Here is a 56,739-nt window from a genome sequence, read left to right on the forward strand (position 1 = left end):
CTCGTCGGCCAGCGCCGGGTCGTGCTCGCGCAGCTCGCGCAGCAGCCATTTGCCGTTGCCCCGCCACCTGCCGCCCACGTCGAGCGCGAGCCTGGCGGTCTCCTGGACCACCTGCCAGCGGATGAACAGCTGCTCGCCGGGGTCGGTCGCGCCCGCCAGGTCGTCGAGCAGGTCGGACAGGCCGTAACGGGCCTGTTCGGCGCGGGGCGCGGCCAGGTCGCCGGGACCGGCGGCCAGCCGTTCGCCGAGCACCGTCTGCAGGTCGCTGGCCCGGCCGCCGGTGCGGTCGACCAGCACCGCGCCGTCGGCGCACATGCGGGCCATGCCCGGCTTGCGCCGGGCCAGGTCGCGGTCGACGTAGGCGTCGAGGCTGGTCTCGCTGTGGACGTACAGCTCGACGGGCCAGCCGTGCCAGCGCAGGGACTCGCGATAGGGCACGGCCAGCCCGTCGAGCACCACCACGACGTCGAGGTCGGAGGTGCGGGTGCGGCGCTCGGTGAGCACGCTGCCGCCGACGAAGGCGTACAGGGCGCCGGGGAACAGCTCGTCGACGAGGGCGCGCGCGACGCTGACGGGGTCCATGCCGTCAGCGTAGGACCCCGGCCGCCCTCCGAAGATCGGATCAGCTGAACTCGGTCAGTGTGCGCTCGGCCTCCTCCAGCCACGAACGGCGGGCGACCAGCGCCTCCTCGGCCTCCTTGACGTCCTTGGCCCGGCCGGCGGCCTGCGCCTTGGACAGCCGCTTCTCCAGCTGCTCGATGGAGGCGCGGAGCTGGTCGACCGTGCTCTGGGCGCGCGCCCTGGCCTCGGGGTTGGACCGCTTCCACTCGGCGTCCTCGGCCTTGCGCACGGCCTCGTCGACCTTGCGCAGCCCGCCTTCGAGCCGGTCGCGCTGCTCGCGCGGCACCGGTCCGGCGGCCTCCCAGCGCTCCAGGATGTGCCGCAGCGCCGCCCTGGCCGTGCGCACGTCGGTGACCGGGAGGATCTTCTCGGCCTCGGCCAGCAGCTCCTCCTTGATCTCGGCGTTGGCCGCCAGCGAGGCGTCGCGCTCGGCGAAGACCGCCGAACGGGCCTGGAAGAACTGGTCCTGGGCGGCCTTGAAACGGCCCCACAGCTCGTCCTCGACCTCGCGTGAGGCGCGCCCTGCGGTCTTCCACTGCTGCATCAGCTCGCGGTAGATCGCCGCGGTCGTGCCCCAGTCGGTGGAGCCCGCGAGGGCCTCGGCCTCGGCGACGATGCGCTCCTTGGCCGAGCGCACGCCCTCGCGCTGCTCGTCGAGACCCGCGAAGTACTGCTTGCGGCGCTTGGCGAAGGCCGTACGGGCGGCCGACAGGCGCTTCCACAGCGCCGCCTCGGTGACCCGGTCGATCCGGTCGGCGGCCTTCCACTCCTCCACGAGCTGGCGCAGCCGTTCGCCGCCCGACTTCCAGTGGGTGGTCTCGTCGGCGATGCGCTCGGCCTCGGCGACGATGCGTTCCTTGACCGTCCTGGCCTCGGCGCGCGCCTGGTCGCGGGCGGCCTTGACCTCCTCGCGGCGATGGCCGACCAGCTCGGTCAGGCCGTCGAGGCGGGCCGTCAGCGCCGCCAGGTCGCCCACGGCGTGGGCGTCGGCGACGGCCTCGCGCAGCTTGGCGATGCTCGCCTCGGCCTGCGCGGGCGCCAGGTCGGTGCCCTTGACCCGCTGTTCGAGGAGCTGTACCTGGCCCGACAGCTCGTCGTACTTGCGATGGAAGTAGGCCAGTGCCTCTTCGGGTTCACCGGCCTGCCAGGAGCCGACGGCCCGCTCTCCCTCAGCCGTACGCACGTAGACGGTGCCGTCGTCGTCTACCCGGCCCCACGGGTCGGTGCTCACCGTGTCCTCCCGCACTATCCATCAGACCCTTCGGGACTACTTCGTCCCTAGTTTGTATTACGTCAGCTCTTGCCGGCGATTGTCACGTCTTTGATTTCGAGGGTTTGCTTCGGTGCTCCGGTCCCATCTCCCATGTCAGCGATGATGCCCGCTTTGTTCACCTTGTCCAGGATGTCGAGCCCCTTGGTGATCGTACCCACCGGCGTGTAATCCGGGGTGAGTCCGAGATCGCCGTAAACGAGGAAGAACTGGCTCCCCGTGCTGCCCGGCGCCGACGTCTTCGCCATCGCCACCGTGCCGCGCTTGTACGCCGCCCCCTGCAGGTTCTCCTCGGCCATCACGTAGCCGGGGCCGCCCGCGCCGTCCTGGCTCTTGCCGTCGGCCTTGGCCGTCGGGTCGCCGCACTGCAGCATCGGGAACTTGTCGCTGCCGAGCCGGTGGCACTTGCTGCCGTCGTAGAACTTCTTGGATGCCAGGAAGGCCAGCGAGTTGGTCGTGCAGGGCGCCTTGGCGTTGTCGAGCTCGACCACGATGGCGCCCAGGTTGGTGTCGAGCGTCATCGTCCTCTTGGCCGGTTCGGTCTTGACCTTGGCCGGCGGCATGCCGACGTCCTTGACCTGGCCGCCGGCCGCCTCCTTGACATAGTCGCAGGTGCCGGCCGCCGCGTCGTACGGCTTGGGCCCCTTGTCGGCCGCGGCCGACGCGGTGTCCTGCGGGGCCGAGGCCGAAGGCGAGGCGGCCGCCTCGGTCTTCGAGTCGCCGCCGCCGAGGAGCGCGACCGCGGCCACGATGCCGCCCACCACGACCACGACGCCGACCGTGGAGCCGATGATCGCGGTGCGCTTGGCCTTCTGCTCGCGCTCGATGCGGCGCTGCATCTGCCGCTCGTAGTGCTCACGTGCCAGCTGCTTCTGCCGGTCCTTGCCCGTGGCCACCGCTTTGCCTCCCATAGTCAATCAACTGAGGTGGGCGAATCGTATCGGCCAATGGGTAATGATTCGCAGCCCGGCGACCCGCACCGGTACCCTTCGGTTACATTCCCATTGGCTTTTCGACGAGATCACCTGAGGCAGATGCTCATCGCAGGCTTCCCCGCAGGGGCCCTCCAGACCAATTGTTACGTCGTCGCGCCCGCGGCCGGCGAGGAGTGCGTGATCGTCGATCCGGGCCAGGACGCCGCCGAAGGCGTCGACGAGCTGCTGCGCGAGCACCGGCTCAAGCCGGTCGCGGTGCTGCTCACGCACGGCCACCTCGACCACGTGTGGTCGGTCGCCCCCGTCTGCGGCGCGCGCGACGTCCCCGCGTGGATCCACCCCGACGACCGCCACCTGCTGAGCGACCCCTCGGCCGGCTGGGGCGGCGGCGTCTCGCTGTTCGGCGACATCAGGCTGAGCGAACCCGACGACGTGCGCGAGCTGTCCGACGGCGCGGAGCTCAGCCTGGCGGGCCTCGATCTCGTGGTCGACCACACCCCGGGCCATACCAGGGGGTCGGTGAGCTTCCGGCTGCCCGGCGACGAGATCATGTTCTCGGGCGACCTGCTGTTCGCCGGCTCCATCGGCCGTAGCGACCTTCCCGGCGGCGACTACGCGACCATCCTGCGCAGCCTGGCCACCAAGTGCCTGCCGCTGCCTGACGATACGGTCGTCCTGCCGGGCCACGGACCACAGACCACGATCGGCCGCGAGCGCGCCACCAACCCTTACCTGAAGGAAGCGGCGCCGCAGGCCGGTCCCACACGAGGGATCTAATGAGCTTCCAAGCACCCAAAGGCACCTTCGACTGGCTGCCGCCCAGCTCCGAGGCCATCCTGGCCGTGCGCGAGGCGCTGGCCGCCCCCCTGAGGCGGGCGGGCTACGGCTACGTCGAGACTCCCGTCTTCGAGGACACCGAGCTGTTCAAGCGAGGCGTGGGCGAGTCAACCGACGTGGTGTCGAAGGAGATGTACACCTTCCCCGACAAGGCGGGCAGGTCGCTGACCCTGCGCCCCGAGGGCACCGCCTCGGTCGTGCGCGCCGTGCTCCAGCACAACCTGCACACCGGCCAGCTCCCGGTCAAGTTGTGGTACTCCGGCAGCCAGTTCCGCTACGAGCGTGCCCAGAAGGGCCGCTACCGCCACTTCTGGCAGGTCGGGGCCGAGGCCCTGGGCTCCGAGGACCCGGCGCTCGACGCCGAGCTGATCGTGCTCGGCGCGCGGGGCTTCGCCTCGCTCGGGCTCCGGCAGGTCAAGCTGCTGGTCAACTCGCTCGGCGACAAGAACTGCCGGCCCGCCTACCGGGCCGCGCTGCAGGAGTTCCTGCGCGGGCTCGACCTCGACGCCGACACCAGGGCCCGCATCGAGATCAACCCGCTGCGGGTGCTCGACGACAAGCGGCCCGAGGTGCAGGCGCAGCTCACCGGTGCGCCGCTGGTGGTCGACCACCTGTGCGCGGCGTGCAAGAGCTACCACGAGGAGGTCCGCTCGCTGCTGACCGCCTCGGGCGTGGCCTTCGAGGACGACCCGCGGCTCGTGCGCGGGCTCGACTACTACACGCGCACCACGTTCGAGTTCGTGCACGGCGGGCTCGGCTCGCAGTCGGCCGTCGGCGGCGGCGGCCGCTACGACGGGCTCAGCGAGGTGCTGGGGGGCCCGCCGCTGCCCAGCGTCGGCTGGGCGCTCGGCGTCGACCGCACGTACCTGGCGATGGAGGCCGAGGGTCTGCTCGGCGAGGCCGCGCCGGGCCGCGTCCAGGTGTACGGTGTCCCGCTGGGTGACGACGCCCGCCGCCGCATGTTCCTGCTCCTCTCCGAGCTGCGCGAGGCGGGCATCAGCGCCGACATGGCCTTCGGCGGCAAGGGGCTCAAGGGCGCGATGAAGGGCGCGGACCGATCCGGCGCCCGGTTCGCGCTGATCCTGGGCGAGCGTGACCTCGCGGCCGAGGCCGTGCAACTGAAGGACCTGACCACCGCTGAACAGACCGAGGTGCCGCTGGCCCAGGTCGCCGACGTTTTGAAAGGGAAAGTGCAGTGATCCGCACGCATACGGCCGGGTCGCTCCGTGAGGAGCATGCCGGGCAGCAGGTGACGCTCGCAGGATGGGTGGCCCGCCGCCGTGACCACGGCGGCGTTGTCTTCATCGACCTGCGCGACGCCTCCGGCTCGGCGCAGGTGGTCTTCCGCGAGGAGGACCACGCCCACGACCTGCGCGCCGAGTACTGCGTGCAGGTGGTCGGCCAGGTCAGGGTGCGCCCGGAGGGCAACGCCAACCCCGAGCTGCCCACCGGCGCGATCGAGGTCGTGGCCGAGCGGGTCGAGGTGCTGAGCGAGTCCGCGCCGCTGCCGTTCCCCATCGAGGGCAACGTGGGCGTGTCGGAGGAGGCCCGGCTCAAGTACCGCTACCTCGACATCCGCCGCCAGCAGGTCGCCGGCGCCATGCGCACCCGCTCCAAGGCCACCTACCTGGCCAACGAGGTGATGCACGAGCTCGGCTTCGTCTACGTCGAGACCCCGACGCTGACCCGCTCGACCCCCGAGGGCGCGCGCGACTTCCTGGTGCCGGTCCGCCTGCAGCCCGGCAACTGGTACGCCCTGCCGCAGTCGCCGCAGCTGTTCAAGCAGCTCCTCCAGGTCGCCGGCCTGGAGCGCTACTACCAGCTCGCCAAGTGCTACCGCGACGAGGACCTGCGGGCCGACCGCCAGCCCGAGTTCACCCAGATCGACGTCGAGATGTCCTTCGTCGACCAGGAGGACGTCATCGAGGTCGGCGAGAAGCTGGTCGGCCGGCTGTGGCGGGAGATCCTCGGCTACGAGATCCCCATGCCGCTGCCGCGCATGACCTACGCCGACGCCATGGCCCGCTACGGCTCCGACAAGCCCGACCTGCGCTTCGGCCAGGAGCTCGTCGAGATGACCGACTACTTCGCCGACACCTCCTTCCGCGTCTTCCAGGCCGACTACGTCGGCGCGGTGGTCATGCCGGGCGGCGGCTCGCAGACCCGCAAGGAGCTCGACGGCTGGCAGGAGTGGGCGCGCAGCCGCGGCGCCAAGGGCCTGGCGTACGTGCTGGTCCAGGAGGACGGCACGCTCGGCGGCCCGGTCGCCAAGAACCTGTCGGAGCAGGAGCTGTCCGGCCTGGCCGCCAAGGTCGGCGCCAACCCCGGCGACGCGGTCTTCTTCGCCGCCGGCGCCCGCTCGGCCTCCCGCGACCTGCTGGGCGCGGCCCGGCTGGAGATCGGCCGGCGCTGCGGCCTGATCGACGAGTCGCAGTGGTCGTTCCTGTGGGTGGTCGACGCCCCCATGTTCGAGGAGGACGGCGAGGGCGGCTGGACGGCCGTGCACCACCCGTTCACCGGCCCCAAGCCGGAGTGGGCCGACAACTTCCAGGACCACCCGGGCGAGGCCCTGGCCTACGCCTACGACATGGTCTGCAACGGCATGGAGATCGGCGGCGGCTCGATCCGTATCCACCGGGCCGAGATGCAGCAGCGCGTCTTCGACGTGCTCGGCATCTCCAAGGAGGAGGCCGAGAGCAAGTTCGGCTTCCTGCTGGAGGCGTTCAAGTACGGCCCGCCCCCGCACGGCGGCATCGCCTACGGCTGGGACCGGATCTGCATGCTGCTGTCCGGCGGCGACTCGATCCGCGACGTGATCGCGTTCCCGAAGACCGCCTCCGGCTTCGACCCGCTGACCGCCGCGCCGACGCCGATCACGGCCGAGCAGCGCAAGGAGGCGGGAGTCGACGCCCAGCCCAAGTCCGAGGCCTGACACGACGACGGCGGGCGTCCCCTCTCCGAGGGGGACGCCCGCCGTTCTCGTGTGCCGAGCTACCTCAGCGTGACGCGCTTGATGATGATGGGGTTCTTCGGCGCGGTCGAGCCGCCGTCGCCCACGATGTCGTCGCCGTTGACGATGACGCCGTCCTTGGCGACCTTCTCGATGATCTCCAAGCCGGAGCGCACCATGCCGAGCACCGAGTACTGCGGCTCCAGCTGGCCGTTCTCGTCCGACAGCGAGATGGCGAACTGGCTGCTGTTCTGCCCGGCGGCGCCGTCGGGCTGGGTCAGGAACACCACGCCCTTGGTGTAGGACATGGTGCCGGCGGCCTCGTCGCCGAACACGTAGCCGGCCGTGCCCTGCCCGTCGGTCGGGTTCCTGCCGTCGGCCTTGGCCTGCGGGTCGCCGCACTGCAGCAGGAACAGGCCGGCCGTCTCCGGCGTCGCCAGCCGGTGGCACTTGGTGTTGTTGTAGAAGCCCTTCCTGGCCAGGAACGCCATCGAGTTGACCGAGCACGGGGTCGCGTTCGCGTCGACGTCGATGACGATGTTGCCGTGGTTGGTGGTCACGGTCATCGTCTTGAGCTTCAGGTTGGGCCGCTTGCCCGGCAGGCCGACGAACTTGTTGGGCGCGGAGTCGTCACGCTTGTACGTGCACGACACCTCGCCCGCCTTCTTCGGCGGCGCGGTGCTCGGCAGCTCCGTCGGCGCGGGAGAACTGGTGCTGGCGGAGGGCGTGGGCGTGCTCGCCGCCGCGGCCGTCTTCTTGTCGTCGCCCATCAGGGTGGTCGCGGCGAAGATGCCGCCCGCCACCACGACGACGGCCACGCCCGCGCCGATGAAGGTGTTCCGCCTGCCTTTGGCGGTCTGTTCGGCCGCGCGCCGCGCCTGCCGCTCCTTGTGCTCCCGGGCCAGCTCGCTCTGGCGGTCGTCGCCGCTCACCGGTTGTCTCCTTCATCTTTGCCGACACATGACCAAACAACTCCGCGAATGCTACCGGCCTCCGATATGTGCCGGGCGTAAGTGGCGGAAGCCACTGACTGGGGCAAGTGGGAGATAGAACCTTTCGGTATGAGAATTCGTAGTCCAGGTGAGGCCCCTACCAAGGAGTGATCGTGTTCGAGCAGATCCTCGGCCTGCCGGCCCATCCGCTCATCGTCCATTTCGCCGTGGTGCTGACGCCGCTGCTCGTCCTCCTGGCGGGGGCGTACGCGCTGCTGCCACGCGTACGGGCCCTGACGGCGTGGGCGGTGGTGCTGCTCGCCGTGGCCGCCCCCGTGGCGGTCCTGGTGGCCAAGGAGAGCGGGGAGAGCCTGAAGCGGGCCCGCTTCGCCGACGTGGAGGGCCCGCTCGGGGCGCGCGTCGCCGACCACGAGAGCTTCGCGAACCCGTTGCTGCTGTCGGTGGCCGGTCTGGCCGCCGCCTCCCTGGCCCTCGTGTACGCCACCACCCCCGCGCGCCGCTCGGTCACCTCCGACCGGTTCGGCAGGCCCGTCACGTTCGTCCTGTCGGCGCTGACGGTCGTCCTGGCGGCCGTGGCGGGGTGGTTCTGCTTCCGCGCGGGCGACTCCGGGGCCAGGGCCGTGTGGGCCGCGGCGGGTCTGACCGGCGTGTAATCTCGCGTTGTGGATAGCCTGTTCGATTCGGCGGCTGAGGAGGCCACCCCGCAACCCCTCGCGGTGCGGATGCGCCCGCGCACCCTCGACGAGGTGATCGGCCAGCGACACCTGCTGGGCCCCGGCACCCCGCTGCGGCGGCTGGTCGAGAGCGAGGCCCCCATGTCGCTGTTCCTGTGGGGCCCGCCCGGCACCGGCAAGACGACCCTGGCCTACGTCGTCTCCAACGTCACCAAGCGCCGCTTCGTCGAGATCTCCGCCGTCTCGGCGGGCGTCAAGGACGTCCGCGCCGCCATCGACAACGCCCGCCGCGAGCTGGGCATGAGCGGCCGGCAGACCGTGCTGTTCGTCGACGAGGTCCACCGCTTCAACAAGGCCCAGCAGGACGCCCTGCTGCCGGCGGTGGAGAACCGCTGGGTCACCTTCATCGGCGCCACCACCGAGAACCCGTCCTTCTCGGTCATCTCGCCGCTGCTGTCGCGCTCGCTGCTGCTCACGCTGGAGTCGCTGTCCGACGACGACGTGCGCGCCGTCCTGGAGCGCGCGGTGGCCGAGCCGCGCGGCCTGGACGGGCGGCCCCGGCTCGCGCCCGAGGCCCTCGACCACCTGGTGCGCCTGGCCGGCGGCGACGCCCGCAGGTCGCTGACCTACCTGGAGGCCGCCGCCCTGCTGGCCGACGACATCACCGTCGAGGTGGTGGAGAAGGCCGCCGACAAGGCGGCCGTGCGCTACGACCGCCAGGGCGACCAGCACTACGACGTGATCAGCGCGTTCATCAAGTCGATGCGCGGCTCCGACGCCGACGCGGCGCTCCACTACCTGGCCCGCATGATCGAGGCCGGCGAGGACCCGCGCTTCATCGCCCGCCGCATCGTCATCTTCGCCTCCGAGGACGTCGGCATGGCCGATCCCACCTGCCTGCAGACGGCGGTGGCCGTGGCCCAGGCCGTGCAGCTCATCGGGCTGCCCGAGGGGCAGATCAACCTGGCCCAGGCCGTCATCCACTGCGCGATGGCGCCCAAGTCCAACGCGGTCGTCAAGGCCATCGGCGCGGCGGTCGGCGACGTCCGCAAGGGGCTGATCGGCCAGGTCCCCGGCCACCTGCGCGACGCCCACTACCCCGGCGCCGCCAAGCTCGGCCACGGCGACGGCTACAAGTACCCGCACGACTTCGACCACGGCCTCGTGCGCCAGGACTACGCGCCCGAGCAGGTGCGCGACCGCCGCTACTACGAGCCCACCCGCCACGGCGCAGAGGCTCCCGTGGCCGACCGCTGGGCCAGGATCCGCGACTTCCTGCGCGGCTCCTGACCGTCCCGCCCGCACGCCAGATTGATCGCCACCATGACCGTCACCTCGAACGACCACCGCGCGAGCTTCGACGCCCGCATCACCTTCGGCAACGGCGGCGACCTCGCCGTCCACGGCTTCCGCGTCGACCTGCCCGGCCCCGACACCTCCGAAGGCGAGATCGCCGCCCTGTTCGTGGCCTCGCTCGGCCTGCTGATGACCGACGGCGTCGAGCTGACCAACGTCGAGATCTTCGCCGAGCCGCACAAGGGCACCAGGGGAGGGCCGTCCGACCGCGCGGCCACGGCCGCCCCGGCGGCCGGGGGAGCGCTGGTCGAGCTCGCCCGTCCGCCCGCCGAGGGCGGCACCTGCCTGGTGGCGCCCGGCGGCGACCTGCCGGGCCTGCCCCTCTCGCGCGCGGCCGAGCTGCCCGCCGTGGTGGTGCGGCTGGAAGGGGCCGGGGGGCGGGAGGTCGGCGTGGGCACGCTGGCCGCCTTCGAGGTGCGCGGCAGGGCCGTGCTGCTGCACACCGGCGCGGGCGACGGCGGGCGGCTCACCCCGGAGGCCGCCGCGTGGCTGGCCGCGGGCGGCGTGGCCCTGGTCGGCACCGACGCCGACACCCTCGACGGCACCACGCCTGAGGGGGACGACGGGCGTGTGGACAGCCCGGCGCTCGACGTGCTGCTCGCCGCCGGTGTGCCGGTCGTGGAGCGGCTGACCGGGCTCGACCGGCTGCCGCCGACCGGCGCCCTGTTCACGGCCGCGCCGCCGCTGCTGGAGGGCGTCGGGCGGGTTCCCGTACGCGCCTTCGCCCGCGTCCCCGAGGCGTGACAGGCGGCGTGACAGGAGGCGGCCGGGCGGCGGAAGGCCTGGTCAGGGCGGCATGCGATCGGTCACGGAAGCGTCCGCAGGCGACCTGGCCGCCGGATCGGACCCGGTTTCCTCACGAACGTTGTCGCCGGGACGCGATAAGGTTCTTGCCGTTCCGGCCCAGCGTACGAGGGAGATGAGCGGATGCTTACCGCTGGAGAGGTCGCCGGGCTGATCGCGGCCACGGGCTGGATTGTCCTGGTCTGCGTTCTCGCCATGGTGCTCGTCAAGCTCGCCAGGCTGCTCACCGAGACCACCAAGGCGGTCTCCGACCTGAACAACCGCCTGGTTCCGCTGCTCGACGACGTGAGCGTCACGGTCAACGAGACCAACAGGCAACTGGTCGCGGTCGAGGCCATCGCCCAGGACGTCAAGCAGGTCAGCGCCCACGCCGCCAAGCTCAGCGCGGTGACGCAGACCATCTTCACGGGCCCGTTGATCAAGGTGTCGTCGCTCGGCTACGGCGTGCGGCGCGCCATCGAGGCCCGCAGGCCGCCGAGGCGGTCCCGGTGATCAGACGGCTGTTCTACCTCTCGCTCGGCGCGTTCCTCGCCTTCTGGGTGATGCGCAGGCTGCAGGCGCTGCACCCGACCCACGTCGTCCGGCGCACGGCCGACGGCGCGGCGGGCATGCTCGCGCGGGTGAGAGACTTTACCTCTGACGCGCTCGGCGAGGCCGCCGAGCGCGAAACCCAGTTGCGGGCCCGCTTCGGGCTCGACAACGCTGAAGACAACAACTGACTACCAGCAAAGGATGGCCACAATGGAGTCGGCAGAGATAGCCCGCCGCTTCCTGCGCTTCTTCGAGGAGCGTGGGCACAAGGTCGTGCCCTCGGCCAGCCTGATCGCTGAGGACCCCACGCTACTCCTGGTTCCTGCCGGTATGGTGCCGTTCAAGCCGTACTTCCTGGGGCAGCGCAAGCCTCCGGCGTCACGGCTGGCAACCGCGCAGAAGTGCGTGCGCACGCCCGACATCGAAGAGGTCGGCAAGACCACCCGGCACGCCACCTTCTTCCAGATGCTCGGCAACTTCTCCTTCGGCGACTACTTCAAGTCCGAAGTGATCCCGTTCGCGTGGGAGCTGCTCACCCGCTCCGAGTCCGACGGCGGCTTCGGCTTCCCCGAAGACCGGCTCTGGGCGACCGTCTACCTCGAGGACGACGAGGCCTACGACATCTGGCGCAACAAGGTCGGCGTGCCCGAGAGCCGCATCCAGCGTCGCGGCCTGGAGGACAACTACTGGCACATGGGCGTGCCCGGCCCCGGCGGCCCCTGCTCGGAGATCTACTACGACCGCGGCCCCGAGTACGGCAAGGAGGGCGGCCCCGTCGCCGACGAGGACCGCTACCTCGAGGTCTGGAACCTCGTCTTCATGCAGTACCAGCTCAGCCAGGTCCGCACCAAGGTCGACTTCGACATCTCCGGCGAGCTGCCGGCCAAGAACATCGACACCGGCATGGGCCTTGAGCGCATGGCGACGATCCTGCAGGGCGTCGACAACCTCTACGAGATCGACACCACCTACAAGATCCTCGACAAGGCGGCCGAGCTCACCAAGACCCGCTACGGCCGCGACCACCGCGCCGACGTGAGCCTGCGCGTGATCGCCGACCACGTGCGCACCGGCACCATGCTGGTCGCCGACGGCGTCATGCCCGGCAACGAGGGCCGCGGCTACGTGCTGCGCCGCATCCTGCGCCGCTCGGTGCGCAACCTGCGCCTGCTCGGCTCCGGCGACGAGCGCTACATGCACGAGCTGACCGACGTCGCGATCAACGTGATGGGCGAGCAGTACCCCGAGCTCAAGGCCGACGCGCCGCAGATCCACGGGATCATCGACGCGGAGGAGGCGTCCTTCCTGGGCACGCTCCGCACCGGCACCGCGATCTTCGACGTGGCCGTCGAGGAGACCAAGCGCAAGTCGGGCACGACGCTCTCGGGCGACCAGGCGTTCAAGCTGCACGACACCTACGGCTTCCCGATCGACCTCACCCTGGAGATGGCGGCCGAGCAGGGGCTCAAGGTCGACGAAGAGGGCTTCCGCCGCCTCATGAAGGAGCAGCGGCAGAACGCCAAGGCCGACGCGGCGGCCAAGAAGACCGGCAACGCCGACATCTCCGTCTTCGGCCACCTGCTGGAGAAGGCCGGCAAGATCGACTTCCTCGGCTACGACGAGACCGAGGCCGAGACGTCCGTCGTCGGCATCCTGGTCGACGGCGTCAGCGTGCCGGCGGCCGGTGCGGGCACGACCGTCGAGATCGTGCTCGGCCGCACTCCGTTCTACGCCGAGGGCGGCGGCCAGCTCGCCGACCAGGGCGTCATCCGCACGGCGGGCGCCGAGGTCGAGATCCTCGACGTGCAGTCGCCGCTCAAGGGCCTGATCGTCCATCGCGGCAAGATCCGCAGCGGTGAGCTGAAGGCCGGCGACGAGGCCCAGGCCGAGATCGACGTTGAGCGCCGCCGGGCGATCTCGCGCAGCCACAGCGCCACCCACCTGGTCCACCGCGGCTTCAAGAACGCGCTGGGCGAGACGGCCGCGCAGGCGGGCTCGGAGAACTCCCCGGGCCGCTTCCGCTTCGACTTCACCGCGGCCGGCGCGGTCCCGGCCAGCGTGCTGCGCGACGTCGAGGACGAGGTCAACGCGGTGCTGATCAACGACCTCAAGGTCAACGCGTTCTACACCTCCCAGGCCGAGGCCAGGGCGATGGGCGCGCTGGCGATGTTCGGCGAGAAGTACGGCGACGAGGTCCGCGTGGTCGAGATCGGCGACTACTCGCGCGAGCTGTGCGGCGGCACCCACGTCCACAGCTCGGGGCAGCTCGGCCTGGTCAAGGTGCTGGGCGAGCAGTCGGTCGGCGCGGGCGTGCGCCGGGTCGAGGCGCTGGTCGGCATCGACGCCTTCCGCTTCCTGGCCCGCGAGAGCGTGCTGGTGGCCCAGCTGTCCGAGCAGCTCAAGGCGCGCCGCGAGGAGCTGCCCGAGCGCATCGAGGGCATCGTCACCCGCCTGCGCACCGCCGAGAAGGAGCTGGAGAAGGTGCGCTCGGCGCAGGTGCTCCAGGTGGCCGGCGAGCTGGCGTCCCAGGCCCGTGACCTGCACGGAGTCTCCGTGGTGACTCACCGCGCGCCTGATGGCACCGGCGCCGACGACCTGCGTAAGCTCGCGCTTGATGTGCGTGGCAGATTCCCGGCCGACCGGCCGGCGGTCGTGGTGATCGCCGGCGCCCCCTCCGACCGGCCCGTGGTGGTCGCCGCGGTCAACGAGGCGGGGCGCGAGCGGGGGCTCAAGGCCGGAAGGCTGGTCGGCGTCGCCGCCAAGGCTCTTGGGGGTGGCGGTGGCGGCAAGGACGATGTCGCGCAGGGCGGCGGTACGCGGCCCGAGGCGATCGGCGACGCGCTCGGCCTGGTCGAACAGGCCATCGGCGAGCAGATCGGATGACATGAGGTTCGGTTCGCGGATCGGCGTCGACGTCGGATCCGTACGCATCGGCGTGGCCCGCAGCGACCCCAGTGGGACGCTGGCCACGCCGGTCGAGACCGTGCGGCGCGGCAAGGGCGACCTCGACCGCATCGCCGAGATCGTCGCCGAGCACGAGGCGATCGAGGTGATCGTGGGGTTGCCCACCTCGCTGTCCGGGCGTGAGGGGCAGGCGGCCGGGCTGGCCCGCGCGTTCGCCACCGAGCTGGCCGGGCGGCTGGCGCCCACGCCGGTGCGGCTGTTCGACGAGCGGCTCACCACGGTCGCCGCCCAGCACGGGCTGCGGGCCAGCGGCGTACGCGCCAAGAAGCAGCGCGGGGTCGTCGACCAGGCGGCCGCCGTCGTGCTGCTGCAGGACGCCCTCGACTCCGAACGCGCCACCGACAGACCACCAGGCAGGCCCGTCGAACCGCCCCCCGCGGCGGCCGACGGACCTGCCTCATGACCGGGCGGCACTGCGAGGCCCGCGACGAGGCCATGACCTGTGCGCCCGCTCCGACGCCGCCAGTCCGGCGCCTGCCCGGCGAGGTGGTCACGTGAGCGCCACCCCTGAGGACGACGGCGGCGAAGTGGTCCCGTTCCAGCGGGCCGACTCCGAGCAGGAGTCGCCGCCGGAGCCGGCGGCCGGGGAGCCTCCGGGCGACGGCGACGGCCCGCCGCAGCGTCGGGGCCGGGCCCTGGGCAAGGCGGGGCTGATCTCCGCCGCGCTGGTGGCCGCCCTGGTGGCGGCGGGGGCGGGCGCGCTCACGGTGGTCAGGCCGTACCTGAGCCCCGACGACTTCGAGGGCGTGGGCAGCGGGACGGTCACCGTCCGCATCCCGCCGGGCGCGAACGCCGAGGAGATCGGCACCGCGCTGGCCGACGCGGGGGTGGTGGCCAGCTCGCGTTCGTTCGTGAACGCGGCCCAGGAGCGGGCCGTGGCCAACCGGCTGCGTCCCGGCCACTACCGGCTGCGCAAGGGCATGGCCGCGGGCGCGGCGCTCGACCTGCTGCTCGCGCCGGCGTCCCGGCTCGTCAGGCGGGTGGCGGTGCCCGAGGGGCTGCGCGCGAACGAGGTGCTGCGGCGCGTCGCCCAGCTGGCCGCGCTGCCGCTGAAGGAGCTGCAGGCCGTCGACAAGAGCCTCATCGGGCTGCCCACGTACGCGCCCGGGATCGAGGGCTTCCTGTTCCCCGCCACCTACGACGTCGAGCCCGGCGACAAGCCCGTGGACGTGCTGGCCGCCATGGTGGAGCGGTGGGGCGTGGCCGCCCGGCAGATCCATCTGGCGGACGGGGCCCGGCGGCTCGGCCTGACCCCGCTGGAGGCCCTCACGGTCGCCAGCCTCGTCCAGGCGGAGGGCGGCACCGACGCCGATTACCCCAAGATCGCCAGAGTGATCTACAACAGGCTCAAGAGCAACACGCCGCTGGAGCTGGACACCACGGTCCTGTACGCGCAGAACCGCCGGTCACTGAAGGTCACGGAGAGCGACACCAAGGTGAACTCGCCCTACAACACCTACCGCCGCCGCGGGCTGCCGCCGGCGCCCATAGCCAATCCGGGGGAGAAGGCGCTGCTGGCGGCGCTGAACCCAGCCGCAGGTGATTGGCACTGGTTTGTGACGACGGATCCGGCGCATAGAATCACCAAATTCACCAACAAAGAGAGCGAGTTCGTGAGATACCGGGAAGAGTTGAACAAGAACCTCGGGACAGGCTGATGTTCGGCGGGACCCCCCTCGTCCCCGCGCAAAAGCCCCATCCCGGGTCATGCGCTCTCTTCTCATCCCCTAGCATGGCTACCCAGAGTGATCTCCGCTGGTCGTGGGAGCATGCCCGGCGGATCCCCCCGTTCCGCCCGGTGACCCCAGCCGGTTCGGCACAACCGCTTGACGCCGAACGGGCCGTACCGGGAGATTGGCCAGCGCACCTATGAGCGATCTCGATCTGAACTCCCTGCTCGGCACCGAGGACGACGAGGGTCGGTCCCGGCGCCGTTCCCGTGGCTCCGGAAAGCGCGGCGGCAACCGCCGGCGGCGCAGACGGCGCAACCGTGGCGGCTTCATCGCGCCGCTGCTCGCCTTCGTGGTGCTGGCGGGCATCATCGGCGGCGGCGGCTACTACGGCTACCTGTGGGTCAGCGACGCCCTCGTGCCCGACGACTACACCGGCCAGGGCACCGGCGAGGTGATCGTCGAGATCAAGGACGGCCAGAGCGCGTCGGAGGTGGCCGAGGAACTCGTGCGCCTGGGCGTCGTGGCCAGCGCCAGGGCGTTCAGCACCGCCATCGGCAACGCCGGCAAGAGCGGGTCGCTCCAGCCCGGCCAGTACAAGATGCGCAAGAAGATGTCGGCGGCCGACGCGGTGGCGATGCTGAGCCCCGAGAACAAGCTGCTGGCCAAGGTGCCGGTCAAGGAGGGCCTGCGCCTGTCCGACACGCTGACCACGCTGGCCAAGGCGACGGACAAGCCGGTCAAGGCGTTCGCGGCCGCGGCCAAGGACACCGGCGACCTCGACCTGCCGTCGTACGCCAAGGGCAAGCTCGAAGGGTACGCCTTCCCGGCCACCTACCAGTTCCCGCCCAACGCCACCCCGGCCCAGATCCTGGGCGCGATGGTCAAGCGGTTCAACCAGACCGCCGAGGAGGTCGACCTCGAAGGCGGCGCCAAGGCGCTCGGGCACAAGCCCCAGGACATCGTGATCATCGCCAGCATCATCCAGGCCGAGGCCGGCAGGTTCGAGGACATGCCCAAGATCGCCCGCGTCATCTACAACCGGCTCGACCGCGACCCGGAGATGAAGCTGGAGATGGACAGCACGGTCATGTACGCCCTCAACAAGTACCGCACCGCAGCCACCTTCGCCGAGACGAAGACGAAGAGCCGGTACAACACCTACATGTACCTCGGCCTGCCGCCGGGCCCGATCTCGAACCCGGGTCAGCACGCCATCGAGGCGGCGCTCAACCCGGCCAAGGGCGACTGGCTCTACTTCGTCGCCACCGACCCCAAGAGCAGCGTCACCAAGTTCGCCACCACCGAGGCCGAACGCCAGGCACTGCTGGCCGAGTACAAGCGGAACGGCGGCTGACCCCCGCAGGCGGGCCGCGGGACGACCGGCGGCCCGCCCACGCGGCGTGGTAGGAGTAGGGACCGTGTTTCCGGAAGGAGTGTCGATGCGGGCTGCGGTCATGGGCTCGCCGATCGGGCATTCGCTCTCGCCCCACCTGCACAGGGCCGCCTACGCGGCGATGGGGCTCGACGAGTGGAGCTACGAGGCGTTCGAGTGCGACGAGGCGCGGCTGCCCGGCCTGCTCGCCGGGCTGACCCCCGTACGCGGACAGGGCGGCGGTGAGCGGGCCTGGGCGGGCCTGTCGCTGACGATGCCGCTCAAGCGGGCCGTGCTGCCGCTCCTCGACATCGTCTCCGACCTGGCCGTCGAGGTGGGCGGGGCCAACACCGTGGTCTTCGCCGACGGCCTGCGCCACGGGCACAACACCGACGTCCACGGCATCCAGCGGGCGCTGGCCGAGGCGGGCGTGCCCGCGCCGCGCTCGGCGACCGTCCTGGGCGGCGGCGCCACGGCCGCCTCCGCGCTGGCGGCCCTGCGCAACCTGGGGCTGTTCGCGGTCACGCTGCTGGTACGCGACCCGGCCAGGGCGGGGGAGACGGCCGAGGTGGCCGACCGGCTGGGCGTGACGCTGGCGGTGGAGACGTTCGACAAGCTCGACGCGTCCATCGGGGTGGACCTGGTGGTCTCCACGCTGCCCGCGGGGGCCGCCGACGCGTGGGCGGGGCGGCTGGCCCGGGTGCCGGCGCTGTTCGACGTGGTCTACGCCCCCTGGCCGACCAGGGCGGCCACGGCGGTCCGCGAGGCGGGCGGCACGGTGGTCGGCGGCTTCCCGATGCTCCTGCACCAGGCCGTGCGCCAGGTGGAGCTGATGACCGGCCGCACGGACGTGCCGGTCGAGGCCATGCGCGCGGCGGGCGAGGCCGAGATCGCCCGGCGGTCCACGGCCCCGCAGGGCTGATCTCCCGGACGATTACCCGTGCCTGCGGGATGATTCGAGGCGCCTGCGTGGTTGTGGTAATGTAGCTCTCTGATCGGTCCGGCATGCCTTGCTGGACGCGCAAGCGGAGGTCTCCCTCCCACCCGAGTCACCGCAAGGCGGCCGGGTCCAGGATCACGCCGGACTCTCCGGGGAGCTCGAGGCCACGAAGCCACAGAGCTCAGTGGCCCCGCATGCGCGACGTGCGGGGCTTTTCGCGTCTTCGGCGCGGAAGGCCCCCGCCACGACGAGCACGTAGGGATCGCAAACCTAGGAGGCCCCATCAGCACTGAGCCCCGCATCAACGAGCGTATCCGAGTTCCCGAGGTTCGCCTCGTGGGCCCGAACGGCGAGCAGGTCGGCATCGTCAGCATTCACGACGCGCTGAAGCTCGCCCAGGAGGCCGACCTTGACCTCGTCGAGGTCGCGGCCACGGCTCGACCGCCCGTGTGCAAGCTCATGGACTACGGCAAGTTCAAGTACGAGTCCGCGATGAAGGCGCGCGAGGCGCGCAAGAATCAGGCGCACACGATCATCAAGGAGATCAAGCTCCGGCCGAAGATCGACCCGCACGACTACGAGACCAAGAAGGGTCACGTGGTGCGGTTCCTCAAGGCGGGGGACAAGGTCAAAGTCACGATCATGTTCCGTGGGCGTGAGCAGTCCCGGCCGGAGCTCGGCTTCCGGCTGCTGCAGCGGCTCGCGGAGGACGTCCAGGAGCTCGGGTTCGTGGAGTCCCAGCCCAAGCAGGACGGCCGTAACATGATCATGGTGATCGGTCCGCACAAGAAGAAGGCCGAGGCCAAGGCCGAAAAGGCCGCCGCCAAGGCGCAGCGTGGCGAGGAGCCTTCCGAGCTGGAAGAGGAGGCTTCCGTACCGGAAGCGGAACCTTCCGTACAGGAAGCGTGACCTGCGGCTGGGGTTAGCCTTACAACACGCGCCCCAGCAGCCGCCACCGGCAGACGAACAAGCCGCGACCGGGTCGGCCAGCACCGGCCCGGCCACAGGCACGACCGAATTGAGGAGAGACGGCGACATGCCGAAGATGAAGACGCACAGCGGTGCGAAGAAGCGGTTCCGGCTCACCGGCACCGGCAAGCTCAAGCGCCGCCGCGCCAGCCGCGCGCACTACAACGAGTGGAAGTCCTCCACGCTGACGCGTCGTCTCAAGGGTGAAGTCGTCGTTTCGCCGGCAGACACCAAGAAGATCAAGAAGCTGCTCGCCAAGTAGCGCGAACCCCCGGGGAGAAGAACATGGCACGCGTGAAGCGGGCGCTCAACGCCAAGAAGAAGCGCAAGGTCGTCCTCGACAGGGCGAGTGGTTATCGTGGCCAGCGGTCGAGGCTGTACCGCAAGGCCAAGGAGCAGATGCTCCACTCGATGACGTACGCCTACCGGGACCGCAAGGACCGTAAGGGTGCGTTCCGCCGTCTGTGGATCCAGCGGATCAACGCCGCTGCCCGCGCCAACGGCATGACCTACAACCGCCTGATCCAGGGCCTGCGCCTGGCCGGCATCGAGGTCGACCGCAAGATCCTCGCTGACCTCGCGGTCAACGACGCCCCGACCTTCGCCACGCTCGTCGAGGCCGCCAAGAAGGCGCTCCCGGCGAACGTGAACGCTCCGGCCACCGCGAGCTGAGGTCGCCTTCAGACACATGAGGGCCCACCGTCACGGTGGGCCCTTTTGCTGTATCCACGCATGACCAGGGGGAGAGCATGGCCGGGTCCGAGCTGACCAACGTGAAGTCGCCGAGGGTGAAGGCCGCACGCAGGCTCACCAAGCGCGCCTTCAGGGAGCAGGACCGCAGGTTTCTGGCCGAGGGACCGCAGGCGGTGCGTGAGGCGCTCAAGCTCGACGGGGTGGTCCTGGAGCTGTTCGCCACGGCCGAGGCCGAGCTGCGGCACGCAGAGCTCGTCACCCAGGCCACGCTGCAGGGGGTGCCCGTCCACCGGGCCAGCGGCGAGGTCATGTCGGAGCTGTCCCAGACCGTGACCCCGCAGGGGCTGCTGGCGGTGTGCCGGTTCGTGCACGTGCCGCTGGAGGAGGCGCTCGACGGGGAGCCGAAGCTGGTCGCGATGCTGGCGCACGTACGCGACCCGGGCAACGCCGGCACCGTCATGCGGGCGGCCGACGCCGCCGGGGCGGACGCCGTGATCTTCACCGACGCCTCCGTCGACCCCTACAACGGCAAGTGCGTACGCGCCAGCGCGGGCAGCCTGTTCCATTTGCCGGTCGTCATCGGTGCACCGGTAGCCCCCGCCGTGCGTCAACTCAGGGAGCGGGGCATGCGCGTGCTGGCGGCCGACGGCGCGGGCAAGCACACGCTCGACGACGTGGATCTTTCCGGACCGACCGTGTGGATCTTCGGGAACGAGGCCTGGGGACTGCCGGAGGAGATACGCGCCGAGGCGGACGATGTGGTCAGAGTGCCTATCTACGGACAGGCTGAAAGTCTGAACCTGGCCACCGCCGCGGCGGTGTGCCTTTACTCCTCCGCCAGGGCTCAGCGAGTGCCCTAGGCGGCCGGAAACCCGCTATTGTCGGCGTTGTAGGCGGAGGAGGCGAGGTCGTGCACGGCGCAGAAACCGACGGGCGAGTCGTGGCCGCCGCGTGCACGATCTCCATCGACGACCTCCCCGACGGCCTTATCGTGACCGACCGATATGGGTGCGTGCTGGCCGTCAACCGGGCCGCCGTCCGGCTCACGCGGGTCGCCATGGAGCGCGCGGTGGGCCGGGAGATGAACGAGGTCTTCCCCTTCCGCGACCACGACGGGCGCGAGTGGTGGAAGGGCCTCGACCCCGAGGGCGGGCTGCGTACCCGCACCAGGGTCCCCGAGCGGCCGCTGCACCTGCCGGGCGGGCAGGAGCTCTACGTCGCGGCCCGGCTGGTGCGCGAGCCCGAGCGCGGCGGCGAGGTCGAACGCGTGACGATCACGCTGCGCGACGGCGGCGCCCGCGCCCGGCTGGAGCGCAGCCGCGCCGACCTGGTCTCCACCGTGGCCCACGAGCTGCGCTCGCCGCTGACCAGCGTCAAGGGCTTCACCGCCACCCTGCTGGCCAAGTGGACGCGCTTCACCGACGAGCAGAAGCGCGTCATGCTGGAGACCGTCAACAACGACGCCGACCGCGTCACCCGTCTCATCACCGAGCTGCTCGACGTCTCGCGCATCGAGTCCGGGCGGCTGGAGGTGCGCCGCCAGGTCGTCGACCTGCCGACCAGGGCGCGCCGGCTCGTCGCCGGCCGGGTCGCGGCGGGCGACTCCGAAGACCGCTACCGCCTGATCGTCGGCGACCGCCTGCCCGAGATGTGGCTCGACCAGGACAAGATCGACCAGATTCTGGGTAATCTGGTGGAGAACGCGGTGCGCCACGGGCGTGGCACCGTGACGATCGAGATCGAGTCCGTCGGATGGGGAGTGGCCGTGTCGGTGCGCGACGAGGGCGAGGGCATCGAGCCCGAGCTGGCTCCGCGCGTCTTCCGGCAGTTCTGGCGGGGCGGCAACAGCCGCCGCCGCGGCGGCACCGGGCTCGGCCTGTTCATCGTGAAGGGCCTGGTCGAGGCACACGGCGGCACGATCACCGTGCAGCGCGCGCCCGAGGGCGGCGCGGAGTTCCGATTTACCGTGCCCACCGGCACACCCGACTTCGCCACGGTCTGAAGCCCCGAGCGGCTTGCCGCCTGAGCCCGTCGAAGTCGGTCCGGTGGGCGGGCCCCACTAGACTCGTTTCCGCTCAAGCCCTGGATACGGAGCTCACTCTTGTCTGACTACGACCCCGTCGAGGTGACGCCGTTGCACGCCGACGAGCTGTCCCGCATGGAGGCCGACGCCCTCACGGCGATCAAGGCGGCCGACAGCCTCGACGCACTCAAGCAGGCCAGGCTGGCGCACGCGGGCGACCGCTCGCCCATCGCCCTGGCCAACCGCGAGATCGGCGCCCTGCCGCCGGCCGCCCGAGCCGAGGCCGGCAAGCGCGTCGGCGGCGCCCGCAGAGCGATCGGCGAGGCGCTGGCCGCCCGCCAGGCCGAGCTGGAGGCCGAGCGCGACGCCCGGGTGCTCGTCGAGGAGACCGTCGACGTCACCCTGCCGTGGGACCGCCGGCCGCGCGGCGCCCGCCACCCGCTGACCACGCTGCAGGAGCGCATCGCCGACGCGTTCGTCGCCATGGGCTACGAGGTCGCCGAGGGCCCCGAGCTCGAAGGCGAGTGGTTCAACTTCGACGCGCTCAACATCGCCACCGACCACCCGGCCCGCTCCGAGCACGACACGTTCTTCGTGGACTCCACCGAGTCGGGCATGGTGCTGCGCACCCAGACCTCGCCGGTGCAGATCCGCGCGCTGCTGCAGCGCGAGCTGCCGGTCTACGTGATCTCGCCGGGCAAGACGTTCCGCACCGACGAGCTCGACGCCACCCACACCCCGGTCTTCCACCAGACCGAGGGGCTGGCCGTCGACGAGGGCCTGACCATGGCCCACCTCAAGGGCACGCTCGACAGGTTCGCCGAGGTCATGTTCGGCAAGGGCATCACCACCCGGTTCCGGCCGAACTACTTCCCCTTCACCGAGCCGTCCGCCGAGATGGACCTGAAGTGCTTCGTCTGCCGCGGCGCCTCGGCGATCCCCGGCAACCCGCCGTGCCGCACCTGCAAGTCCGAGGGCTGGATCGAGTGGGGCGGCTGCGGCATGGTCAACCCGCGGGTGCTCATCGCCTGCGGCGTCGACCCCTCGCGCTACTCCGGGTTCGCGTTCGGCATGGGGATCGAGCGCACGCTGATGTTCCGCCACAACGCCGAAGACATGCGAGACATGATCGAGGGGGACGTGCGCTTCACGCTCCCGTTCGGAATGGAGATCTGATGAAGGTCCCGCTCTCCTGGCTGCGGGAGTACGTCGATCTCCCGGCGGCCACCGCGCACGAGGTGGCCGACAGGCTCACCATGGCCGGGCTCAAGCTCGAGGCCATCACCTCCTACGGCCACGACGTCAAGAACGTCGTCGTCGGCGAGGTGCTGGAGATCGAGGAGCTGTCCGGTTTCAAGAAGCCGATCAGGCACTGCAAGGTCGAGGTGGGCGAGGCGACGCCGCGCGAGATCGTCTGCGGCGCCACGAACTTCGTCGCCGGCGACCGCGTGCCCGTCGTGCTGCCCGGCGGCGTGCTGCCGGGCGGGTTCGAGGTGGGGGCGCGCAAGACGTACGGGCGCATGTCCGAGGGCATGATCTGCTCCGAGCGCGAGCTGGGCCTCGGCGACGACCACAACGGCATCATGGTGCTGCCCGCCGACACGCCCATCGGCACCGACGTGGTCGAGCTGCTCGGCCTGCGCGACGACGTGATCGAGCTGGAGATCACGCCTGACATCGGCTACGCGCTGTCCGTGCGCGGCGTGGCCCGCGAGGTGGCCACCGCGTTCGGCGTGGCCTTCCGCGATCCGGCCGACGTCGAGGTCCCCGCCGAGACCGAGCCGTCCTGGCCGGCCTCCATCGGCGACCCGACGGCCTGCGACCGGTTCGTGCTGCGCGAGGTGCGCGGCTTCGACCCGGCCGCCCAGAGCCCGCTGTGGATGCGGGTGCGGCTGAGCCGGTCCGGCATGCGCCCGGTGTCGCTGGCCGTCGACGTCACCAACTACCTGATGCTGGAGCTCGGCCAGCCGCTGCACGCCTTCGACCGGTCGAAGCTGACCGGCGAGATCGTCGTACGGCGGGCCCGGGAGGGCGAGCGGCTGGAGACGCTCGACCACGTCGTGCGCGAGCTCGACCCCGACGACATCCTCATCACCGACGAGTCGGGCCCGATCTCCATGGCGGGCACGATGGGCGGGCTGGAGACCGAGATCTCCGACGGCTCGACCGACATCGTCATCGAGGCCGCCCACTTCTCGGCCACCGGCATCTCGCGCGAGTCGCGCCGGCACGGGCTGGTGTCGGAGGCGTCCAAGCGGTTCGAGCGCGGCGTCGACCGCGAGCTGCCGCTGGTCGCCTCCTGGCGGGCGGTGCAGCTGCTGGCCGAGCTGGGCGGCGCGACCGTGCAGCCCGGGGTGACGCACGCCGAGGTCGACGTCACGCCGGCGCGCATCGCGATCCCGGCCGGTCATCCGTCGGCCGTGGCGGGCCTGCCGTACGCCAAGGAGGTCGTCGTCGGCCGCCTGGAGCAGGTGGGCTGCGTCGTGACCGACGGCGACGACCCGGCCGTGCGCCAGGGCGGCGTCGACCCGACCGGCGTGGTGACCGGCGGCGAGCTGGCGGCCAGGCTGGCCGTCACCGGGCCGGACATGATCACCGTGACCCCGCCGTCCTGGCGGCCCGACCTCACCGACCCCAACGACCTGGCCGAAGAGGTCATCCGGCTCGAAGGCTACGACCGGCTGCCGTCGGTGCTGCCCAGCGCGCCGGCGGGCGCCGGGCTGACCGAGGGGCAGCGGCTGCGCCGGCGGGTCGGCCGGGCGCTGGCCGAGGGCGGCTACGTCGAGGTGCTCAGCTACCCGTTCATCGGCGCCGACGACTTCGACCGCCTCCAGCTGCCCGCCGACGACGCGCGGCGCCGGGCCATGCGCCTGGCCAACCCGCTGTCGGAGGACGAGCCGCTGATGCGCACGACGCTGCTGCCCGGCCTGCTCAAGACGCTGGTCCGCAACGTCGGGCGCGGCTTCGGCGACGTGGCGCTGTTCGAGACGGGCGCGGTCTACCGGCCCCGCGAGAACGCCCCCGCGGCCGCTCCGGTGCTCGGCGTCGCGCGCCGTCCCACCGAGGACGAGCTGGCCTCGATCGAGGCGGCGCTGCCCGACCAGCCGCTGCGGGTCGCGGTCGTGCTGGCCGGGGAGTTCGAGCGGTCCGGCTGGTGGGGCTCCGGCCGCGAGGCCTCGTGGGCCGACGCGGTGCAGGCCGCCCGGCTGGTCGCCGCCGAGTCGCGGATCGAGCTGTCCATCAGCGCCGACCAGCACGAGCCCTGGCACCCGGGCCGGTGCGCCGCCCTCTACGTGGGCGACACGCTGGTGGGGCACGCCGGTGAGCTGCATCCGCGGGTCATCGAGGCGTACGGGCTGCCGCCGCGTACCGCCGCCATGGAGCTGGAGCTGTCGCGGCTGGAGTCGGGCATGCCGGGGCCGGTGCAGGCGCCGCCGGTGTCCCCGTACCCGGTGGCGACACAGGACGTGGCGCTGATCGTGCCCGACTTCACGCCGGTGGCCGACGTGGAGGCGGCGCTGCGCGACGGGGCCGGGGAGCTGCTGGAGTCGGTGCGGCTGTTCGACGTCTACGCGGGTGAGCAGGTGGGCGAGGGGAACAAGTCGCTCGCCTACACGATGCGGTTCCGGGCGGCCGACCGTACGTTGACGGTCGAGGAGACGACGGCGGCCAGGGACGCGGCGGTGGCGATGGCGGCCGACCGCGTGGGAGCGCAACTGCGCGGCGTCTGACGTCACGGGAACGGGCCGGTACGGATCGCCGTACCGGCCCTTTTCGTCAGGCGGTGTAGAGCGTGGTGAGGTCGATGTCGAGGTCGAACGGCAGGGTCAGCTTGAGCCGGTCGTGGTGGATGCCGGTGCCGATGTAGGCGCCGGTGGCGGGGTCGATCTCGTAGACGTAGACCACCGGCCGGCCCCCGGCTTCTTCGATGCGCCAGAAGTGCGGGATGCCCGCCTCGGCGTAGAGGGTGGGCTTGCGCTTCCTGTCGCGCACCACCGAGTCGGGGGAGACGACCTCGACCGCGAGAATGACGTCCTTGGCGTCGAAGTAGGTGACGTTCTGCCGGATGACGGCGTCGGGACCCAGGACGATGAGATCTGGCTCCGGTCGTTGCATCGGCCCCAGCTTCACGCTCATCTCCTGGCGGAGCCGGTAGCCCTTGGGAGCCGCCTCTCGCAGGTGTACATGCAGCTGGAAGATCACCGTGTGATGGAAGTCGCGCTGGGGGCTCGCGAAGACCAAGCTTCCATCAATCAACTCTGTGTGCGCAGGCAAATCCGGAATGTGATCGAGGTCTTCGGCGACGTAGCCCTGCGGAGGCGGGATGGCCCAGTCGGGGAGTGAGGAAGAGGACTCCATCTTGAGGATCACCGCTTCGGCAGTCATGGTCCAACGCTAACCAATGTATTCCGCTTACGCCCCGTGAACGAACGTACACGTGTTCAAGACGCGGGAGAATGTGGGGCATGAGGCAGTTGCTGGTGTTCGGCGAGCGGGAGGATGCCGAGGAGGTCGCCGAGGTGCTGGGCGAGCAGTTCCCGGGGCTCGGGGTGCCGAGGGTGGTACGGGAGACGCTCGCCGGCGAGGACGACGCCGAGGACGCCCAGTGGCTCGTCGTCCTGGAAGGGCTCGACGAAGGCTCGCTGGCGAAGGTGGACGAGCTGGTGGAGCGGTACGAAGGGTGGCGGGAGGCGGAGTAGACCCTGGCCTGCCGCCTGCCGCCTGCCGCTGGTGCCGGTCGGGTGGGGCCCGGGGTGGGGCGGTCAGGCGGGGGTGGGTTCGGTGGACTGGGCGGCGCGGCGGGTGCGTTCCGCGATCGCGTGCTCGTCGGTCCTGGAGTCGTAGCGGCGGAATCCGGGGAGCGCGGCGGCCAGGCCCAGGACGGCGCTCACGCACAGCAGGCCGCCCGCGCCAAGCGAGAAGCGGGTGCCGCCGAAGTTGGCCATCAGGCTCGCGCGGGCGTTGCCCAGCATCGGGCCGCTGGCGTAGGAGAGCAGCTCGATGCCCGCCAGCCGTCCCCTCAGCTCCTGCGGGATGGTCTGGTTCCACATCGTCGTGCGGAAGATGCCGCTGATCATGTCGGCCGCGCCGGCGAGCGCGATGCAGAGGAAGACCAGCCACACGCTCGGGGCCAGCGCGGTCAGCGTCATCGCCACACCCCACAGCGCCGCCGCGACGATCACGCCGAGGCCCTGCCGCTGCACGCGGGCCGTCCAGCGGCCGGTCACGGAGGCGGCCAGGGCGCCCACGGCGGCCGCCGAGTACAGCAGGCCCAGCGACTCGGGCGAGCCCAGCTCGTCGGCCAGGAACGGGAACAGCGCGTTGGCCATGGCGAACACCATGGCCGCGATGTCCACCAGGTACGTGCCCATGAGGTCGCGGCGGCCGGTGGCGTACCGCACGCCCTCGACCAGGGACCTCAGGGAGGCCGGGGCGGCGTCCTCGACGGGCGGCAGCGACCTGATGCGCCACAGCAGCGCCAAGGAGAGGGCGAAGGTGATCGCGTCGATGGCGTAGGCGACGTGCGTGCCCATCTGGACCAGCAGCAGGCCGCCCAGCGCCGGGGCCAGGATCGCGCCGAAGTTCCAGCGCAGGCTGTTCAGCACCGCCGCCGCGGCCTGCTGGTCGTGCCTGACGACCTGCTGCATCACGGCCTCCAGGCTCGGACGCTGCAGGCAGGCGATGCCGGTGGACAGGGCGCCCATCACGTACAGGACCCAGACCTGCGGGTGGGGGAGCATCGCGTTGACCATGAGGGCGGCGGTGGTCACCAGCAGGCCCAGCTCGCTCAGCACGATGATCCGGCGGCGGTCGAGCGCGTCGGCGATCGCGCCGCCCCACAGGCCGCACACCACCATCGGCACGAACTCCGCCAGGCTCATCATCCCGACCGCGACGTAGGAGCCGGTCAGCTCCTTCATCTGGAACGGCAGCGCCACCATGGTGATCATCGTGCCGAACATGGTGATGACCCCGGCGCCGAACAGCAGGCGGTAGTCACGGGAGTCGCGCAGCGGGCTCAGGTCAGGGGAGAGGTGACGGAGCAGGCGGGTGAGTCGTGCGGGCACGAAGTCTGATTCTGCGATGACGTGCGTGGCCAGGGCAAATCATTTTGGAACGGGCGAAGGCCCCCGGGGGGAACCGGGGGCCTTCGCAGGAGGGGGGAGTCAGGCGCCGGGGACCTTGTCGAGGAAGCCGAGGACCTTGCGGATCCTGCCGTCCTCGGCCAGCTCGACCACGTCGAAGCCGACGGCCAGGGGCTCCTCGCCGGCCGGGCCGAGGTGCCAGGTGAAGCGGGCGATGTCGTGGTGGGCGTCGAACACCTCGCCGGGGGTGAACACCAGGCCGGGGAACATGCCCTGCGCGCCCTCGATCACGGCGGCGATCCCGGCGTGCCCGGCCACGTCGGCCATCGGGTCGGTGTAGGTCGCGTCCTCGGTCCACAGCTCGGCCACGGCCTTGGCGCGGGCGTCGGCGTCGGTCTCGTTCCAGACGGCCAGGTAGCGCTCGACGAGTTCGGCGGTCATGATGATCTCTCTTTCCTCAAGGTGTTGCGGTCTGGGTCTTCACAGGGAGTCAGTTGCGGGCCCGGCGCAGGCCGGTGATCTGGAGCTCGGCGAACACCCCCACGACCAGGGCCTGGGCGATGGCCCAGACGGCGCCGATCGTGCTGAACCCGAGCGCGCCGGTCACGACGGCGGCGACGCTGCCGAGGGTCCAGACGATGTTCAGGGCGATGAAGGCCTTGACGGCGGTCTGGTTGATCGTGGGGCGCGCGGCCACCAGGCCGACGGCGGCGCCGTACACGAGCAGGAAGATCCCGATCTCGCGCAGCAGGCCCGCGCCCGGGCCGAGCAGGTCGCTCGCGGGGGCGGCCAGCGCCAGGTAGGCCAGCCCGTTGACGCCGGTGACGACGGCGTCGGCGACCAGCGCGAGGCGCAGGAACTTGGTCCGGTCGGCGGTGACGGTGAGGGCGGTCATCTCGGCTCCTTCAAGTGCTCGTTGCGACACTTGAAAGATGTCAGCCGGGGCGTAGGGGCCGCGATTACGCGCCAGGTAATGAGGGCTGCGAACCGGCCGCCGACCTGCGGGTTCTTCGGGAGAAAAAGAAGGGGGCGCCCCCTTGCGGAGGCGCCCCGGGAGGGGTTCAGGGGGTGTTGCGGGGAGGGTCAGGAGCCGAGGATCTCTCGGCGCAGGTGGGTCTTGAGGATCTTGCCGCCCGGGTTGCGGGGCAGTTCGCCCTCGCGGAACCACACGTGCACCGGGATCTTGAACTTGGCGATCCGGCCGGCCAGGAACGAGCGCAGCTCCTCCGCCGTGACCGACCGGCCCGGGGCCTGCCGGATCACCGCGCCGACCTCCTCGCCCAGCTCGTCGTGCGGGACGCCGATCACCGCCGCGTCGTCCACGGCCGGGTGCTCGAACAGGGCCGCCTCGACCTCGGCGCAGTAGACGTTCTCGCCGCCCCTGATCACCATGTCCTTGGCGCGGTCCACGATGTAGACGAAGCCCTCCTCGTCGATCCTGGCCAGGTCGCCGGTGTGCAGCCAGCCGTCCACGAACGTCTGGGCCGTGGCCTCGGGCTGGTTCCAGTAGCCCATGATCACGTTCGGGCCGCGTACGCACAGCTCGCCCACCTCGCCGGCGGGCAGTTCGGCGCCCATGGGGTCCACCACGCGCACGTCCACCACGGCCGACGGCATGCCGATGCTGTCGGGCCTGGCGTGGTACTCGGCGCCGCCGTTGCCGATGGCCAGGGCGGTCGTCTCGGTCATGCCGTAGCCGTTGGAGGGGGCGCGGTCGGGCAGGTTCGTGGTGATGCGCTCCAGCAGCTTGGGCGGGGCGGGGGCGCCGCCGTAGCCGAGGGTGGTCAGGGACGACAGGTCGTACTTGCCGAAGTCCGGGTGCGACATGAGCTGCCAGGCGTTGGTCGGCACGCCGATCATCGTGGTGACGCGCTCCCGCTCGATCAGCCGCAGCGCCTGCTCGGGGTCCCACTTGTACATGAGCACCACGCCGCCGCCGGTGAACATCGAGGTGGTCATGCCGGAGAAGCAGCCGGTGACGTGGAACAGCGGCACGGTCAGCAGCGTCACCCGGCGCACGCCCGCCGCCGCGCCCGCGTCCTTGCCGGCCATGGTGAGCGAGCGCATGAGGCCGTAGGCCACGGTCATGGGGGACTGGCCGAGGTTGCGGTGGCTGCCGAGCGCGCCCTTGGGGCGGCCGGTGGTGCCGGAGGTGTAGAAGATCGTCGCCGGGTCCTCGGGGGAGAGCTCCACGTCGGGCAGCCGCACGTCGGCGGTGACCTCGCCCAGCACGTCCCCGAACGGGCGCGCGCCCTCGGGGACCTCGCCCCTGGTCACGATCATCGGCACGCCCGTGGAGGCCAGCCGGACCGCCCGCTCGCCGTCGGCGATCAGGACCTTGGCCCCCGAGTCGCTCACGCCGTAGGCCAGCTCGGCCTCCGTCCACCAGGCGTTCAGCGGTACGGCGATGGCTCCGGCGGCCAGCGCGGCCGAGAACGAGACGACCCATTCCGGGTAGTTGCGCATGGCGATGGCGACGCGGTCGCCCTTGGTCACGCCGTACTCGTCGACCAGGCGGTTGGCCAGGGTGGCGGCGCGGCGGAAGTGCTCCTCGAACGTGATGTGCTCGTCCTCGTAGGCCAGGAAGACCTGCTCGCCGTGGAACCTGCTGATCTCCAGCAGGGCTCGGAAGTGTCCCGGCGCGTGCTTCCATGTGCGTACCCCGGCGTCGCCGATCTCCTCGGTCTCGAAAAGCTGGCCGGGGCCGGTGAGCTGGGCTTGGACCTGGGCGTGCGAAAGGGACATGCGCAGAACTCCCGCATCAGAGGATTATTCCGGTCCATTCACAGTACCGACCGGTAGGTACGTCGCGCTAGAGCAGCGGAAACCGACGCCCGGAGGCCTCGCCAGGTCTCCTGTGAAAGTTTCATGAATGCGGCGATATTTTCAGCCTCCGAGCTGCCGGTTTGGCAGCGGTTGGCGACTGCCATTGACCGTCCTCGCGCATGTCAATACCGTCTGCGATGCGATCCGCCGAGGATCGAAAGTTTTCGCAATCGAGTGCCTGCCTCCGGAGGTAGATGCCCGTGCTCTCGTCCCCGTTCGTCAGAGTCCTCGCCCTGCTGGGGATTCTCGCAGCGTTCCTCCTCCCCGCCACGTCGGCCGACGCCTCGGCGCCCCTGCGGACGCACGCGGCCGCCAAGGGCAAGTTCATCGGCACGGCGCTCGCCACCGGTCCGCTGGCCGGTGAGACCTCCTACAAGAACATCGCGGCGACCGAGTTCAGCCAGGTCACTCCCGAGAACGCGATGAAGTGGGACGCCACCGAGCCCAGCCAGGGCCAGTTCAACTACTCCGGCGCGGACGCGATCGTCGCCTTCGCCGCCCAGAACGACCAGCAGGTGCACGGCCACACCCTCGTGTGGCACAACCAGACGCCGGGCTGGGTGCAGGGCCTGAGCGCGACCGCGATGCGCGCGGCCATGCAGAGCCACATCTCCAACGTGGTCGGCCACTTCGCCGACAACCCGGCCGTGGTCTCCTGGGACGTCGTCAACGAGGTCTTCGACGACAACGGCAACCTGCGCACGTCGTTCTGGTACAACACGCTCGGCTCGGGCTACATCGCCGACGCCTTCCGCGCCGCCCGCGCCGCCGACCCCGACGCCAAGCTGTGCATCAACGACTACAACACCGAGGGGATCAACGCCAAGAGCACGGCGATCTACAACCTGGTCTCCTCACTGCGCCAGCAGGGCGTTCCCGTCGACTGCGTCGGCTTCCAGTCCCACCTGGCCATCCAGTACGGCTTCCCCGGCGACTTCCAGCAGAACCTGCAGCGCTTCGCCGCCCTCGGCGTCCAGGTGCGGATCACCGAGCTGGACGTGCGCATGCAGACCCCCAGGGACGCCACCAAGGACGCCACCCAGGCCACCTACTACCGCAACGTCGTCAACGCCTGCCTGGCCGTGACCGCCTGCCAGGGCGTGACGATCTGGGGCTTCACCGACAAGTACTCCTGGGTGCCCGACACCTTCCCCGGCCAGGGCGCGGCGCTGATCTACAACGAGAGCTACCAGCAGAAGCCGTCGTACACCGCCGTGCACGACGCGCTGGCGGGCGGCACCACGACCGACACCACCCCGCCCACCACGCCGGGCGCCCCGGCGGCGGGCAACGTCACCGCGAACGCGGCCACCCTCACCTGGACCGCCTCCACCGACAGCGGCGGCAGCGGCCTGGCCGGCTACAACGTCTACCGTGAGCAGGGCAGCACCGACACCCAGCTCGGCCAGTCCACCGGCAACAGCATCAACCTGACCGGCCTGACCGCCGGCACCCAGTACCAGGTCTACGTGCGGGCTCGCGACGGCGCGGGCAACCTGTCCGGCGACTCCCCGACGGTCACCTTCACCACCCTCACCGGGGGCGGCACGGGCGGCTGCACCGCCGCCGGCACCGTGCAGACCCAGTGGAACGGCGGGTACGTCATCCAGCCCGTGACCGTCACCAACACCGGCACCTCGACGATCAACGGCTGGACGGTCACCTTCACCCTGCCCGCCGGGCACACCGTGACCGGCTCCTGGAACGCCGCGCTCACCGTCAGCGGGCAGAACGTCACCGCCAGGAACGCCGGGTACAACGGCACGCTCGCGCCCGGCGCGAACACCAGTTTCGGGTTCCAGGTCGCCAGGCCGGGCGGCGACAACGCGACGCCGTCCGGCTACACCTGCGCCTGACCCCGCGAGCCCCCCGGGCGGACATGGCCACCGCCCGGGGTCCCGCCCTCCGCCCGGGGGCCGTGCGGCGCGGGCGACGGGAGCGACGGGAGCGTGGCCGAACGGGCCCCTTGGTGGGGCCTTCGCGCGGTGGTACACAGTGCACATGGCAGAGATCATCCTGTTGCACTCCGCACAGGGCCTGCGACCGGGGGTACTGGGAGCCGCGGAGGCGCTTCGCGAGGGCGGGCACGTCGTGCGCACGCCCGACTACTACGACGGCGAGATCTTCGACGACCTCGAATCCGGGCTGCGCAAGCGGGACGCGGTCGGCTTCGGCGAGCTCGAACGCCGCTGGCGGGAGATCGCCGGGCAGGCGCGCGGGCCGGTCGTGTTCGCCGGGTTCTCGCTGGGAGGGTACGCGGCCCAGCTCCTGGCCGCCACGCACCCCCTGGCCCGGGGGCTGCTGCTCTACCACGGCTGCGCGGCCGTGCCCGAGGTGTGCGGGGAGGGATGGCCGGTCTCGGTGCCGGTGCAGCTCCACTACGCGGAGGGCGACCCGTGGGTGGACGCCGACGACGTCGGCAATCTTCGTACGGAGCTGGGGCCGATATTCGAGTGCTTCATTTATCCGGGAAATGTGCACTTGTTCGCCGATCCCGATCTTCCCGGATACTCGGCGGAGTCGGCCGCGCTTATGTGGAAACGATCACGCGACTTTATTGCACGGATATAAGACGGTTTCCCGGATATTTCGTACTTGGGTCTATCAAAAGGGGCGATCTTTACTTTATGATCGCAGCGGCCCATCAAGATCGACGGAAGGACCGCTCATGACGATCGAGATCAAGAAGGTCGAAGAAGTCGAGACCACCGGAAACAGCAACAGCTGCTGACCGTTTCGGGCCTCCCGCGACGCGGCCCAACCCCGCGGGAGGCCCTCACTCGTCCGGGAGCCGCCTTCATGCCCAGGATTCAGGTGAATCCGGTCTTCCCCCTGTTCATCGACGACGTCCGCGGACGCGTACGGCTCGGCGACTTCCCCCCGACCGGCCAGATCCTCGACCCCGCGCCGCCGCCCCTGCGCCGCCTGCTGCGCCTGTGCGCCGAGGCCCCCGTCGAGCAGTCCGACCTGTACGCCCTCCTCGACGAGCTCACCCCGGCCGAGATCGACTCGGCCGTCGAGCAGCTGCGCGCGGCCCGCTTCCTGGTCACCGACGACGAACTCGGCACGCTGGCCGCAGACGCGAGATTATCCAGGTTCGCCCTGTTCATGGCGATGTTCCACCCGGCCGACCGGGCCGTGGCCGCACTCGGCGACCTCGCCGGCCGGCACGTGGCGGTGCTCGGCGCCGGTGCGATCGGCGGCCAGGTCGCCCTCCATCTCGCCACCTCGGGCGTCGGCCGCCTGACCCTCCTGGACGACGACCGCGTCGAGATCGGCAACCTGCACCGCCAGCACCTCTACACCGTCCGCGACGTCGGCGAGCCCAAGACGGCCGCGGCCGCCCGCAGGCTGCGTGAGCACTGCCCGGACCTCCGCGTCACCCGCGTCGAACGGCGCATCACCGGGCCCGCCGACGTGGTCACCGACGCCGACCTCGTGGTCAACACCGTCGACACCCCGCAGCCGCACATCCGCCGCTGGGTCAACGAGGCGTGCGTGCGGGCCGGCACGCCGTTCCTCACCGGCGGGTTCAACCAGCACGTCGGCCTGCTCGGCCCGCTGGTCGTGCCCGGCAAGACCGGCTGCCTGGCCTGCCAGGAGGCCGCCCTGGCCGAGCGGTACGGCTCGACCGTCCTGCCCGTCAACGACAACCCCGGACGGGCCATCCCGTCGTTCGGGCCGTTGTGCGGGATCGTGTCGGGCATGCTCGCCGCCGAGGTGATCCGCTTCCTGACCGGCACCGGCGCCCCGGCCGTCGAGGGCCGCAGCCTCTGGCTGGACCTGCTGACGCTGACCACCACGGCCTACGAGTTCGCCCGCCTGGACGGCTGCGAGGTGTGCGGGTGAAGACCGAGCCGCTGACCGACCTGTCGTTCCTCAGCGTGGTGGCCGACGGCCCGGACGACTACGTGATCGGCAACGGCGAGACGTTCGTCAACGTGCCGGGCGTGGCGGCGGCCGTCGTCGAGGCGCTCGACGGCACCAGGACGGCCGCCGAGGCCCGCGCCCTGGTCCTGACCGAACATGGCCTGGACGTGGACGTGGCCGAGTTCGTGACCGGGCTCGGCGCGGCCGGGCTGCTCGGCCGGCCCCGGCGCCCGCCCAACCTGTGGGACCGCATCCGCCCCGGCCACGTGGCCTGGCTGTTCTCCCGCCCCGCGCACGCCGTGCTGGCCGCGCTGACGCTGTGCGCCCTGGCCGCGGCGGTCGCCAGGCCCGGCGTGCTGCCGTCCTTCTCCTCGCTGGTCTGGTCGGACAGCCTCACCTTCACCGTCGCCTTCGCGGCGGGCTCGTGGCTGCTCGTCCTGGTCCACGAGCTGGGCCACATCGCCGCCGCCCGGTCGCTGGGCGTGCGGGCCGAGTTGTCGCTCGGCACCCGCCTGCAGTTCCTCGTCGTGCAGACCAGGATCACCGGCATCTGGGGCGTGCCCAGGCGCGCCCGCTACCGCGCCCACCTGGCGGGCATGCGGGTGGACTGGTTCCTCGTCTGCGCCGGGACCTGCCTCCTGTACGTCGCCGACGTGCCGGTGGTGCGGCTCGTCGTGGTCATCTGCCTGTCGCAGATCGCCTGGCAGTTCCTGTTCTTCATGCGCACCGACGTCTACTACGCCATCGCGAACGCCGGCGGCAACAAGAACCTCATGGCCGACGCCCAGGCGTACCTGCGGGCGCGCCGCACCCGTACGGCGCCGCGCGGCGTACGGGTCTACGCCTGGTTCCTCGTCGTGGGGCGGGTGCTCGGGCTGGCCTTCTTCGCGCTCTACACGATCCCGGTGACGGTCGCCGTGTGCCGCCGGGCCGTCGAGGAGCTGCCGGGCTGGCAGCCGGTCGCCGCTCTGGCCGTGATCGGCGCCGGCTGGGTGCTCTACCTGGCCGTACTGGCCCACCGCCTCCTCACCTCGACCCGCCGCCCGGCCGTCTGAGCCGACCGATGGGGACCGCGGCGGTCCCGGCCGGCGCGGCCGGGACCGTGACGATCAGGTGCGGCCGCGGCTTCTGGCGACGACCTCCTCCGTGGTGAGCGGCGCCTTCGGGTGGTGCGTCAGGCACATCGGCACGCGCGCCTTGGCGAACCCGCCGCCCTCGCCGGCCACGTAGAACTCGCCCGAGCCCAGCCGGGAGATGTCCGGCACGTCGCCGCCGCCCTTGAACTGGGCCATCTCCCTGGCGGCGCTGATCTGGATCGGGGCGTTCAGCAGGCCGAAGAACTGGGTGGCGCAGTTGCCGGGGATCTGGTTGTGCAGCCCCTTGGGCGCCTGCGTGGCGAAGACGAGGCCCAGACCGTACTTGCGGGCCTGGGAGGCGAGCATCACCGTGCTGCGGGTGGAGACCGACGCGCCGCCCACCGCGGGAGCGAACGTCTGGGCCTCGTCCATGACGAACAGCGCGCCCAGCGGACGGTCCTGGGCGAGATGCCGCTTGAACCAGACGAACAGCTCCATCTCCAGCCGGCTGACGAAGCTCTGCCGCTGCTCCAGGCTCGGCAGCCCGGCCAGGCTGATCACCGAGACGCGGGCCCGCCTGCCCGGTGGCGGTGTCACCAGCAAGCCGGGGTCGACCGGCTCGCCGGCCCCGCCGAACAGCGGGTCGTTGTCCATGGCCGCGGTCAGCGACTGGGACAGGTCGGCCGCGACGCGCCGGGCGCTGGACAGCTCGCTGACGCCGTCCGGCAGGTCGGCCAGGTACGCCGCCAGGCCCCTCAGGCTGGTCGCGCCGCCGCCCCCGTAGGCGGCCAGGGCCCGCCTGAGCACGGCCTGCCCGCGCAGCGCCTTGTCGGTGTTGGCGTCCAGCCTGACCCGCGGCACGATGAACGCGACCGCCGCCTCGACCGCCTCGGCGAACTCGTCCGGATCGCCGGCCAGGCTCGCCAGATCGGGCAGCGGCTGGAAGCTCAGCGGCCGTCCGCCCGTACGGCCCGGCGTCCAGACGGTCACGTCGGTGGCCGCCAGGTACTCCTCGGCGCGGCGCGCGTCCCCCTCCTCCCACGTGCGCGGCGGCTCGGGCCACGGCTCGTCCAGCCTGGCCAGGTCGTTGTTCGGGTCCAGCACGATGGAGGAGACACCTCGCAGCGCGCACTCCTCGACCAGCCGCCTGATCAGCACGGTCTTGCCCGATCCGGAACCGGCGAAGATCGCCGTGTGCTTGCGCAGCGCCTCCAGCGCGATCCGCACCGGCGCGCCGTCCGAGATCCGCCGGCCGATCGTCAGGGACTGGTCCTGGTCGTCGCCCTGGCGCCTCGCCTTCACAGGCATCTCAGGGGTCGGTACGGCGGGAACGCTCCACACGTCCGACAGAGCCTCGGTGAGGAAGCCGATCCCGGACGTCGGCCGCCGCGCGGCGAGCCAGGCGGCCAGGTCCGGCGGGTTCGCCGAGACCAGGTCCCGGAGGGCGGCCAGGACCAGCAGGTCCTGCCGGCTCATCCGCAGCGTCCGGCCGCCCGCCCGCTCGAACGCCGCGATCGCCTCCCGCGTGGCCGGTCCTTGCGACCAGGGGGTGTCGCGCAGCAGGAACAGCCGCCGCTTGGGCACCTCCGCGTCCAGCCCGGCCGCCACGCACGCCTTGCGGACGCGGTTCAGCGCCGCGTTCCCGTGCGTCGCGCTGACCGCGCGGAAGGCCCAGTGGACCTCGTCCTCCCTGCTCTCGTCGAGCGTGCGGCGCAGGCGGGCGTGCAGCGGAGGCTTGGCGCTCGGCGGCGGGTCCACGCTGAAGGCCCGGCCGGCCTCCCCCTGCTCGGCGATCCACGCGTGCAGGCCGGCGGCCAGCAGCGCCGGCATCACGGTGTCCTCGCCGCCCTGGTCGATCACCGGAGCCTGCGCGGTCTCCAGCAGTTCGGCGAATCGGGCGTCGAGCGCGCCGAGGTCGGCCATCGGCGAGCGCGTGGCGGGCGGCCGGGGACGCGGCGCCGGCACCGTCGTGAACCCGGTCAACTCCCTGACCTCGCCGTCCAGCAGGCAGGCGTGGACATGCCGGTCGATCCGGATGAGCAGCTCCCGCGGGGTGAACCCGGGCGCCTGCTCGAACGCCTCCGGCCGGACCGGCCAGGTCGGGTACGGCGGCTTGACGCCCGCCTCGCCGTACTGCACCTCGAAGCGCGTGGCGACCAGGGTGCGGGCGGTGGCCGCGTCGGGGATGGTCATGAGCTGGACCGCCTCGCGGAAGCGGTCGCGCACGGTGTCGACCGCCACCCGTACGACGAGCGCCCACGTGGCGGGGATGCACGTCACGACCGTCAGGGTCCGGCGGGTGACCTCGCGCAACGCCATCAGCCCGCCCGCGATGCGCTCGATCATGAGCTGCTCGGCCGGGTCGTGCTCGGCGCCGCCCTCGGTCGTGGCCCGCGACTGGGCGACGAGCGGGTCGATCTGGTCCACGGCGACGATCGTCGGGCCGGTGAGGGCCATCAGACGCGAGAGGTCCCTGACGATCTCCTGCGGCGTCCGGTCGAGCCCGCGGATGCCCCACCGGGCCCGCTCGCCCGGCTCGCCCTCCGGCGCCGACGACAGGTACGCCTCGCCCAGGTCCTGCAGGCCCGGATCCTCGCCCGCCAGCAGGACCAGAGCGCGCGCGGCGTCCTGGCTGTCGCGGCCGACCTGGCCCCCGACGCGACGGAACGCGGTGACGAAGGCGTCCAGCTCGTCCCTGGTGAGGCCGCGCTTGCCGGTGATCGAGCGGCGTGCCATGCGGGACAGCCCCGCCATGATGGCCAGGCGGTCCAGGAGCACGGTGAGCTGCGTCTGCCCGTCCTGGCGGGGCCGGGAGAGGCTGTCCAGGAGGGAGACCACGACGCTCTCCCAGAAGCCCTTGGCGTCCAGCAGGCCGACCAGGACGAAGTAGCCGCCCTCGCGCTGGGCGCGTTCGCGCAGCCAGCCGAGCAGGTGGGTCTTGCCGGTGCCGCGCTGGCCCTGCACGACGACGCCGATGGGACTGGCCTCAGGCCGGTGGGCGGCCTCGGCCAGGCCGTCGAGGAGGACCTTCGTCGACGCGCCGTGCAGGCCCTCGACGTGGAAGGGGGAGCGGCGCCAGACGTCGTCGGCGCCCTCGGTGTAGTTGAACGTCAGCGCGGCCAGATCCGCGACGCCGCTCACAGCTCGCCGATCCACAGCAGATGCTTGTCCTGCCCGCCTATGATCACCGCCGCTTCGCGGTCCTCGGGCGTGAGCGTCTTCTGGTTCGACTCCGGGACGAGGTTCACGTCAGGGAGTCGTTCCATCAGGACGAGTGCCTCGTCCACCGCCGCCTTCGGCATGCCGGTCAGCAGCCGCCGGAGCCGCGTCAGGCTCACCCACGCACCCGGCTGGGCGGCCAGTTCGGCGTACGCGGCGCGGATGCGGGACTCCGGACCGGCGGCGGGCGCGCCCGGCTCGGGCTGGAAGATCTCCGACAGCCGCTGGTCGGTCCGCCGCATGAAGCGGGGCAGCCATTCGAGCAGGGCCCGCGCGACGGCCCCCGACGAGCCGGTCTGGGGCGGGATCGTCCCGGTCTGCAGATCCTCGGCGAGCCTCGCCCATCCGGAGTCGGTCAGCACGTGCACGAAGGCGCGCCCGCGCGTGGGCCGCCGGCTCTCGACTAACTTCAGATCGTTGAGCCTCAGCCGCCTCTGACCGTCGATGGTCAGCTTGTAGTGCTCCTTGAGCTCGCTGTTGGAGACCTCGCGGGCTTCGACGGCCAGCACCAGCAGGGCAGTGAACTCGGGCAGCGACAGCCCTTTGTCTGGCATATCTCATCCTTCCGCTCTGCGGCGGTTCCGCAGAAACTGGCCGATCTGACGGACCACGGTGTCCATGTCAGTCAATACTTGACCATCGGAGAAGCGCAGCACGGCGTAACCATCGAGTTGCAGCAGCACGTCCCGCTGCCGGTCCGCGGCGAACTTGGCCGGAGCCCGATGCTCGGGACCGTCGATCTCCACGACGCAGCGTTCCCGCTCCCAGAGCAGGTCCACCCGGATCGGGACGGCCAGCGGGCCCGGCCGGTACGTCTGGTTCCAGGCCCGCCCCCCGGCCCACGCCCGCGAGGACAAGGCGGCCTCCAGCGCCCGCTCGCTCGCGCTGCCCGGATGCGGCCTGCCCGCCACCGGCGGGTACGCGACGGCGGGCGCCTGATCGGCCGTCGCGGGAACCGGGACGGCGTTCCCGCCGCCGTCGAAGGTCACGGGAACCGGGACGGCTTCCCCTGCGCCGTCGAAGGCCGCGGGGAGCGGGACGGGGACCGTCCGCACGCGGTCGTCGTCCAGGGGCGCGCCCGCCAGCCAGACGCCGGCCCTGCCCCGGTGCGCCAGCCATTCGCACCCGGCGACCAGCACTTCCCGTGCCGCCGTGCCGAGCTCGTCCGGAACCCGTACCAGGATCGCCAGCCTGGCCCGGCCGAAGCTGTCGGCCAGCACCCTGACCAGCCCCGCCGCCCGGACCTCCGGCGCCAGCCCGCTGGGACCTCCCGTCAGCGCCCGCCGGGCCAGCTCGGCGAGGAACGGCCCGAAGTGGCCGGTGACCGAGGCCCTGCCCCGGGCCAGCGCCTGGACCGCGGCCACGTTCATCCCGGACGGGCCCTCGATGCCCTCGGCGCCCGGCAACCAGGCCGGGAACAGCGCGATGGCCGCCTTGTCCAGCTCACGCAGGACAGAGGCGGCCAGGTCGGCCACGGAACGTTCCTCGGCGGCGAAGTAGGTGACGACCGCCGGAGCGTCGTCCGGCAGGGGATCGAGGGCCAGTGCCACGGCGTCGGGGTCGGCGTCCAGCCGTACCACCCGGCCGATCGGCAGCTCTGCCCACGACGGCACGGCTCCCTGCCCTCACAAGATCGGAAACTTCGGCACTTGGGAGGGTAGCCCGTCCCTATCGGGCTGTCACCCAGGCCGCGGACGCGGTCTCCAGGGACGGGCTCTCCAGGGACGGGACGTGGGCGCGGGTCAGGAGGGCCTGGGAGACGCTCGCCTTCACCAGGGCGGCCGAGCGCAGCACCGGGACCAGCGTGAGCGCGAACAGCAGGCCGACCGCCGTGTTGAACACCACGAACGGCACGGTCCCGGTGCCGAGGCCGAGCAGCGCGGGCAGGCCGCCGTCCACGCCGGGGATCGCGGCGATCGCCCAGCCGTACACCGGGAAGGTCAGCCCGAGCACGGCGCCCGCCCACCACACCGCGCTCACGACGGCGGCGGCCAGCGAGACCGGGAAGGTGATGATCGCGTGCAGCAGGTCCAGCGCCGCCTGGCCGGAGGCCAGCGGGTTCATCATGCGGCGGAACAGACCCGCCCCCGCGGGGGTCTGCGCGTAGCGGGGGCGGGAGATCGGGTGGCCGAGCACGCCGGGCAGCGCGGCGCGCTCCAGGTCGGCGAAGTGGCGGGCCGAGGCGGCGGTGGCGGCCAGGACGGGGAGCCCCACGAACGCGACCGCCGCGCCGAGACCGGCCGAGACGCCGGCCACGGCGAGGGTGAAGGAGGCGGTGGCCATGGGCAGGCCGAGCAGGACGTAGCGGGTGTCGGCGGCGACGCGGTGCCGGAGGGATGTCATGGCCATGACGCTACGGATCCGGCGCCCGCCGATCGATCCTGGCTGCGGGCCGGTACGCGGTAGGGTCAGCCCTACCGCGCGCCGGAGAGCGGCTACCGCGGCTGGTCCACCCGGATCACGGTCAGCTCCTGCGGGCGCACCGGCTCCCGGCAGCTCGCGCACACCGTGAGCGGCTCCAGGGGCTCGCCGCACGAGTGCCGCCACACGGTGGGCGGCTCGCCCTCGGTGACGTACCGGTCGCCCCAGTCCATCAGGGCGAGCAGGACCGTGTGCAGGGCCTGGCCCGCCTCGGTGAGGACGTATTCGTGGCGCGGCGGGTGCCGCTCGTACGGCACCCGCTCCAGCAGGCCCACTTCGACCAGTTTGCGCAGCCGGGCGGTGAGGATGTCTCGGCTGGCGCCGGTGTTGCGGGCGATCTGGTCGAAGCGGCGCACCCCGAGCATGATCTCGCGCATCGCCAGCAGGCTCCACCGCTCGCCCACGACGGCCAGCGCGTTGGCGATCGAGCACTGTCTCGGGCGGGACAAGGCCCCTCCGCTCAGCTAGGTCCGGATTTCCAACTTACCATCAGGCGGCCTGACCCGGGATGGCGGCGAGCAGCTCGCGGGTGTAGTCGGCCCGCGGCGAGTCGAAGATCTCGGCCGCCGTGCCGCTCTCCACGATCCGGCCCGCCTGCATCACGTGCACCCGGTGCGAGATCATCCGTACGACGGCCAGGTCGTGGCTGATGAACAGGTAGCTGAGCCCGAGGTCGCGCTGGAGGTCGGCGAGCAGCTCCAGGATCTGGGCCTGGACCAGCACGTCCAGCGCGGAGACGGCCTCGTCGAGCACGACCATCGCGGGGGAGAGCGCCAGCGCCCGCGCGATGGCCACCCGCTGCCGCTGGCCGCCGGACAGCTCGTGCGGCAGCCGCTCGGCCACCGACGCCGGCAGCGACACCTTCTCCAGCAGCTCGGCGACGGTCTTCGCGCGCTCGGCCGGGGTGCCCACGCGGTGCACGCGCAGCGGCTCGGCGATCGACTTCTCCACGGTGTACCGGGGGTCGAGCGAGGCGTACGGGTTCTGGAAGACCGGCTGCACCCGGCGGCGGAAGGCGAACAGCTCCCGGCGGCCGAGCGAGGTCAGGTCGGTGCCGTCGAACAGGATCCGGCCGGAGGTGATGCCGTCCAGGCCGAGCAGCAGGTTCGCGGTGGTCGACTTGCCCGAGCCCGACTCGCCCACCACCGAGACGGTACGGCCGCGCGGGATCGTGAAGGAGACCCCGTCCACCGCCGTGAACTCGCCGGAACCACCCCTGAGCGGGAACACCTTGCGCAGGTCCTCCACCACGACCAGGTCCCCGGCCGCCTCCTGCGGGCCGGGCTCGGCCACCCGCACCGACGACAGGCTCGGCACGGCCTTCAGCAGCCGCCGGGTGTACTCGTGCCGCGGGTCGGCCAGCAGCTCGGCCGCCGGGCCGGTCTCCACGATCTCGCCCTTGTACATGACGGCCACCACGTCGGCCCGCTCGGCGGCCAGCGCCAGGTCGTGCGTGATGAGGAAGACGGCCGTGCCCATCTCGGCGGTGAGCTGCCCGAGCTGGTCGAGGATGCGGCGCTGGACGGTCACGTCCAGGGCGGAGGTCGGCTCGTCGGCGATGAGCAGCTTCGGCCGGCAGGCCAGGCCCATGGCGATGAGCGCCCGCTGCCGCATGCCGCCGGAGAACTCGTGCGGGTACTGCCCGGCCCGCCGCTCCGGATCGGGGATGCCGACCATGTCCAGCAGCTCGGTCACGCGGGCGCGCGCGGCCCTGCCCGCGGCCAGGCCGTGCACCTCCAGCGCCTCGCCGATCTGGTCGCCGATGCGCATGAGCGGGTTGAGGTTGGACATCGGGTCCTGGGGCACCAGGCCGATGCCCGCGCCCCGGACGGCGGTCATCTCGCGCTCGCTCACCCCGGCCAGGTCACGGCCGTCGAACAGCACCTGGCCGGTCGTGATGCGCCCGCCCGCGGGCAGCAGCCGGTTGACCGCGGCGGCCGTGGTGGACTTGCCCGAGCCCGACTCGCCGACCACGGCCACGGTCTGCCCCGGCAGGATCTCCATCGAGACGTTCCTGACGACGGTGACGTCCTGCTTGCGGGTGCGGAAGGCGACGGAGAGGTCGCGGATCTCCAGGAGCGGGGTCATGCGGTCCTCGATCGGTGGGTGATGGCCTGCAGCAGGCCGGTCCAGAGGGCGTCGGTGGGCGTCGGCACGCCGGGCGTCAGCAGGCGGTTGCTCGCCAGCGCGATCGCGACGTCCCGGCCGGGGACGAACCCGACGACGCAGCCGACGTAGCCGGGGTGGCCGAGCACGGTGACGGTCTCGTCGCGCAGGACGAGCTCGTAGGTGCGGAAGCCGAGCGCCTGGCCGGGGTCGGGGCCGGGGCGGAAGAACTCGCGGGCCACCTCGGGCCGCCACAACCGGTCGTGCTCCTCGTAGCGGGACAGCGCGGTGGCGTAGCGCAGCAGGTCGGGGACGGTGGAGAACAGCCCGGCGTGGCCCGACACCCCGCCGAAGGCGTGGTAGGCGTTGCCGTCGGCGACCTGGCCGAGCACGGGCCCGTGCCGCCAGCCGGCGAAGTCCGCGGCGCGGAAGGGCACCGGGTACGGCTCGGAGGTGTCGAGCATGCGCATCTCGACCCGGTCGTCCAGGGCGCTCATGGCCACCTTGGGGCCCGCCGGCCGCGCGTACGTGGTGTCGTGCAGCCCGAGCGGGCCGGTGACCAGCTCGGCCACCGCCCGGTCCAGGGACGTGCCGGTGACGGTCTCGACCACCCGGCCGAGCAGGATGAAGCCCAGGTCGGAGTAGTGCCGTTCGCGGCCGGGCGGGTAGCGCGGGGCGGGCACCCGCGGGTCGAGGTACATCGGCCACCACTCCCACAGTCCCGCCCGGTGCAGCAGCAGGTCCCGCACGCTGACCTGTTCCGGGCAGCCCGCCGGCAGGTACGCCCCCGCCCGCTCGTCCAGGTCCACCAGCCGGTCGGAGACCAGGCGGATGAGGGCCGTCGTGGTGGCGACGACCTTCGTGACCGAGGCCAGGTCGTGGTACGTGCCGAGGGTCATGGGCGCGTCACCGGCGAGCGCGCCGCCGTCCGTGCCGTCGTCCGTGCGGCGCACGGTGCGGTGGCCGGCGCACTCGGTCAGGTCGAACCACGGCGTGCGCGCCGCCCGTACGACGCCCGCGGGCGGGGCAGGGGCAGGGACGGCGGCGTCGGGGGCAGGGCTCATCGGCGCAGCACCAGGGAGCGCGGGGGCGTGGGCAGCGGGGCGGGCAGGACGAGCGGGTCCGCGCCCGGCGTCAGCGTGCCCAGCACGCGGGCGGCCTTCGCGCCCGTGCCGCCGGGGACCGTGCCCGGCAGGCCGTGGGCGGTCAGCCAGCCGATGAGCGCGAAGGCGATGGCCTCCTTGTCGTCGGCCGGGGCGCCGAGCTCGTCCGACAGGGACACCCGCACGCCGGGCAGCGCGGCACGCAGGCCGTCCATGATGACCGGGTTGCGGCAGCCGCCGCCGGAGACGACGAGTACGTCCACGCCCGCCGCGGCGACGTCGGCGGCCACCGTGCGGACCGTCAGCTCGGTCAGCGTCGCCACCAGGTCGGGTCCGGACGGCTCGCTGCCCGCCTTCGCCGTCGCCGCCTCGACGTAAGCGAGGTGGAACAGCTCCTTGCCGGTGCTCTTCGGCGCGGCCAGCCGGTAGTACGGCTCGTCGAGCAGCACGGCGAGCAGGTGCTCGTCCACCTGCCCCGAGGCCGCGATCCGGCCGTCCTCGTCGAAGCCGCGCGGGTTCAGGCCCCGGCCGGCGACGACGGCGTCGATGAGGGCGTTGGCCGGGCCGATGTCGTAGGCGCTCAGGCCGCCGTCGCGCACGACGGTCATGTTGGAGATGCCGCCCAGGTTGAGCGCCGCCGCGCCGCGCTCGTGGCCGTCCCGCAGCAGGCCGCCCAGCAGCAGGTCGTCGAGCACGGAGACCAGGGGGGCGCCGTGCCCGCCCGCGGTGATGTCGCGGATGCGCACGTCCGAGAGCACGGGCGAGCCGGTGCGCTCGGCGACCCACGCGGGCTGGCCGATCTGCAGGGTGCCGCGCGCGTGCGCGCCCTCCACCCAGTGGAAGACCGTCTGGCCGTGGGAGACGATCAGGTCGGCCGGACCGGCCTGCTCGGCCGCGGCCTCGGCGGCCTCGGCGAAGCACTGGCCGATGAGCGTGTCGAGCACGCACACCTCGGCCAGCGTGACCGGGGCGGGCGGCAGCGCGGCCACCAGCCGGGCGCGCAGCTCGGCGGGGTACGGGGTGCTCGCGGTGTGCAGCACGCGGCCGGTCAGCACGTCGCCGTCCAGGGCGAAGTCGACCAGGGCCACGTCGATGCCGTCGTGCGAGGTGCCGGAGATCATGCCGAGGATCTTCATGCCGGCTCCCCCAGCGCCACCCGCAGCTGCCCTTCGCTGCGTGCCAGCAGCGCCGCGGCCTCCTGCGGGCCGAGCCCGAGCCGGGCTCCGAGCACCGCCTGCTTGACGTTGAAACCGTGCTGGTCGAGCACTCGTTCCGCCTCCTCGCGGTCCACACCGGCGATCGTCCGCACGATCCTGATCGCCCGTTCCCTGAGCTTGCCGTTGCTGGCCTTGACGTCGACCATCAGGTTCCCGTACGTCTTGCCGAGCCGGACCATGACGATGGTCGAGAACATGTTGAGCACGAGCTTCTGCGCCGTGCCCGCCTTGAGCCGGGTCGAGCCGCTGACCACCTCGGGGCCGACCAGCACCTCGATCGCGTGCTCGGCGGCCGCGCTGAGCGGGGTGCCGGGGTTGCAGGACAGGCCCACGGTCAGCGCGCCGCGCTCGCGGGCCCGCCGCACCGCGCCCAGCACGTACGGCGTGCGCCCGCTGGAGGCGATGCCGACCACCGTGTCCAGCGGCCCGATGCCGGCCGCGTCGATCGCCGCCGCGCCTGCCTGCGCGTCGTCCTCGGCGCCCTCGCACGGGTGCACGATCGCCCGCTCGCCGCCGGCGATGACGGCGAACACCTGCTCGGGCGGGGTGCTGAAGGTGGGCGGGCACTCGGAGGCGTCCAGCACGCCGAGCCTGCCCGGCGTGCCCGCGCCCACGTAGACCAGCCGGCCGCCCGCGTGTACCAGCTCGGCGGCGGCCTCGATGGCCCCGGTGATCTGCGGCAGCGCCGCGGCGACCGCGCCGGGGACGGTGGCGTCGGCCGCGTTCATGGTCTCCGCGAGCTCGGCCACGCTCATGGTGTCGATGCCCGCGAAACGCGGGTCTGCCGATTCCGTGGTCAGTTCTGAGAGGTTCACCGCTTGCCTCGGGTTCTGGGGTCGAGAGTGTCACGCAGGCCGTCGCCGAGCAGGTTCAGGCCCACCACCAGCAGGACGACGACCGCGCCCGGCGCGATCAGCGTCCAGGGGGCGATGAACACCAGGCTGCGCGCCTCGAAGATCATCGAGCCCAGCGAGGGGGCGGGCGGCGGCGTGCCCAGGCCGAGGAAGCTCAGCGACGCCTCGGTCAGCACCGCCCACGACAGCGACAGCGCCACCTGGATGACGATGATCGAGGTGATGTTGGGCAGCACGTGCCTGAGCATGATCTGCCAGCGGCTCTGGCCGGTGGAGACCGCGGCCTTGACGTACTCGATCTCCCTGAGGGAGAGCACGGGGCCGCGCGTGACACGGATGAAGATGGGGACGTACACGATCGCGATGGCGACGGCGACCGTGAACCAGTTGCGGTCCAGCACCGAGGCCAGCGAGAGCGCGAGCAGCAGCGGCGGGAACGCGAACAGCACGTTCGTCACGCCGCCGATGGCGCCGTCGGCGAAGCCGCGGTAGAAGCCGGACACCAGCCCGCCCAGCGTGCCGACCACGGTGGCGAAGGCCACCGCGACCACCGCGATGAGCGCCGAGTTGCCGACGCCGGACGCCACCCGGGAGAAGACGTCCCGGCCGAACTGGTCGGTGCCGAACAGGTGCGCCCCGGACGGCGCCAGGAACCGGTCGGGCGGATTCTGGGCGATCGGGTCGTAGGGGAGCAGCCCGGCGAACGACAGCGCCGCCACCACGGCCAGCACCAGCAGCACGATCGTGCCCGCCAGCATGGCGGGGCTCCTGCGCAACGCGGTCACGACGCCCTCACCCGTGGGTCGATGATCCGGTACAGCATGTCGGTCAGCAGGTTGACCAGCACGAACGCCAGCGCGATGACCAGGACCGTGCTCTGCACGACCGCGTACTCCTTCTGCTGGATGCCGAGCAGCACCTGCCGGCCCACGCCGGGCACGGAGAAGATCTGCTCGACCACGACCGCGCCGCCGAGCAGGTAGCCGAACTGCAGCCCGGTCATCGTCACGATCGGCACCAGCGCGTTGCCGAGCACGTGCCTGACCTGGAGCCGGCGCGGCGGCACGCCCTTGGCGCGGGCGGTGCGCACGAAGTCCTCCGAGCGCACCTCCAGCACCGCGGTACGGGTGGTGCGCAGGATCGGCGCGGCGATGCCGAAGCCGAGAACAAGCGCGGGCAGGAACATCTGCTGGAGGTTGAGCAGCGGATCCTCGGCGAGCGTGGCGAAGCCCTGGCCGTTGGGGTTGAACCCGAACGACGCCGCGAAGATCGACAGCAGCGTCGTGGCCAGCAGGAACGCCGGGACCGACAGCCCCGCCAGGCTCACGACCTGGCCGAAGGCGTCACGCGGCGAGTTCGTCCTGGACGCCGACAACATGCCGAGCGGCACGCCCAGCAGCAGCGCCAGCACGATCGAGAACACCGCCAGCTCGAACGTCACCGGCAGCGAGTGCAACGTCATCTCCAGCACGCCCTGCTGCGAGCGGGCCGAGTAGCCGAAGTTGCCGGTGAGCATGTTGCCCAGCCAGGAGAAGAACTGCGTGACCGGCGACTGGTCCAGCCCGTAGTACTGCTCCAGGGCCACGCGCTGCGCCGGGGTGAGCGCGGCCGCCTCCGTGCCGAGCCCCGCGGTGATCTGGTCGCCGGGGATCGCCCGGAGCATGACGAAGACGAACACGGCCACCCCGAACAGGGTGCCGATCGTCGAGGCCACGCGCCGGACGGCCTGGTTGGCGAGGATCCGGCGCATCAGGCGACGGACGTCGTACGCAGGTACTGCAGCGACCCGCTGACCATCGGCACGAACCCGGACACGTTGGAGGTGGTCCCGGTGTAGGTGTAGCTGGTGAACAGCCAGATCCAGGGCGCGTTGGCCTCCAGCTCGGCCGACACCTTCTCGTAGATCGCCTTGCGGGCGGCCGGGTCGGTCGTGGCCTTGCCCTCGGCGAACAGCTTGTCCAGCTCCGGCGAGCTGTACCCGGCGACCTTGTTCAGGTTGCCCTTGCTGGTGAAGTAGCGGGCGTAGGAGCCGTCGGGGTCGGGACGCCCGCCGTTCAGCGCGACGGCCGCGTCGAAGTCGGCCGCCACCCAGCGGTCCACGAACGCGCCGGACTCCAGCACCTCCAGGTCCAGGGTGATCTTCGCCTCGGCGAGCTGCGCCTTGAGGTTCTGGGCCTCATTGACGGAGGTGGCGTACTCGCCCTGGGAGACGATGGCCTTGACCGTCACGCCGCCGGACTTGCCCGCCTTGCCGAGGTACTCGGCGGCCTTGGCCAGGTCGCGGCTCGGGCAGGGGCGCTGGGCCGGGTCGGACTTGAAGGCCGGGGCGGTGATCGGCCCGGTCACCTCGCCCTCGCCGAGCGCGGCGGTGTCGAGCACCTGCTTGCGGTCGATCGCGCACTGGATCGCCAGGCGCACGTTGACGTCCTTGAGGTCGCCGTGCTGCGCGTTGAGCTGGAGGGCGTGGTAGCTGAGCTGCGGCGTCTTGGTGACGGTGATCGTGCCGCCGCCCTGCGCGGTCTGGGCGACCAGCGGGTCGTTGAAGACCGCGAGCTGCACGTTGCCCGACTGCATGGCCGAGACGATGGACGACTCGTCGGGGATCACGCGGAACTCGACGCTGCCCACCTTGGGCTTCTCGGCGCCCCAGTACTTGTCGTTCCTGGCCAGCGTCAGCGACTGGCTCGGGACGCGCTTGCCCAGCGTGAACGGGCCGGTGCCGTTGGGGGTGGCGTTGAGCTTCTCCTCGGTGTCGTCGGAGGAGAGCATCGCCATGTTGACGGTGGCCAGGTTCGCCGGGAGCGCGGCGTCGGGGCCGGTCAGCTCCAGCACCACCGTGCTCTCGTCGGGGGCCTCGACGGACTTCACCGACGCCAGCGACGCCCGCGCCACGGCGGCCGTCTTCTCGTCCATGATCTTCTCCAGGGACGCCTTGACGTCCTTGGAGTCGAACGCGCTGCCGTCGCCGAACGTCACGCCCTTGCGCAGGGTGAGGGTCAGCTTCTTGCCGTCCTCGGACGTCTGCCACGACTCGGCCAGGCCCGGCACGACGTTCAGGTCCTTGTCGAACTCGGTGAGGGTGCCGTAGATGTTCTGCAACACGTTCACGGCGGTGAACTGGGTGGCCTTCCAGGGGAAGAGCGTGTCGGGGTCGGAGGTCACGCCGACGACCAGGGCGCCGCCGGACTTGCCCGTTGCGCCGGTGCTGGTCGCGGGCCCGGAAGATGATGAACAGGAGGTCAGGGCGATGGACAGCACTGCGGCGGCGCCGATCGCGGAGAGCGCGCCACGGGGCATGTGGTCTCCTCAAGAGCAGTAGGTCATAAAATTACGCAGACCCTACCACTGGTGTACTAAATTTCCTCAAGGGGTGGATGACGAATGGTCGAGGACGACGGAAGCCTGCTGATCCGTATCCGGGCCGCCATGCCGGCGTTACGGCCGTCGGAGCGGCGCATCGCCGAGACGTTCACCGGCGATCCGGCCGCCGCCGCGAACCTGTCCATCGCTGAGCTGGCCGCCCGCTGCGCCACCTCGACCACCTCGGTCGTGCGCTTCTACCAGCGCATGGGGTACGCGCACTTCAAGGACTTCCGGATCGACCTGACCAGGGCCGCCGCCCGGGAGGAGCTGACCAGGTCGAGCCTGCCGGAGGTGTCGGGCGACATCGACCGTCACGACAGCCTGGAGGGCATCGTCTCCAAGGTCGCCACCAACGAGACGCTGTCGATCGCCGACACGGCCCGCTCCCTCGACATGGACGCTCTGGCCAGGGCGGTGTCGCTGCTGCTGGCCGCGCGCCGGATCGACACCTTCGGCGTGGGCGCGAGCGCGCTGGTCGGCCTGGACCTGCAGCAGAAGCTCTCACGTATCGGGCGTACCGCGATCAACTGGCACGACGCCCACTCGGCCTGGACGTCGGCGGCCACGCTCGACGCCACCTGCGTGACCGTCGCGGTCTCGCACACCGGCGCGACCGTGGACACGGTCGAGTTCCTGTCCATCGCCCGCCGGTCGGGCGCGGCCACGGTGGCGATCACCAACTTCCGCGACTCGCCGCTGGCCGCCGCCGCCGACGTGACGCTGACGACCGCCGCCCGCGAGACGCAGTTCCGCTCGGGCGCCCTGGGCAGCCGCATCGCCCAGCTCATGGTCGTCGACTGCCTGTTCACCGGCGTCGCCGCGGCCAGCTACGACGAGTCGATGGCGGCCCTGCGCAACACCTACGCGGTCGTCCACGAGCGCACGGTGTACAAGCGGGGCTGAACCGGCGCAGGGCGGCCTGACCAGCACGGAAGGCTTTCTTTGACGGCACGTGAATCTAGTGACAAAAAGTGATGACACAACTACTTTAAGTTGACATTCTGGTGGCGAGGCATCGTCTACCAGGAAAGACACCACATGCAACTGATCACCCGTGCCGACTGGCACGCGAAGAAGCCCAGCACCAGCTACACCCGGCTGGCCTCCACCAAAGGCGTCAAGATCCACTACACCGGCGGGAAGGTGCCCTCCGACCTGCCGGAGGCCGACAACCACGACAAATGCGTCGACCTGGTGAGGGACATCCAGCGCATGCACATGTCCGGCGGGCGCGGCGAGACCTACATCGACCTCGGCTACAACATGGTGTGCTGCCCGCACCGGCGCACCTTCATGGGCCGTGGCCCGCACGTCCTGCCCGCCGCCAACGGCCCGGGGCTCAACTCCGGGCACTACGCCGTGCTCGCCCTGGTCGGCAACACCGGGTTCACCGAACCGAACGACGACCTGCTCAACGCGCTCGTCGACGCCATCGAGTACCTGCGCGAGCACGGCGACGCGGGCAACGAGGTCAAGGGCCACCGGGACGGCTACGACACCGACTGCCCCGGCGACCCCCTCTACCACTGGGTGCGAGGAGGCGCCGAGCGCCCTTAGACCAGGCGGCTCACGTGGGCCAGAGCCTGCTTGAGCAGCACTCCCTGGCCGCCGGTCATCTCCTGCTGCACGGCCGGCGAGGCCGCCTCCTCGGGGGTGAACCAGACCAGGTCCAGGGCGTCCTGCCGGGGCCGGCAGTCACCGGCCACGGGCACGATGTAGGCCAGGGACACCGCGTGCTGGCGCGGATCGTGGTACGGCGTGACGCCCGGCGTCGGGAAGTACTCCGCGACGGTGAAGGGCTGCGGGGAGACGGGGATGCGGGGAAGGGCCACGGGCCCGAGGTCCTTCTCCAGGTGACGCAGCAGCGCGTCGCGGACGCGCTCGTGGAGCAGCACCCGCCCCGACACCAGCGCCCGGCTGACCGTCCCGTCCGCCGCGATCCGCAGCAGCAGGCCCACCCGGGTCACCACGCCGGTCTCGTCCACCCGCACCGGCACGGCGTCGATGTAGAGGATCGGCAACTGGCCGCGCACCGATTCGAGCTCTTCGGGGGCCAGCCATCCAGGCGCGGTTTCGGTCTTTTCGGTCATCTGCCGATCGTATGCCCCGCGCCGCCGCTGACAGCGTAAGCCCCACCGACCGATCCGCGCACGGATCCGGCCAGACCCGGCCGGATCCGGCCGGGCCCGCCCGCACGGGCTCAGGCGCGCCTGGCCGGCCTGCTCCTGCCCGCGATCCAGGACGCCGTGCAGACGACCAGCACGATGCCCATGAACGGCAGGTACTCGGCGACTCTTCTCATGTGAGATCACGCTCCGCTCTCGACTTGGCGAGCCGCTGTCGTTGCGGCTCGACGGTGTACCGGGGGTCGCGCGCCGAGGCCGTCCCGGCGTGGAAGACGCCGAACCGGGTGCACACCGACCCGGCCAGCAGGGCAGCCCCGGCGGCCATCGCCGCGACCCTGCTGCGGCGGCCGAGGCCCTGCCCGAGCAGCGCGCCCGCGACCGACAGCGCCTGCCCCGCCTTGAGCAGCCGGCTGCGCCGCAGCGGCTCGGCGGTCAGGCCCATCCGGCGTTCCATGCGGACGGCCGCCGCGCACTCCAGAGCCGCGCCCAGCAGCGCCACCCGCCGGGCCGGGGCCGCCTGCGCGAGCGGCGCGGCCAGCATGCCGAGCCCGCCCGCCGACGCCGCGGCCGAGCCCGCGAACAGGAACGGCATCTCCCTGAACCCGTCGTGCCAGGCCGGGACCGCCGTGTCGCAGATCAGCGCGGCGGTGTAGGTGGCCAGCGCAGGCCCGGCCAGCCCCGCGCCCACCGTGGCCGCCCGGCCCAGCCGGGGGAACCGCCCGGTCAGCTCGGTGGCCGCGGCGAGCCCGGCCTGCGGCCCGTACGCGCTCAGGATCCAGGTGCCGACGCTCATCGGCGAGGTCACCTTGAACACCCGCAACATGTTGAGGAAGCGCGAGGGCTTGCCCAGGTCGTGGATCAGCGCGTACAGCGAGCCGCCGACCGCGCCCACGGCGGCGACCTTGGCGGCGCGGGCCAGCGCCGGACGTCCGGTCAGCTCGGCGGCGGCCGCCAGCGTGGAGGAGGCCCCGGCCAGGCCGCCGAGGAACAGGTAGCCGGCGATGTCGTGGTCGCTCCAGGGCGTGCCGTTCAGGACCGGCAGGCCGTAGTAGGACTCGGCCTCCGGCTCGGGCGGACGCAGGGAACGCCCGCCGCGGCCCGCCGAGCCGGGCGTGGCCTCGCGCTCGGTGCGCAGGCCGGGCGCGTCGTCCAGGCGCACGTCGGTCTGGTTGCTCATCTGCCCCTCCTCCAGGCCGCCACGGCCATCCCGGCCAGCAGCACCAGCGCCGCCGCGCCGGCGTGCCGCCACATCGACGGCAGATCCGCGGTGGTCACCACCGGGTCCGGCGGCAGGCCGTACACCTGCGGCTCGTCCAGCAGCAGGAAGAAGGCGCCGGTGCCGCCCACGCCGTCGGCGGGGTCGTGGCCGTACAGGCGGGCCGAGGACGCGCCCGCCGCGCGCACCTGCTCCAGGCGGCGGTCGGCGCGTTCACGCAGCTCGTCCAGCTCGCCGAACTGGATGGAGTCCGTCGGGCACGTCTTGGCGCAGGCCGGCTCCTGGCCGACCTCCAGCCGGTCGTAGCACATCGTGCACTTGGCGGCCGTGCCGCTCGTCTCGCGCCGGCCGATCACCCCGAACGGGCAGGCGGGCACGCAGTAGCCGCAGCCGTTGCAGACGTCCTCCTGGACGACGACCGTGCCGTACTCGGTGCGGAACAGCGACCCGGTCGGGCAGACGTCGAGGCAGGCCGCGTGCGTGCAGTGCTTGCACACGTCGGAGGCCATCAGCCAGCGGAAGTCCATGTCACGGGCGCCGGTCTCCTGGTGGCCGAGCGGCTTGCGCTGCTCGACGAACGCGACGTGCCGCCAGGTGTCGGCGCCGAGCCCGACGGAGTTGTCGTAGGACATGCCGGTGAAGAGCAGGCCGTCCTCGGGCACCGCGTTCCACTCCTTGCAGGCCACCTCGCACGCCTTGCACCCGATGCAGATGCTGGTGTCGGTGAAGAAGCCCATGCGCTTGGGCGGGTCGTCGTATCCGGCGTCGAGCGGCGCCCGGTCGAGGTCGAAGGCCACGGCTCACACCTCCGTTCCGGTGTCCTCGGTCACGCCCGCCCGCCGCCGGTAGGCCAGCACCAGCTCCGGCAGGGCCGGGCCGCGTGGCCTGCGTCCCGGGCGGATGTCGGCCGACAGGGCCTTGACCTCCTGGATGTGGGAATTGGGGTCGAGCGAGATCGAGACCAGCTCGTTGGCCGCGTCGCCCCTGGCCAGACCGTTGGGGCCGAAATGGAACGGCAGCCCGATCTGGTGGATGACCTTGCCGTTCAGGTGCAGCGGCGCGATCCGGTCGGTGACCAGCACGCGCGCCTCGATGGCGCCGCGCGCGGTGATGACCGTGGCCCACTCGCCGTGCACGAGCCCGCGCTCGGCGGCCAGCTCGGGCGAGACCTCGCAGAACATCTCCGGCTGCAGCTCGGCCAGGTACGGCGTGTGCCGGCTCATGCCGCCCGCCGTGAAGTGCTCGGTCAGCCGGTACGTGGTCACCACGTACGGGTAGACCGACGCGCCCGGCTCCTCCCCGCTCGGCTGGTAACGGTTGTCCTCGTGCCGGTAGAGCTTGCGGGCCGGGTTGCGCTGCCGCCCGTAGAGCGGGTTGGCGACCGGCGAGTCCTGGGGCTCGAAGTGGCTGGGCAGCGGGCCGTCCACCACGCCCGAGGGGGCGAACAGCCAGCCCTTGCCGTCGGCCTGCATGATGAACGGGTCGATGCCCGACAAGGCCGCCGGGCCCTGCGCCCCCGGCTCGGGCCGGTAGGACGGCGGTTTGCCCTCCTCGAAGTCCGGCACGTCGAGCCCGGTCCAGCGGCCGGCCTCCTCGTCCCACCAGACGAGCTTCTTGCGCTCGCTCCACGGACGGCCGTCGGGCGCGGCCGAGGCCCGGTTGTAGAGCACCCGCCGGTTGGCCGGCCACGCCCACGCCCACCCGGCGGCGACCCAGTCCTGCTCGGCGGCCGGTTGACGCAGGGCGGCCCGGTTGACGCCGCCGGCGTACACGCCGCAGTAGATCCAGCAGCCGCACACCGTCGAGCCGTCGTCCTTCAGCTGGGTGTAGGCGTCGAGCGGGCGGCCCTCGGCGTCCCAGCCGTTGATCTCGGCGAGCACCGCCTCGGCGACCGGCTCGGCCGTCTCGCCCTCGACCGGGTAGTCCCAGGTCAGGTCGAGCAGGGGACGGTCCATCGGGTCGGCGGAACCGGCCAGCTTGCGCCGGATGATGCGCCCGAGGTGGTACATGAACCACAGGTCGCTGCGCGCGTCGCCGTCCGGCTCGACGGCCCGGTGGTGCCACTGCAGCCAGCGGTTGGTGTTGGTGAAGCTGCCGCTCTTCTCGGTGTGGGCCGCGGCGGGGAAGAAGAACACCTCGGTGCCGATCTCGGAGGTGACCAGCTCGCCGGTCTCGATCTCCGGGCCGTCCTTCCACCAGGTGGCGCTCTCGATCAGGTTGAGGTCGCGCACCACAAGCCAGTCGAGCCGCGCCATGCCGAGGCGCTGCATCCGGGAGTTGGCCGAGCCCACGGCCGGGTTCTCGCCGAGCAGCAGGTAGCCCTTGCAGGTGCCGTCGAGCTGCGCCAGCACGGTGTCGTACGTGCTGTGCGAGCCCGTCAGGCGCGGCAGGTAGTCGAAGCGGAAGTCGTTGTCGCGCGTCGCGGCCGGCCCCCACCACGCCTTGAGCAGGCTCACCAGGTAGGCGGGCATGTTCGCCCAGAAGCCGCGGCAGGAGGCGTCGGCGCGCAGGAAGTCGCGCATCTTCTCGTGCTCGTGGGCGTGCGGCATCGGGATGTAGCCGGGCAGCAGGTTGAACAGCGTCGGGATGTCGCTGGAGCCCTGGATGCTGGCGTGCCCGCGCAGCGCCTGGATGCCGCCGCCGGGGCGGCCGATGTTGCCGAGCAGCAGTTGCAGGATGCTGGCCGTGCGGATGAACTGCGCGCCGTCGCTGTGCTGCGTCCAGCCCACGGCGTAGACGAACTCGGCGGTCCGCTCCGGCCCGGAGTTCTCCGTCAGGTGCCGGCAGACCTGGGCGAACAGCTCCGGCGGCACCCCGCACACCCGCTGCACCATCTCCGGCGTGTAGCGGGCGAAGTGGCGGCGCAGGACCTGCAGCACGCAGCGCGGGTGCCGCATCGTCTCGTCCCGCCGCGGCTCGCCGCTGAGCGGGACGCCGGTGCCTCCCTGCACCTCGGGGCGGCCGGCCGGCATGCTGCCCGCCGGGCGGTCGTAGTCCTCGTCCCGCTCGCCGGAGGCCGCGACGGTGTGCATGCCCTCGTACTGCCAGGTGTCGTCCTCGTAGCAGCGGTTCTCCGCGTCGAAGCCGGAGAACAGGCCGTCGAGGTCCTCGGCGTCGCGGTAGTCCTCCCGCAGGATGGTCGACGCGTTGGTGTAGTGCAGGACGTAGTCGCGGAAGAACAGCTCGTTCTCCAGCACGTGGTTGACGATCGCGCCGAGGAAGGCCACGTCCGAGCCCGCCCTGATCGGCACGTGCAGGTCGGCCAGCGCACTGGTACGGGTGAAGCGCGGATCCACGTGGATGACCACCGCGCCGCGCGCCTTGGCCTCCATCACCCACTGGAACCCGACCGGATGCGCCTCGGCGAAGTTCGACCCCTGGATCAGCACGCAGTCGGAGTGCTGGAGATCCTGCAGGAACGTCGTGGCCCCGCCGCGCCCGAACGACGTGCCCAGCCCCACCACGGTCGAGCTGTGGCACACCCGCGCCTGGTTCTCGATCTGCACCACGCCGAGCGCGGTGAGCAGCTTCTTGATGAGGTAGTTCTCCTCGTTGTCCAGCGTCGCGCCACCCAGGCTGGCGATGCCCATCGTGCGGGCCACCCGGCGGCCCTTGTTCTCCCACTCCCAGGTCGCCCGGCGGGTGGCGATGATCCGGTCGGCCACCATGTCCATGGCGGTCTCCAGGTCGA

The 56,739-nt window shown here is 71.7% G+C and carries 52 protein-coding genes (2 of these 52 cut by a window edge); 27 read left to right on the plus strand and 25 right to left on the minus strand.

Annotation, left to right across the window (positions count from 1 at the left end; translation table 11 throughout):
- The 3 genes from ABZ815_RS28945 to ABZ815_RS28955 form a co-directional block, all read right to left on the minus strand.
- A protein-coding gene (locus ABZ815_RS28945; protein WP_357703287.1) for a cupin domain-containing protein crosses the window boundary here: on the minus strand, positions 1 to 582 show its 5' portion. Its footprint begins 507 nt before the window's first position; the window shows 582 of its 1,089 coding nt (coding positions 1–582); the start codon lies at positions 580 to 582; the stop codon falls past the left edge of the window.
- Between the two features lie 40 nt (positions 583 to 622).
- Entirely contained in the window at positions 623 to 1,852 is a 1,230-nt protein-coding gene (locus ABZ815_RS28950; RefSeq protein ID WP_357703289.1) for a DUF349 domain-containing protein, read from the minus strand.
- 62 nt (positions 1,853 to 1,914) lie between these two features.
- Positions 1,915 to 2,787: a peptidylprolyl isomerase gene (locus tag ABZ815_RS28955; RefSeq protein ID WP_357703291.1), complete on the minus strand. Its 873-nt coding sequence runs from the start codon at positions 2,785 to 2,787 to the stop codon at positions 1,915 to 1,917.
- A 138-nt stretch (positions 2,788 to 2,925) separates the two neighbouring features.
- On the opposite strand from ABZ815_RS28955, the gene ABZ815_RS28960 reads away from it, so the two are divergent.
- The 3 genes from ABZ815_RS28960 to aspS are packed head-to-tail and all read left to right on the plus strand — an operon-like array spanning position 2,926 to position 6,595.
- A complete protein-coding gene (locus ABZ815_RS28960; RefSeq protein WP_357703293.1) occupies positions 2,926 to 3,603 on the plus strand; it encodes an MBL fold metallo-hydrolase in 678 nt (225 codons plus the stop codon).
- On the plus strand, positions 3,603 to 4,862 hold the full coding sequence (hisS, locus tag ABZ815_RS28965) for a histidine--tRNA ligase (protein ID WP_357703295.1): 1,260 nt from the start codon (positions 3,603 to 3,605) through the stop codon (positions 4,860 to 4,862). Before ABZ815_RS28960 ends, hisS begins: the two co-directional genes overlap by 1 nt.
- Positions 4,859 to 6,595 carry an aspartate--tRNA ligase gene (aspS, locus tag ABZ815_RS28970; RefSeq protein ID WP_357703297.1) on the plus strand — a complete coding sequence of 579 codons (1,737 nt, stop codon included), beginning with the start codon at positions 4,859 to 4,861 and terminating at the stop codon, positions 6,593 to 6,595. The genes hisS and aspS overlap by 4 nt, the downstream gene beginning before the upstream one ends.
- 59 nt (positions 6,596 to 6,654) lie before the next feature.
- Here aspS and ABZ815_RS28975 read toward each other — a convergent pair whose 3' ends face one another.
- On the minus strand, positions 6,655 to 7,545 hold the full coding sequence (locus ABZ815_RS28975) for a peptidylprolyl isomerase (RefSeq protein WP_357703299.1): 891 nt from the start codon (positions 7,543 to 7,545) through the stop codon (positions 6,655 to 6,657).
- Between the two features lie 173 nt (positions 7,546 to 7,718).
- Between ABZ815_RS28975 and ABZ815_RS28980 the strand changes: the two genes are divergently transcribed.
- The 17 genes from ABZ815_RS28980 to ABZ815_RS29060 all read left to right on the plus strand — a co-directional run bounded on the left by ABZ815_RS28980 (position 7,719) and on the right by ABZ815_RS29060 (position 25,296).
- Positions 7,719 to 8,219 (plus strand): hypothetical protein, encoded by a 501-nt coding sequence (locus ABZ815_RS28980; protein WP_357703301.1) that lies wholly within the window; start codon positions 7,719 to 7,721, stop codon positions 8,217 to 8,219.
- Between the two features lie 9 nt (positions 8,220 to 8,228).
- The gene (locus ABZ815_RS28985; RefSeq protein WP_357703303.1) at positions 8,229 to 9,530 is read left to right on the plus strand and encodes a replication-associated recombination protein A; all 1,302 of its coding nucleotides are present in this window, start codon (positions 8,229 to 8,231) and stop codon (positions 9,528 to 9,530) included.
- 33 nt (positions 9,531 to 9,563) lie between these two features.
- Entirely contained in the window at positions 9,564 to 10,340 is a 777-nt protein-coding gene (locus tag ABZ815_RS28990) for a hypothetical protein (RefSeq protein WP_357703305.1), read from the plus strand.
- A 183-nt stretch (positions 10,341 to 10,523) separates the two neighbouring features.
- The gene (locus ABZ815_RS28995; RefSeq protein ID WP_357703307.1) at positions 10,524 to 10,892 is read left to right on the plus strand and encodes a DUF948 domain-containing protein; all 369 of its coding nucleotides are present in this window, start codon (positions 10,524 to 10,526) and stop codon (positions 10,890 to 10,892) included.
- Positions 10,889 to 11,119, plus strand: coding sequence for a hypothetical protein (locus ABZ815_RS29000; protein ID WP_357703309.1), 231 nt, complete (start codon positions 10,889 to 10,891; stop codon positions 11,117 to 11,119). The genes ABZ815_RS28995 and ABZ815_RS29000 overlap by 4 nt, the downstream gene beginning before the upstream one ends.
- A 22-nt stretch (positions 11,120 to 11,141) precedes the next feature.
- Positions 11,142 to 13,814, plus strand: a complete 2,673-nt coding sequence (gene alaS / locus ABZ815_RS29005) for an alanine--tRNA ligase (protein WP_357703311.1) — start codon at positions 11,142 to 11,144, stop codon at positions 13,812 to 13,814.
- A 1-nt stretch (position 13,815) separates the two neighbouring features.
- Complete coding sequence (ruvX, locus tag ABZ815_RS29010) at positions 13,816 to 14,298, plus strand: Holliday junction resolvase RuvX (RefSeq protein ID WP_357703313.1); 483 nt, start codon at positions 13,816 to 13,818, stop codon at positions 14,296 to 14,298.
- Positions 14,299 to 14,389: 91 nt separating this feature from the next.
- Positions 14,390 to 15,553, plus strand: a complete 1,164-nt coding sequence (gene mltG, locus ABZ815_RS29015) for an endolytic transglycosylase MltG (RefSeq protein ID WP_357703315.1) — start codon at positions 14,390 to 14,392, stop codon at positions 15,551 to 15,553.
- Between the two features lie 211 nt (positions 15,554 to 15,764).
- On the plus strand, positions 15,765 to 16,922 hold the full coding sequence (gene mltG, locus ABZ815_RS29020; RefSeq protein WP_357703317.1) for an endolytic transglycosylase MltG: 1,158 nt from the start codon (positions 15,765 to 15,767) through the stop codon (positions 16,920 to 16,922).
- Positions 16,923 to 17,007: 85 nt separating this feature from the next.
- Complete coding sequence (locus ABZ815_RS29025) at positions 17,008 to 17,862, plus strand: shikimate dehydrogenase (RefSeq protein WP_357703319.1); 855 nt, start codon at positions 17,008 to 17,010, stop codon at positions 17,860 to 17,862.
- 300 nt (positions 17,863 to 18,162) lie between these two features.
- Entirely contained in the window at positions 18,163 to 18,789 is a 627-nt protein-coding gene (gene infC / locus ABZ815_RS29030; RefSeq protein WP_357703424.1) for a translation initiation factor IF-3, read from the plus strand.
- Positions 18,790 to 18,916: 127 nt separating this feature from the next.
- The gene (gene rpmI / locus ABZ815_RS29035) at positions 18,917 to 19,111 is read left to right on the plus strand and encodes a 50S ribosomal protein L35 (RefSeq protein ID WP_125635662.1); all 195 of its coding nucleotides are present in this window, start codon (positions 18,917 to 18,919) and stop codon (positions 19,109 to 19,111) included.
- 23 nt (positions 19,112 to 19,134) lie between these two features.
- Positions 19,135 to 19,521 (plus strand): 50S ribosomal protein L20, encoded by a 387-nt coding sequence (rplT, locus tag ABZ815_RS29040; RefSeq protein WP_357703321.1) that lies wholly within the window; start codon positions 19,135 to 19,137, stop codon positions 19,519 to 19,521.
- 77 nt (positions 19,522 to 19,598) lie between these two features.
- Entirely contained in the window at positions 19,599 to 20,402 is an 804-nt protein-coding gene (locus ABZ815_RS29045) for an RNA methyltransferase (RefSeq protein ID WP_357703323.1), read from the plus strand.
- Positions 20,403 to 20,452: 50 nt separating this feature from the next.
- Positions 20,453 to 21,544 carry an ATP-binding protein gene (locus tag ABZ815_RS29050; RefSeq protein ID WP_357703325.1) on the plus strand — a complete coding sequence of 364 codons (1,092 nt, stop codon included), beginning with the start codon at positions 20,453 to 20,455 and terminating at the stop codon, positions 21,542 to 21,544.
- Positions 21,545 to 21,700: 156 nt separating this feature from the next.
- The gene (pheS, locus tag ABZ815_RS29055) at positions 21,701 to 22,741 is read left to right on the plus strand and encodes a phenylalanine--tRNA ligase subunit alpha (RefSeq protein ID WP_357703426.1); all 1,041 of its coding nucleotides are present in this window, start codon (positions 21,701 to 21,703) and stop codon (positions 22,739 to 22,741) included.
- A complete protein-coding gene (locus tag ABZ815_RS29060) occupies positions 22,741 to 25,296 on the plus strand; it encodes a phenylalanine--tRNA ligase subunit beta (RefSeq protein ID WP_357703327.1) in 2,556 nt (851 codons plus the stop codon). The genes pheS and ABZ815_RS29060 overlap by 1 nt, the downstream gene beginning before the upstream one ends.
- A gap of 46 nt (positions 25,297 to 25,342) precedes the next feature.
- On the opposite strand, the gene ABZ815_RS29065 is transcribed toward ABZ815_RS29060, so the two are convergent.
- Positions 25,343 to 25,951 carry a Uma2 family endonuclease gene (locus ABZ815_RS29065; protein WP_357703329.1) on the minus strand — a complete coding sequence of 203 codons (609 nt, stop codon included), beginning with the start codon at positions 25,949 to 25,951 and terminating at the stop codon, positions 25,343 to 25,345.
- An 80-nt stretch (positions 25,952 to 26,031) separates the two neighbouring features.
- Here ABZ815_RS29065 and ABZ815_RS29070 point away from each other — a divergent pair, with 80 nt between their 5' ends.
- Complete coding sequence (locus tag ABZ815_RS29070) at positions 26,032 to 26,265, plus strand: hypothetical protein (protein ID WP_357703331.1); 234 nt, start codon at positions 26,032 to 26,034, stop codon at positions 26,263 to 26,265.
- 63 nt (positions 26,266 to 26,328) lie between these two features.
- Here the strand turns inward: ABZ815_RS29070 and ABZ815_RS29075 are convergent, their stop codons facing one another.
- The 4 genes from ABZ815_RS29075 to ABZ815_RS29090 form a co-directional block, all read right to left on the minus strand.
- Positions 26,329 to 27,633, minus strand: a complete 1,305-nt coding sequence (locus ABZ815_RS29075) for an MFS transporter (RefSeq protein WP_357703332.1) — start codon at positions 27,631 to 27,633, stop codon at positions 26,329 to 26,331.
- Positions 27,634 to 27,732: 99 nt separating this feature from the next.
- Positions 27,733 to 28,092: a nuclear transport factor 2 family protein gene (locus ABZ815_RS29080; protein WP_357703333.1), complete on the minus strand. Its 360-nt coding sequence runs from the start codon at positions 28,090 to 28,092 to the stop codon at positions 27,733 to 27,735.
- Positions 28,093 to 28,141: 49 nt separating this feature from the next.
- The gene (locus ABZ815_RS29085; protein ID WP_357703335.1) at positions 28,142 to 28,546 is read right to left on the minus strand and encodes a hypothetical protein; all 405 of its coding nucleotides are present in this window, start codon (positions 28,544 to 28,546) and stop codon (positions 28,142 to 28,144) included.
- A gap of 188 nt (positions 28,547 to 28,734) precedes the next feature.
- A complete protein-coding gene (locus ABZ815_RS29090) occupies positions 28,735 to 30,396 on the minus strand; it encodes a class I adenylate-forming enzyme family protein (protein ID WP_357703337.1) in 1,662 nt (553 codons plus the stop codon).
- 275 nt (positions 30,397 to 30,671) lie between these two features.
- Here ABZ815_RS29090 and ABZ815_RS29095 point away from each other — a divergent pair, with 275 nt between their 5' ends.
- The 4 genes from ABZ815_RS29095 to ABZ815_RS29110 all read left to right on the plus strand — a co-directional run bounded on the left by ABZ815_RS29095 (position 30,672) and on the right by ABZ815_RS29110 (position 35,402).
- Positions 30,672 to 32,333: an endo-1,4-beta-xylanase gene (locus ABZ815_RS29095; protein ID WP_357703339.1), complete on the plus strand. Its 1,662-nt coding sequence runs from the start codon at positions 30,672 to 30,674 to the stop codon at positions 32,331 to 32,333.
- Between the two features lie 145 nt (positions 32,334 to 32,478).
- Positions 32,479 to 33,048: a dienelactone hydrolase family protein gene (locus tag ABZ815_RS29100; protein ID WP_357703341.1), complete on the plus strand. Its 570-nt coding sequence runs from the start codon at positions 32,479 to 32,481 to the stop codon at positions 33,046 to 33,048.
- 228 nt (positions 33,049 to 33,276) lie between these two features.
- Positions 33,277 to 34,326 (plus strand): TOMM precursor leader peptide-binding protein, encoded by a 1,050-nt coding sequence (locus ABZ815_RS29105; protein WP_357703343.1) that lies wholly within the window; start codon positions 33,277 to 33,279, stop codon positions 34,324 to 34,326.
- The gene (locus ABZ815_RS29110) at positions 34,323 to 35,402 is read left to right on the plus strand and encodes a hypothetical protein (RefSeq protein WP_357703345.1); all 1,080 of its coding nucleotides are present in this window, start codon (positions 34,323 to 34,325) and stop codon (positions 35,400 to 35,402) included. Before ABZ815_RS29105 ends, ABZ815_RS29110 begins: the two co-directional genes overlap by 4 nt.
- Before the next feature lie 54 nt (positions 35,403 to 35,456).
- Here ABZ815_RS29110 and ABZ815_RS29115 read toward each other — a convergent pair whose 3' ends face one another.
- The 12 genes from ABZ815_RS29115 to ABZ815_RS29170 form a co-directional block, all read right to left on the minus strand.
- Complete coding sequence (locus tag ABZ815_RS29115; RefSeq protein WP_357703347.1) at positions 35,457 to 38,564, minus strand: ATP-binding protein; 3,108 nt, start codon at positions 38,562 to 38,564, stop codon at positions 35,457 to 35,459.
- Positions 38,561 to 39,196 (minus strand): hypothetical protein, encoded by a 636-nt coding sequence (locus ABZ815_RS29120; protein ID WP_357703349.1) that lies wholly within the window; start codon positions 39,194 to 39,196, stop codon positions 38,561 to 38,563. The genes ABZ815_RS29115 and ABZ815_RS29120 overlap by 4 nt, the downstream gene beginning before the upstream one ends.
- Positions 39,197 to 39,199: 3 nt before the next feature.
- Positions 39,200 to 40,255 (minus strand): DUF559 domain-containing protein, encoded by a 1,056-nt coding sequence (locus ABZ815_RS29125; protein WP_357703351.1) that lies wholly within the window; start codon positions 40,253 to 40,255, stop codon positions 39,200 to 39,202.
- Between the two features lie 55 nt (positions 40,256 to 40,310).
- Positions 40,311 to 40,985: a sensor domain-containing protein gene (locus tag ABZ815_RS29130; protein WP_357703353.1), complete on the minus strand. Its 675-nt coding sequence runs from the start codon at positions 40,983 to 40,985 to the stop codon at positions 40,311 to 40,313.
- 92 nt (positions 40,986 to 41,077) lie between these two features.
- A complete protein-coding gene (locus ABZ815_RS29135) occupies positions 41,078 to 41,512 on the minus strand; it encodes a helix-turn-helix domain-containing protein (RefSeq protein ID WP_357703354.1) in 435 nt (144 codons plus the stop codon).
- A 40-nt stretch (positions 41,513 to 41,552) separates the two neighbouring features.
- On the minus strand, positions 41,553 to 43,151 hold the full coding sequence (locus ABZ815_RS29140; RefSeq protein WP_357703356.1) for an ABC transporter ATP-binding protein: 1,599 nt from the start codon (positions 43,149 to 43,151) through the stop codon (positions 41,553 to 41,555).
- Positions 43,148 to 44,233: a serine hydrolase domain-containing protein gene (locus tag ABZ815_RS29145; protein ID WP_357703358.1), complete on the minus strand. Its 1,086-nt coding sequence runs from the start codon at positions 44,231 to 44,233 to the stop codon at positions 43,148 to 43,150. The genes ABZ815_RS29140 and ABZ815_RS29145 overlap by 4 nt, the downstream gene beginning before the upstream one ends.
- The gene (locus ABZ815_RS29150) at positions 44,230 to 45,408 is read right to left on the minus strand and encodes an anhydro-N-acetylmuramic acid kinase (protein ID WP_357703360.1); all 1,179 of its coding nucleotides are present in this window, start codon (positions 45,406 to 45,408) and stop codon (positions 44,230 to 44,232) included. The genes ABZ815_RS29145 and ABZ815_RS29150 overlap by 4 nt, the downstream gene beginning before the upstream one ends.
- Positions 45,405 to 46,304 (minus strand): N-acetylmuramic acid 6-phosphate etherase, encoded by a 900-nt coding sequence (gene murQ, locus ABZ815_RS29155; protein WP_357703362.1) that lies wholly within the window; start codon positions 46,302 to 46,304, stop codon positions 45,405 to 45,407. The genes ABZ815_RS29150 and murQ overlap by 4 nt, the downstream gene beginning before the upstream one ends.
- Complete coding sequence (locus ABZ815_RS29160; protein WP_357703364.1) at positions 46,301 to 47,128, minus strand: ABC transporter permease; 828 nt, start codon at positions 47,126 to 47,128, stop codon at positions 46,301 to 46,303. The genes murQ and ABZ815_RS29160 overlap by 4 nt, the downstream gene beginning before the upstream one ends.
- Positions 47,125 to 48,093, minus strand: coding sequence for an ABC transporter permease (locus ABZ815_RS29165; RefSeq protein ID WP_357703366.1), 969 nt, complete (start codon positions 48,091 to 48,093; stop codon positions 47,125 to 47,127). The genes ABZ815_RS29160 and ABZ815_RS29165 overlap by 4 nt, the downstream gene beginning before the upstream one ends.
- Positions 48,093 to 49,640, minus strand: a complete 1,548-nt coding sequence (locus tag ABZ815_RS29170) for an ABC transporter substrate-binding protein (RefSeq protein ID WP_357703368.1) — start codon at positions 49,638 to 49,640, stop codon at positions 48,093 to 48,095. The genes ABZ815_RS29165 and ABZ815_RS29170 overlap by 1 nt, the downstream gene beginning before the upstream one ends.
- 84 nt (positions 49,641 to 49,724) lie before the next feature.
- Here ABZ815_RS29170 and ABZ815_RS29175 point away from each other — a divergent pair, with 84 nt between their 5' ends.
- Together ABZ815_RS29175 and ABZ815_RS29180 are read left to right on the plus strand one after the other, a co-directional pair.
- The gene (locus ABZ815_RS29175) at positions 49,725 to 50,609 is read left to right on the plus strand and encodes a MurR/RpiR family transcriptional regulator (RefSeq protein WP_357703370.1); all 885 of its coding nucleotides are present in this window, start codon (positions 49,725 to 49,727) and stop codon (positions 50,607 to 50,609) included.
- Positions 50,610 to 50,744: 135 nt separating this feature from the next.
- Positions 50,745 to 51,263: a peptidoglycan recognition family protein gene (locus ABZ815_RS29180; RefSeq protein ID WP_357703372.1), complete on the plus strand. Its 519-nt coding sequence runs from the start codon at positions 50,745 to 50,747 to the stop codon at positions 51,261 to 51,263.
- On the opposite strand, the gene ABZ815_RS29185 is transcribed toward ABZ815_RS29180, so the two are convergent.
- The 4 genes from ABZ815_RS29185 to fdh form a co-directional block, all read right to left on the minus strand.
- Complete coding sequence (locus tag ABZ815_RS29185) at positions 51,260 to 51,796, minus strand: NUDIX hydrolase family protein (protein WP_357703374.1); 537 nt, start codon at positions 51,794 to 51,796, stop codon at positions 51,260 to 51,262. The two genes, ABZ815_RS29180 and ABZ815_RS29185, sit on opposite strands and share 4 nt — an antisense overlap.
- A 208-nt stretch (positions 51,797 to 52,004) precedes the next feature.
- Positions 52,005 to 53,009: an NrfD/PsrC family molybdoenzyme membrane anchor subunit gene (nrfD, locus tag ABZ815_RS29190; protein WP_357703376.1), complete on the minus strand. Its 1,005-nt coding sequence runs from the start codon at positions 53,007 to 53,009 to the stop codon at positions 52,005 to 52,007.
- Complete coding sequence (locus tag ABZ815_RS29195) at positions 53,006 to 53,785, minus strand: 4Fe-4S dicluster domain-containing protein (RefSeq protein ID WP_357703428.1); 780 nt, start codon at positions 53,783 to 53,785, stop codon at positions 53,006 to 53,008. Before ABZ815_RS29195 ends, nrfD begins: the two co-directional genes overlap by 4 nt.
- A 63-nt stretch (positions 53,786 to 53,848) precedes the next feature.
- Positions 53,849 to 56,739: the 3' portion of a formate dehydrogenase gene (gene fdh / locus ABZ815_RS29200; RefSeq protein WP_357703430.1), read on the minus strand. The gene runs 337 nt beyond the window's last position; the window shows 2,891 of its 3,228 coding nt (coding positions 338–3,228); the start codon falls outside the window, past its right edge; its stop codon occupies positions 53,849 to 53,851.

This window comes from Nonomuraea sp. NPDC047529 (genome assembly GCF_040642995.1).
Lineage (GTDB): Bacteria > Actinomycetota > Actinomycetes > Streptosporangiales > Streptosporangiaceae > Nonomuraea.

Excerpts from the sequence above, each read along its gene's own strand:
- ABZ815_RS29130 (WP_357703353.1), bottom strand. The coding sequence starts at position 40,985 with ATGACATCCCTCCGGCACCGCGTCGCCGCCGACACCCGCTACGTCCTG.
- ABZ815_RS29185 (WP_357703374.1), bottom strand. The coding sequence starts at position 51,796 with ATGACCGAAAAGACCGAAACCGCGCCTGGATGGCTGGCCCCCGAAGAG.
- ABZ815_RS29195 (WP_357703428.1), bottom strand. The coding sequence starts at position 53,785 with ATGGGCTTCTTCACCGACACCAGCATCTGCATCGGGTGCAAGGCGTGC.
- hisS (WP_357703295.1), top strand. The coding sequence starts at position 3,603 with ATGAGCTTCCAAGCACCCAAAGGCACCTTCGACTGGCTGCCGCCCAGC.
- ABZ815_RS29120 (WP_357703349.1), bottom strand. The coding sequence starts at position 39,196 with ATGCCAGACAAAGGGCTGTCGCTGCCCGAGTTCACTGCCCTGCTGGTG.
- nrfD (WP_357703376.1), bottom strand. The coding sequence starts at position 53,009 with ATGAGCAACCAGACCGACGTGCGCCTGGACGACGCGCCCGGCCTGCGC.
- ABZ815_RS29100 (WP_357703341.1), top strand. The coding sequence starts at position 32,479 with ATGGCAGAGATCATCCTGTTGCACTCCGCACAGGGCCTGCGACCGGGG.
- mltG (WP_357703317.1), top strand. The coding sequence starts at position 15,765 with ATGAGCGATCTCGATCTGAACTCCCTGCTCGGCACCGAGGACGACGAG.
- rplT (WP_357703321.1), top strand. The coding sequence starts at position 19,135 with ATGGCACGCGTGAAGCGGGCGCTCAACGCCAAGAAGAAGCGCAAGGTC.
- ABZ815_RS28995 (WP_357703307.1), top strand. The coding sequence starts at position 10,524 with ATGCTTACCGCTGGAGAGGTCGCCGGGCTGATCGCGGCCACGGGCTGG.
- ABZ815_RS29070 (WP_357703331.1), top strand. The coding sequence starts at position 26,032 with ATGAGGCAGTTGCTGGTGTTCGGCGAGCGGGAGGATGCCGAGGAGGTC.
- ABZ815_RS28960 (WP_357703293.1), top strand. The coding sequence starts at position 2,926 with ATGCTCATCGCAGGCTTCCCCGCAGGGGCCCTCCAGACCAATTGTTAC.
- ABZ815_RS29150 (WP_357703360.1), bottom strand. The coding sequence starts at position 45,408 with ATGAAGATCCTCGGCATGATCTCCGGCACCTCGCACGACGGCATCGAC.
- ABZ815_RS29145 (WP_357703358.1), bottom strand. The coding sequence starts at position 44,233 with ATGAGCCCTGCCCCCGACGCCGCCGTCCCTGCCCCTGCCCCGCCCGCG.
- rpmI (WP_125635662.1), top strand. The coding sequence starts at position 18,917 with ATGCCGAAGATGAAGACGCACAGCGGTGCGAAGAAGCGGTTCCGGCTC.
- ruvX (WP_357703313.1), top strand. The coding sequence starts at position 13,816 with ATGAGGTTCGGTTCGCGGATCGGCGTCGACGTCGGATCCGTACGCATC.
- pheS (WP_357703426.1), top strand. The coding sequence starts at position 21,701 with ATGGAGGCCGACGCCCTCACGGCGATCAAGGCGGCCGACAGCCTCGAC.
- ABZ815_RS29090 (WP_357703337.1), bottom strand. The coding sequence starts at position 30,396 with ATGTCCCTTTCGCACGCCCAGGTCCAAGCCCAGCTCACCGGCCCCGGC.
- ABZ815_RS29025 (WP_357703319.1), top strand. The coding sequence starts at position 17,008 with ATGCGGGCTGCGGTCATGGGCTCGCCGATCGGGCATTCGCTCTCGCCC.
- ABZ815_RS29180 (WP_357703372.1), top strand. The coding sequence starts at position 50,745 with ATGCAACTGATCACCCGTGCCGACTGGCACGCGAAGAAGCCCAGCACC.
- ABZ815_RS29170 (WP_357703368.1), bottom strand. The coding sequence starts at position 49,640 with ATGCCCCGTGGCGCGCTCTCCGCGATCGGCGCCGCCGCAGTGCTGTCC.
- ABZ815_RS29060 (WP_357703327.1), top strand. The coding sequence starts at position 22,741 with ATGAAGGTCCCGCTCTCCTGGCTGCGGGAGTACGTCGATCTCCCGGCG.
- ABZ815_RS29080 (WP_357703333.1), bottom strand. The coding sequence starts at position 28,092 with ATGACCGCCGAACTCGTCGAGCGCTACCTGGCCGTCTGGAACGAGACC.
- ABZ815_RS29165 (WP_357703366.1), bottom strand. The coding sequence starts at position 48,093 with ATGCGCCGGATCCTCGCCAACCAGGCCGTCCGGCGCGTGGCCTCGACG.
- ABZ815_RS29045 (WP_357703323.1), top strand. The coding sequence starts at position 19,599 with ATGGCCGGGTCCGAGCTGACCAACGTGAAGTCGCCGAGGGTGAAGGCC.
- ABZ815_RS29095 (WP_357703339.1), top strand. The coding sequence starts at position 30,672 with ATGCCCGTGCTCTCGTCCCCGTTCGTCAGAGTCCTCGCCCTGCTGGGG.
- ABZ815_RS29140 (WP_357703356.1), bottom strand. The coding sequence starts at position 43,151 with ATGACCCCGCTCCTGGAGATCCGCGACCTCTCCGTCGCCTTCCGCACC.
- ABZ815_RS28990 (WP_357703305.1), top strand. The coding sequence starts at position 9,564 with ATGACCGTCACCTCGAACGACCACCGCGCGAGCTTCGACGCCCGCATC.
- ABZ815_RS29085 (WP_357703335.1), bottom strand. The coding sequence starts at position 28,546 with ATGACCGCCCTCACCGTCACCGCCGACCGGACCAAGTTCCTGCGCCTC.
- alaS (WP_357703311.1), top strand. The coding sequence starts at position 11,142 with ATGGAGTCGGCAGAGATAGCCCGCCGCTTCCTGCGCTTCTTCGAGGAG.
- ABZ815_RS29105 (WP_357703343.1), top strand. The coding sequence starts at position 33,277 with ATGCCCAGGATTCAGGTGAATCCGGTCTTCCCCCTGTTCATCGACGAC.
- ABZ815_RS29175 (WP_357703370.1), top strand. The coding sequence starts at position 49,725 with ATGGTCGAGGACGACGGAAGCCTGCTGATCCGTATCCGGGCCGCCATG.
- ABZ815_RS29065 (WP_357703329.1), bottom strand. The coding sequence starts at position 25,951 with ATGACTGCCGAAGCGGTGATCCTCAAGATGGAGTCCTCTTCCTCACTC.